The 57,196-nt window shown below is 70.6% G+C and carries 50 protein-coding genes (1 of these 50 cut by a window edge); 27 read left to right on the forward strand and 23 right to left on the reverse strand.

What is annotated here, in order from left to right:
- Positions 1–208 precede the first annotated feature (208 nt).
- The 4 genes from H1D24_RS25685 (at position 209) to H1D24_RS25700 (ending at position 4,324) form a co-directional block, all read left to right on the forward strand.
- Positions 209–1,909, forward strand: a complete 1,701-nt coding sequence (locus H1D24_RS25685) for a M4 family metallopeptidase (RefSeq protein WP_181660065.1) — start codon at positions 209–211, stop codon at positions 1,907–1,909.
- Between the two features lie 22 nt (positions 1,910–1,931).
- Positions 1,932–2,744, forward strand: coding sequence for an aminotransferase class IV family protein (locus H1D24_RS25690; protein WP_181660066.1), 813 nt, complete (start codon positions 1,932–1,934; stop codon positions 2,742–2,744).
- 256 nt (positions 2,745–3,000) lie between these two features.
- On the forward strand, positions 3,001–3,519 hold the full coding sequence (locus H1D24_RS25695) for a GVDTG sorting domain-containing protein (RefSeq protein WP_181660067.1): 519 nt from the start codon (positions 3,001–3,003) through the stop codon (positions 3,517–3,519).
- A 124-nt stretch (positions 3,520–3,643) separates the two neighbouring features.
- Positions 3,644–4,324, forward strand: coding sequence for a class F sortase (locus tag H1D24_RS25700; protein WP_181660068.1), 681 nt, complete (start codon positions 3,644–3,646; stop codon positions 4,322–4,324).
- A 28-nt stretch (positions 4,325–4,352) separates the two neighbouring features.
- Here H1D24_RS25700 and H1D24_RS25705 read toward each other — a convergent pair whose 3' ends face one another.
- Complete coding sequence (locus tag H1D24_RS25705) at positions 4,353–5,135, reverse strand: sulfite exporter TauE/SafE family protein (protein WP_181660069.1); 783 nt, start codon at positions 5,133–5,135, stop codon at positions 4,353–4,355.
- 254 nt (positions 5,136–5,389) lie between these two features.
- Here H1D24_RS25705 and H1D24_RS25710 point away from each other — a divergent pair, with 254 nt between their 5' ends.
- The 3 genes from H1D24_RS25710 to nirD are packed head-to-tail and all read left to right on the forward strand — an operon-like array spanning position 5,390 to position 9,599.
- Entirely contained in the window at positions 5,390–6,625 is a 1,236-nt protein-coding gene (locus tag H1D24_RS25710) for an NAD(P)/FAD-dependent oxidoreductase (protein ID WP_181660070.1), read from the forward strand.
- Positions 6,625–9,234, forward strand: a complete 2,610-nt coding sequence (gene nirB, locus H1D24_RS25715) for a nitrite reductase large subunit NirB (RefSeq protein ID WP_181660071.1) — start codon at positions 6,625–6,627, stop codon at positions 9,232–9,234. The genes H1D24_RS25710 and nirB overlap by 1 nt, the downstream gene beginning before the upstream one ends.
- Positions 9,231–9,599, forward strand: a complete 369-nt coding sequence (gene nirD / locus H1D24_RS25720; protein WP_181660072.1) for a nitrite reductase small subunit NirD — start codon at positions 9,231–9,233, stop codon at positions 9,597–9,599. Before nirB ends, nirD begins: the two co-directional genes overlap by 4 nt.
- 62 nt (positions 9,600–9,661) lie before the next feature.
- On the opposite strand, the gene H1D24_RS25725 is transcribed toward nirD, so the two are convergent.
- Positions 9,662–10,594 (reverse strand): oxidoreductase, encoded by a 933-nt coding sequence (locus H1D24_RS25725; RefSeq protein ID WP_181660073.1) that lies wholly within the window; start codon positions 10,592–10,594, stop codon positions 9,662–9,664.
- 202 nt (positions 10,595–10,796) lie between these two features.
- On the opposite strand from H1D24_RS25725, the gene H1D24_RS25730 reads away from it, so the two are divergent.
- On the forward strand, positions 10,797–11,957 hold the full coding sequence (locus H1D24_RS25730; RefSeq protein WP_181660074.1) for an alkaline phosphatase PhoX: 1,161 nt from the start codon (positions 10,797–10,799) through the stop codon (positions 11,955–11,957).
- Here the strand turns inward: H1D24_RS25730 and H1D24_RS25735 are convergent.
- On the reverse strand, positions 11,923–13,653 hold the full coding sequence (locus tag H1D24_RS25735; protein ID WP_181660075.1) for a SulP family inorganic anion transporter: 1,731 nt from the start codon (positions 13,651–13,653) through the stop codon (positions 11,923–11,925). The genes H1D24_RS25730 and H1D24_RS25735 overlap by 35 nt on opposite strands.
- A 58-nt stretch (positions 13,654–13,711) precedes the next feature.
- The gene (locus H1D24_RS25740) at positions 13,712–14,440 is read right to left on the reverse strand and encodes a carbonic anhydrase (protein ID WP_181660076.1); all 729 of its coding nucleotides are present in this window, start codon (positions 14,438–14,440) and stop codon (positions 13,712–13,714) included.
- A 170-nt stretch (positions 14,441–14,610) separates the two neighbouring features.
- Here H1D24_RS25740 and H1D24_RS43655 point away from each other — a divergent pair, with 170 nt between their 5' ends.
- Genes H1D24_RS43655 through H1D24_RS25755 form a run of 3 tightly spaced genes read left to right on the forward strand, consistent with a single transcriptional unit; the run spans position 14,611 to position 17,598 of the window.
- Complete coding sequence (locus tag H1D24_RS43655) at positions 14,611–15,480, forward strand: response regulator transcription factor (protein WP_181660077.1); 870 nt, start codon at positions 14,611–14,613, stop codon at positions 15,478–15,480.
- A gap of 28 nt (positions 15,481–15,508) precedes the next feature.
- Positions 15,509–16,999 (forward strand): sensor histidine kinase, encoded by a 1,491-nt coding sequence (locus H1D24_RS25750; RefSeq protein WP_181660078.1) that lies wholly within the window; start codon positions 15,509–15,511, stop codon positions 16,997–16,999.
- A complete protein-coding gene (locus H1D24_RS25755; protein ID WP_181660079.1) occupies positions 16,996–17,598 on the forward strand; it encodes a nucleotidyltransferase family protein in 603 nt (200 codons plus the stop codon). Before H1D24_RS25750 ends, H1D24_RS25755 begins: the two co-directional genes overlap by 4 nt.
- A gap of 189 nt (positions 17,599–17,787) precedes the next feature.
- On the opposite strand, the gene ppdK is transcribed toward H1D24_RS25755, so the two are convergent.
- The gene (ppdK, locus tag H1D24_RS25760) at positions 17,788–20,517 is read right to left on the reverse strand and encodes a pyruvate, phosphate dikinase (RefSeq protein ID WP_181660080.1); all 2,730 of its coding nucleotides are present in this window, start codon (positions 20,515–20,517) and stop codon (positions 17,788–17,790) included.
- 470 nt (positions 20,518–20,987) lie between these two features.
- On the reverse strand, positions 20,988–22,199 hold the full coding sequence (locus tag H1D24_RS25765; RefSeq protein ID WP_181660081.1) for an ROK family protein: 1,212 nt from the start codon (positions 22,197–22,199) through the stop codon (positions 20,988–20,990).
- A 130-nt stretch (positions 22,200–22,329) separates the two neighbouring features.
- Here H1D24_RS25765 and H1D24_RS25770 point away from each other — a divergent pair, with 130 nt between their 5' ends.
- Both H1D24_RS25770 and H1D24_RS25775 read left to right on the forward strand, forming a co-directional pair.
- Entirely contained in the window at positions 22,330–23,925 is a 1,596-nt protein-coding gene (locus H1D24_RS25770; RefSeq protein WP_309484443.1) for an MGH1-like glycoside hydrolase domain-containing protein, read from the forward strand.
- The gene (locus tag H1D24_RS25775) at positions 23,922–25,904 is read left to right on the forward strand and encodes an amylo-alpha-1,6-glucosidase (protein WP_181660082.1); all 1,983 of its coding nucleotides are present in this window, start codon (positions 23,922–23,924) and stop codon (positions 25,902–25,904) included. The genes H1D24_RS25770 and H1D24_RS25775 overlap by 4 nt, the downstream gene beginning before the upstream one ends.
- Before the next feature lie 154 nt (positions 25,905–26,058).
- Here the strand turns inward: H1D24_RS25775 and H1D24_RS25780 are convergent, their stop codons facing one another.
- Both H1D24_RS25780 and dusB read right to left on the reverse strand, forming a co-directional pair.
- Positions 26,059–28,443, reverse strand: coding sequence for an FHA domain-containing protein (locus H1D24_RS25780; protein ID WP_181660083.1), 2,385 nt, complete (start codon positions 28,441–28,443; stop codon positions 26,059–26,061).
- Positions 28,444–28,611: 168 nt separating this feature from the next.
- Complete coding sequence (dusB, locus tag H1D24_RS25785; protein WP_374064359.1) at positions 28,612–29,784, reverse strand: tRNA dihydrouridine synthase DusB; 1,173 nt, start codon at positions 29,782–29,784, stop codon at positions 28,612–28,614.
- 94 nt (positions 29,785–29,878) lie between these two features.
- On the opposite strand from dusB, the gene H1D24_RS25790 reads away from it, so the two are divergent.
- On the forward strand, positions 29,879–31,336 hold the full coding sequence (locus H1D24_RS25790) for an MFS transporter (protein WP_181660084.1): 1,458 nt from the start codon (positions 29,879–29,881) through the stop codon (positions 31,334–31,336).
- Here H1D24_RS25790 and H1D24_RS25795 read toward each other — a convergent pair.
- The gene (locus H1D24_RS25795; protein ID WP_181660218.1) at positions 31,303–32,196 is read right to left on the reverse strand and encodes a helix-turn-helix transcriptional regulator; all 894 of its coding nucleotides are present in this window, start codon (positions 32,194–32,196) and stop codon (positions 31,303–31,305) included. The two genes, H1D24_RS25790 and H1D24_RS25795, sit on opposite strands and share 34 nt — an antisense overlap.
- Positions 32,197–32,444: 248 nt before the next feature.
- Here H1D24_RS25795 and H1D24_RS25800 point away from each other — a divergent pair, with 248 nt between their 5' ends.
- The 3 genes from H1D24_RS25800 (at position 32,445) to H1D24_RS25810 (ending at position 35,648) form a co-directional block, all read left to right on the forward strand.
- Entirely contained in the window at positions 32,445–33,884 is a 1,440-nt protein-coding gene (locus H1D24_RS25800) for an MFS transporter (protein WP_309484444.1), read from the forward strand.
- 108 nt (positions 33,885–33,992) lie between these two features.
- Positions 33,993–35,009 (forward strand): aldo/keto reductase, encoded by a 1,017-nt coding sequence (locus H1D24_RS25805; RefSeq protein WP_181660085.1) that lies wholly within the window; start codon positions 33,993–33,995, stop codon positions 35,007–35,009.
- Positions 35,010–35,033: 24 nt separating this feature from the next.
- The gene (locus tag H1D24_RS25810; protein WP_181660086.1) at positions 35,034–35,648 is read left to right on the forward strand and encodes a TetR/AcrR family transcriptional regulator; all 615 of its coding nucleotides are present in this window, start codon (positions 35,034–35,036) and stop codon (positions 35,646–35,648) included.
- Positions 35,649–35,716: 68 nt separating this feature from the next.
- Here H1D24_RS25810 and H1D24_RS25815 read toward each other — a convergent pair whose 3' ends face one another.
- Positions 35,717–35,923 (reverse strand): hypothetical protein, encoded by a 207-nt coding sequence (locus tag H1D24_RS25815; protein ID WP_181660220.1) that lies wholly within the window; start codon positions 35,921–35,923, stop codon positions 35,717–35,719.
- Between the two features lie 285 nt (positions 35,924–36,208).
- Positions 36,209–37,591, reverse strand: coding sequence for a glycine--tRNA ligase (locus H1D24_RS25820; RefSeq protein ID WP_181660087.1), 1,383 nt, complete (start codon positions 37,589–37,591; stop codon positions 36,209–36,211).
- 206 nt (positions 37,592–37,797) lie between these two features.
- On the opposite strand from H1D24_RS25820, the gene H1D24_RS25825 reads away from it, so the two are divergent.
- From H1D24_RS25825 to H1D24_RS25840, 4 genes are all read left to right on the forward strand, one after another.
- The gene (locus H1D24_RS25825) at positions 37,798–38,820 is read left to right on the forward strand and encodes a metal ABC transporter substrate-binding protein (RefSeq protein ID WP_258564320.1); all 1,023 of its coding nucleotides are present in this window, start codon (positions 37,798–37,800) and stop codon (positions 38,818–38,820) included.
- A gap of 49 nt (positions 38,821–38,869) precedes the next feature.
- Entirely contained in the window at positions 38,870–39,658 is a 789-nt protein-coding gene (locus H1D24_RS25830) for a metal ABC transporter ATP-binding protein (protein WP_181660089.1), read from the forward strand.
- 9 nt (positions 39,659–39,667) lie between these two features.
- On the forward strand, positions 39,668–40,618 hold the full coding sequence (locus tag H1D24_RS25835) for a metal ABC transporter permease (protein ID WP_181660090.1): 951 nt from the start codon (positions 39,668–39,670) through the stop codon (positions 40,616–40,618).
- A 101-nt stretch (positions 40,619–40,719) separates the two neighbouring features.
- Positions 40,720–41,139, forward strand: a complete 420-nt coding sequence (locus tag H1D24_RS25840; protein ID WP_181660091.1) for a Fur family transcriptional regulator — start codon at positions 40,720–40,722, stop codon at positions 41,137–41,139.
- Positions 41,140–41,169: 30 nt separating this feature from the next.
- Here the strand turns inward: H1D24_RS25840 and H1D24_RS25845 are convergent, their stop codons facing one another.
- From H1D24_RS25845 to H1D24_RS25860, 4 genes are all read right to left on the reverse strand, one after another.
- The gene (locus H1D24_RS25845) at positions 41,170–41,709 is read right to left on the reverse strand and encodes a YcxB family protein (protein ID WP_181660092.1); all 540 of its coding nucleotides are present in this window, start codon (positions 41,707–41,709) and stop codon (positions 41,170–41,172) included.
- A 52-nt stretch (positions 41,710–41,761) separates the two neighbouring features.
- A complete protein-coding gene (locus tag H1D24_RS25850) occupies positions 41,762–42,595 on the reverse strand; it encodes an isoprenyl transferase (RefSeq protein ID WP_181660093.1) in 834 nt (277 codons plus the stop codon).
- Positions 42,596–42,665: 70 nt separating this feature from the next.
- Positions 42,666–43,412, reverse strand: a complete 747-nt coding sequence (gene recO / locus H1D24_RS25855; RefSeq protein ID WP_181660094.1) for a DNA repair protein RecO — start codon at positions 43,410–43,412, stop codon at positions 42,666–42,668.
- A 39-nt stretch (positions 43,413–43,451) separates the two neighbouring features.
- Positions 43,452–43,667 carry a hypothetical protein gene (locus tag H1D24_RS25860; RefSeq protein WP_181660095.1) on the reverse strand — a complete coding sequence of 72 codons (216 nt, stop codon included), beginning with the start codon at positions 43,665–43,667 and terminating at the stop codon, positions 43,452–43,454.
- 377 nt (positions 43,668–44,044) lie between these two features.
- Between H1D24_RS25860 and H1D24_RS25865 the strand changes: the two genes are divergently transcribed.
- Positions 44,045–44,878 carry a helix-turn-helix domain-containing protein gene (locus H1D24_RS25865; protein ID WP_181660096.1) on the forward strand — a complete coding sequence of 278 codons (834 nt, stop codon included), beginning with the start codon at positions 44,045–44,047 and terminating at the stop codon, positions 44,876–44,878.
- A complete protein-coding gene (locus H1D24_RS25870) occupies positions 44,860–45,141 on the forward strand; it encodes a DUF397 domain-containing protein (RefSeq protein WP_181660097.1) in 282 nt (93 codons plus the stop codon). The genes H1D24_RS25865 and H1D24_RS25870 overlap by 19 nt, the downstream gene beginning before the upstream one ends.
- A 17-nt stretch (positions 45,142–45,158) precedes the next feature.
- On the opposite strand, the gene H1D24_RS25875 is transcribed toward H1D24_RS25870, so the two are convergent.
- Both H1D24_RS25875 and H1D24_RS25880 read right to left on the reverse strand, forming a co-directional pair.
- Positions 45,159–45,482, reverse strand: coding sequence for a helix-turn-helix domain-containing protein (locus H1D24_RS25875; protein ID WP_181660098.1), 324 nt, complete (start codon positions 45,480–45,482; stop codon positions 45,159–45,161).
- Entirely contained in the window at positions 45,479–45,859 is a 381-nt protein-coding gene (locus H1D24_RS25880; RefSeq protein WP_181660099.1) for a type II toxin-antitoxin system RelE/ParE family toxin, read from the reverse strand. The genes H1D24_RS25875 and H1D24_RS25880 overlap by 4 nt, the downstream gene beginning before the upstream one ends.
- Before the next feature lie 62 nt (positions 45,860–45,921).
- Between H1D24_RS25880 and H1D24_RS25885 the strand changes: the two genes are divergently transcribed.
- A complete protein-coding gene (locus H1D24_RS25885) occupies positions 45,922–46,176 on the forward strand; it encodes an IclR family transcriptional regulator domain-containing protein (protein WP_309484449.1) in 255 nt (84 codons plus the stop codon).
- A 5-nt stretch (positions 46,177–46,181) separates the two neighbouring features.
- On the opposite strand, the gene H1D24_RS25890 is transcribed toward H1D24_RS25885, so the two are convergent.
- The 5 genes from H1D24_RS25890 to leuA all read right to left on the reverse strand — a co-directional run bounded on the left by H1D24_RS25890 (position 46,182) and on the right by leuA (position 53,323).
- Positions 46,182–46,913, reverse strand: a complete 732-nt coding sequence (locus tag H1D24_RS25890; protein ID WP_181660100.1) for a response regulator — start codon at positions 46,911–46,913, stop codon at positions 46,182–46,184.
- Positions 46,910–48,217 carry a sensor histidine kinase gene (locus H1D24_RS25895; RefSeq protein WP_374064366.1) on the reverse strand — a complete coding sequence of 436 codons (1,308 nt, stop codon included), beginning with the start codon at positions 48,215–48,217 and terminating at the stop codon, positions 46,910–46,912. Before H1D24_RS25895 ends, H1D24_RS25890 begins: the two co-directional genes overlap by 4 nt.
- 90 nt (positions 48,218–48,307) lie before the next feature.
- A complete protein-coding gene (locus H1D24_RS25900) occupies positions 48,308–50,404 on the reverse strand; it encodes an MMPL family transporter (protein WP_181660101.1) in 2,097 nt (698 codons plus the stop codon).
- A gap of 292 nt (positions 50,405–50,696) precedes the next feature.
- Positions 50,697–51,401, reverse strand: coding sequence for a tellurite resistance TerB family protein (locus H1D24_RS25905; protein WP_181660102.1), 705 nt, complete (start codon positions 51,399–51,401; stop codon positions 50,697–50,699).
- 173 nt (positions 51,402–51,574) lie between these two features.
- Complete coding sequence (gene leuA, locus H1D24_RS25910) at positions 51,575–53,323, reverse strand: 2-isopropylmalate synthase (protein WP_181660103.1); 1,749 nt, start codon at positions 53,321–53,323, stop codon at positions 51,575–51,577.
- Positions 53,324–53,635: 312 nt separating this feature from the next.
- Here leuA and H1D24_RS25915 point away from each other — a divergent pair, with 312 nt between their 5' ends.
- A complete protein-coding gene (locus tag H1D24_RS25915; protein ID WP_181660223.1) occupies positions 53,636–54,724 on the forward strand; it encodes a M4 family metallopeptidase in 1,089 nt (362 codons plus the stop codon).
- A 25-nt stretch (positions 54,725–54,749) separates the two neighbouring features.
- The gene (locus tag H1D24_RS25920; protein WP_181660104.1) at positions 54,750–55,016 is read left to right on the forward strand and encodes a protealysin inhibitor emfourin; all 267 of its coding nucleotides are present in this window, start codon (positions 54,750–54,752) and stop codon (positions 55,014–55,016) included.
- 15 nt (positions 55,017–55,031) lie between these two features.
- Here the strand turns inward: H1D24_RS25920 and era are convergent, their stop codons facing one another.
- On the reverse strand, positions 55,032–56,000 hold the full coding sequence (gene era / locus H1D24_RS25925) for a GTPase Era (RefSeq protein ID WP_181660105.1): 969 nt from the start codon (positions 55,998–56,000) through the stop codon (positions 55,032–55,034).
- A 307-nt stretch (positions 56,001–56,307) separates the two neighbouring features.
- Here era and H1D24_RS25930 point away from each other — a divergent pair, with 307 nt between their 5' ends.
- Positions 56,308–57,196, forward strand: partial view of an ammonium transporter gene (locus tag H1D24_RS25930; RefSeq protein ID WP_181660106.1) — the 5' portion only. The gene runs 452 nt beyond the window's last position; 889 of the gene's 1,341 nt are visible here — the first part of the coding sequence; its start codon is at positions 56,308–56,310; its stop codon lies off the right edge, out of view.

A 57,196-nucleotide genomic window follows, 5' to 3' on the forward strand; every position in this document is an offset into this window, starting at 1 on the left:
CGACGCTCTGACGATCATCGCCGAGCAGATCGGACGCCCCCCTGCGCCCCTCCTTACCTGCGCACCACAGCTCCACGACAGCGGCACAGGATCGCTATGGACATGACATGTCATGATCGCGTAAACCGGACGGCACGTCATCAGCGCACGTCAGCGCCACTTCCCTCACCTCAGGCCAGGCGGCCAGACCTCACTCCCGAGGAGACCGATGAGACGACCGACGACTGCGACGCGCCCGGCCTCGCCGACCCCGCCGGACCCGCCGTCCCCGCCGTCCCCGACGACATCGCGCCGGACCGCCGCCGGAACAGTTGCGGCGGCCACCGCCCTCCTGGCCGGCGCGCTCACCCCCACCGCGGCCGCGGCCGACCAGCCGCTGCCCAGCCGGGAAGATGCGATCGGCCACGCGCAGAGCGCGATCGCCTCGCTCGCCGGCCGGCTAGGCATCACCGACGCGCAGGCCACCACGGTGCGCGACGTCGTCGTCGACGCGGACGGCAGCCAGCACGTGCGGTACGACCGTACGTACCGTCAACTGCCCGTCCTCGGCGGCGACTTCGTCGTCCATCTGGCCCCCGACGGGGGCTATCGCAGCGCCGACCGGGCCGTGCTCGGCGACCTCGCCGTGCCGTCCGTCAAGCCCTCGCTCACCGCGCCGAAGGCCGCGGACGTGGCGGCGGCAGCCCTGCGCGCAGCGAACATCGGCGAGACACTGCGCAAGATCGTCGCCACGCCACAGCTGGTCGTGGACGCTCTCCACGGCGAGCCCACGCTCGCCTGGCGCACCGAGGCCACCGGCCAGGACTCGCTGGGCAACCCCGTCGCCCGCGTCGTCCTCACCGACGCCCGCACCGGCCGGCAGATCGACGCCTGGGACAGCATCGAGACCGCGACGGGAGACGGACAGTCCCTCTACAGCGGTACGGTGCCGCTGCAGACGACCCAGTCCGGCTCGTCGTACCAGCTCAAGGACGCCACGCGCGGCAACACCTACACCGGCGACGCGCAGAACAAGACGGACACCTGCCTCCTCGTGATCTGCCTGGAACGGGCGCCCGCGGCGCTCTTCACGGACGCCGACAACCACTGGGGGAACGGGGCCGCTTCGGACCGTGCCTCCGCGGCGGTCGACGCGCAGTACGGCACGGACACCACGTGGGACTACTACAAGAACGTGCACGGGCGCAGCGGCATAGCCGGTGACGGCAAGGGGTCGTACAACCGTGTGCACTACGGGACCGACTACAACAACGCCTTCTGGGACGACACCTGCTTCTGCATGACGTACGGCGACGGTGACGGAACGACCTTCGGGCCGCTCGTGTCCCTGGACGTGGCCGGGCACGAGATGACACACGGCGTCACGTCGAAGACCGCGGGGCTCACGTACTCCCGTGAACCGGGAGGCCTGAACGAGGCGACGTCCGACATCTTCGGCACGCTGGTGGAGTTCTACGCGGCCAACGCATCCGATCCCGGCGACTGGCTCATCGGCGAGAAGATCGTGAAGCCGGGCTTCGGCAAGTCGGCGCTGCGCTACATGGACCAGCCGTCCAAGGACGGCAAGTCCGCGGACTGCTGGAACTCCTCGGTCGGCAAGCTCGACGTGCACTATTCGTCGGGCGTCGCGAACCACTTCGCGTATCTGCTGGCCGAGGGCAGCGGCCCGAAGACCATCGGCGGGGTGCAGCACAACGGCACCACGTGCAACGGCGCGACGGTGAGCGGCATCGGCAAGGACAAGCTCGGCAGGATCTGGTACCGGGCGCTGACGGTCTACATGACGTCGTCGACCGACTACGCGGGCGCGCGGGCGGCGACGCTCAACGCGGCGAAGGATCTGTACGGGGCGGGGAGCGCGGAGTACGCCGCGGTGGGCGCGGCGTGGTCGGCGGTGTCGGTGGGCTGACCAGCGCCCGTACCGTTGCGTCATGACGACGTCACCGAGCCCCCGCGTACAGCAGGACCCGCCCCTCGTCCAGCGCGTCGAGATCGAGGGGCGGCCCGCCACCGCCGAGCAGTTGCTGTGGCCCGCTCTCGTCAACGACGGGCACTTCACCGCGATGCAGGTCAGGGCCGGGCGGGTGCGGGGGCTCGGGCTGCATCTGGCGCGGCTAGACTCGGCCACCCGCGAGCTGTTCGACCGCGGCCTTGACGGCGGGCGGGTGCGCGAGCTGGTCCGGCACGCGCTCGGTGACGACATCACGGACGCCGCGATACGGGTCTATGTGCACGCGCCGGACGGCGAGCCGCGGATCATGGTCACGGTCCGGCCGCCCGCCGGGATGCCGGCGGACGCGCAGTCCCTGATGTCCGTGCCGTATCTGCGACCGGTGCCGCACATCAAGCACGTCGGCGGCTTCGGCCAGATCCACTACGGGCGGCTGGCCCGCCGGGCCGGCTTCGACGGCGCTCTGCTGACTGGCCCCGACGGCACGGTCAGCGAGGGCGCCGTCGCGAACATCGCCTTCTACGACGGTTCGGATGTCGTGTGGCCCGACGCGCCCTGCCTGGCGGGCACCACACTGCAGCTGCTCGAGCCGCGGCTGGGCGACGCCGGACTGCGCTCGCGCCGTGCCCCAGTGGGCCTCGCCGACCTGGCCTCGTACCCGTCCGCCTTCGTGATGAACTCACTGGGCATCGCCCCCGTACGGCGTATCGACGCCACGGATTTCACAGTCGACGAGAAGCTGATGGGGGCGTTGGCGGACGTGTACGCGTCCGTGCCGTGGGAGGCGCTCTGACGCGCCGGACGGCGCCCGGGAGTCACCCGTTCACACCTCCGCCGCGCCGTTTGGGGTTTCTTTTTGCCGACACGCCGGTGACCTGCTGGAACGTTCGCGTTCGAGCACCCGGGAACGGCCCGTCCCCGGATTTCTGATGGCTCATCAGCAGGCGTGTGCCGTCGAGTGCCACTTACCTCGGAAGGGCAGGGACGCGACCGACTCGGCGGCACATTGGGGGTGCCGCGGGCCGCGCCCTCTCGGAGGTGCAAGCACCATGCGCAGACGCCGCATGCTGACCGGTACCGTGCTCGCCGCCGCCGCGGCGGGCCTGTCGGCCGCCCCTGCCCACGCGGGCGACGCGACCACCCTGGACCTGTATCCGTCCACCACGGCCCCGGGCGCGACGGTCTCGGTGAACACCAAAGCGTGCGGCACCGGGGAGACGGCGACGGGGGACGCCAGCGCGGTGGGTGCGGGCATGTTCACCCTGGCGCCCAGCGCGCACGACGGGGAGGCGATCGGCCAGTTCAAGGTGCCGCCGTCCGCACAGCCGGGCACGTACGAGATCGTCGCGAAGTGTTTCCGCGGGGACAAGGAGATGGCGGGCGATCTGAAGGTCATCCTGGCCGTCGCCGGGACGCAGCAGCAGCCCAAAGGACGTGTGGAGACGGGGGTCGGCGGCGCGCTAGGCCCCGACCCCGTGCAGACCGCGGCGGGTGTAGCGGCGCTGGCCGTGGCCGCCGCGGGCGGTACCTGGCTCCTGCATCGCCGGGCGAGAGGTGACAGGATCTGACGGACGCCCTCCGCTGTCCGCAGGTACCGCTTCCTCCCGCCCCCTCCGGGCCCGTAGCCCCTCGCGGCGCCCGGAGGGGGACGCGGAACCATCAGCCACCCGGATCAGCCACCCGGAGGTGCCCATGCGCTGGACCAGCAGGGCAAGGCCGGCACGGTCGGCACGGCCGGCGCGCGGCGCTCCCCGCCGGGGGGTCCCCGACGCCGCGATAGCCACCGTGACCGTGGTCGCCCTCGTGTCCGGCATATGGCTGGTGCGCAGCGGCACCGAGGGCCACCCGCCGCCGCAGCCGTCCGCCGCGCAGGCCGACGCCCGCAGCGAGGGCGAAGCACCCGCGGCGCCCCCGCTGCCGCCGTCGCCGCCCGACCGCATACGCATCCCCGCGATACGCGTGAACGCGCCCCTCGTAGGCCTCGGCCTGACCTCCTCCGGCAGCCTCGAGGCACCGCCGCCCGAGCGGAAGGACGTCGCCGGGTGGTACGAGGCCGGGACGAAGCCCGGTGAGACCGGAACCGCCGTCGTGGCCGGACACGTCGACAACGCGGAGGGCCCCGCCGTCTTCTACAACCTCGGCGCGCTGAAGAGGGGCAACACAGTCGAGATGGACCGCAGGGACGGATCGGTCGCCGTGTTCACGGTCGACGCCGTCGAGGTGTACGACAGCCGAAACTTCCCCGACGAGAAGGTCTACGGCCCCGCCCGCCGGCCCGAGCTACGGGTGATCACCTGCGGCGGCGGCTATGCGAAGAAGACGGGCTACCAGGGCAACGTCGTGGTCTTCGCACATCTGACCGGAAGCCGCTAGCCGCACCCGGATCATGGCAGCCGAATTCTTACGCCACCCACTGCTCGTACGCCAGATTCGCGACCAGCGCCAGGACCACCGTCAGCAGCACGATGCGGACGAAGCCGCTCCCCTTCTTCAGCGCCGTATGCGCACCCAGAGTGCCGCCGGCCAGGTTGAACACGGCCATCAGCGCCGCAAGTTGCCACAGCACCGTGCCCTGCCAGGCGAACATCGCGAGCGCTCCGGCGTTCGTGCAGCAGTTGACGATCTTGGCGGTGGCCGAGGCCGTCACCAGGTCGAGGTGGAGCACGGCGGTGAGCGTGAGCACGAGGAACGTGCCGGTGCCGGGGCCGATCAGCCCGTCGTAGAAGCCGATGCCGAGACCGGCCAGGCCGATGGCGGCGAGGATGCGCCGACGGGAGGCGGGCCCGGCCGCCGGCGCGGTACCGAACGCGGGCTTGAGGATCACGAACGCCGCGACGCCAAGGAGCACGACCATGATGACCGGCTTCAGCACCTCCGTGCTCATCCCGGCCGCGAAGAACGCGCCGCCCATCGACCCGGCGACGGCGGCGAGACCGATACGGACCGCCGTCCAGACATCCACGGGCGCTTTGCGCACGTAGGTCACCGCCGCGCCCGTGGTGCCGACGATGGCCACCGCCTTGTTGGTGCCCAGCGCGTACGCGGCCGGGGTGCTGCCCGGCAGACCGAGCAGCAGAGCGGGAAGCAGCAGCAGCCCACCGCCGCCCACCACGGCGTCGACCCATCCGGCCGCGCCCGCGGCGAGGCAGAGCACGAGCACGGTCGTCAGGGATATGTCGGGCATGATCGCGACCCTAGGCACGCTATACATGGGCCGTCCATCGAATACGGCGGGTCTTGAGGACCATCTGAGGTTCGCGACGCCCGGGCACGGCCTGATCAGGGCAGTAGGGCCTCTGCGAGCGGCCCGCGCTCACACCCGCAACGGACCCCGCGCCCAAACCCTCACACCCGCCCCCGGCCCCTGCTGAGCGCAGCGTTCCTCTCGGGAAACAGAGGGGATGCCGACGGGTAACACCCACGACGCACGCTCAAGGCATGACCTCGAAAACGCGTGTGGTGGTGATCGGCGCCGGCCCCGCGGGCGCACGGCTCGCCCAGCGGCTGGGCCCCGACGCCCTGCTCATCGGCGAGGAGGAGCACGCCCCGTACAACCGTCTGCTGCTCGCCGAGGTGCTGGCGGGCCGGTACGCGCCCGAGATCATCGCGCTTCCCGCCCCGTCGAGCCCCCAGCTGCGTGCCCGCGTCGTCCGCGTGGACCGCGAGGACCGGCTGGTGCACTGCGACGACGGCAGCGTGATCGCATACGAGACGCTGGTCCTGGCGACCGGCTCCAACCCGGTGCTTCCTGCGCTGCGCGGCCTGTTCGAGCCGGGCGCCCGCGACCTCCCCAAGGGCGTGCACGCGTTCCGCACGATGGACGACTGCCTGGCCCTCTCCGCGGCGGTACGCGAAGGGACGCGCGCCGTCGTGATCGGCGGCGGCCTCCTCGGGGTCTCCGCGGCGCGGGCGCTCGCCGAGCGCGGCGTCCAGGTCGTCATGGCCCAGCAGGGCGAGCGCCTGATGGAGCGCCAGCTCGATGCCAAGGCGTCGGAGCTGGTGTACCGCCACCTCACCGGCATGGGTGTGGAGATCCACACGGAGTGCCGCGTGCGCGGCCTCCACTGCGCGGACGGCGCGGTGCAGTCCGTGGAGCTCGCCGACCACTACCGGCTCGGGGCCGACCTGGTCGTCCTCGCCTGCGGTGTCCGGCCCCGCACCGGCCTCGCCGTCGCGGCGGGCCTGGAGGTGCGCAAGGGCATCGTCGTCGACGACGAGCTTCGTACCTCCGACCCGCACATCAGGGCCATCGGCGACTGCGCGGAACACGATGGTCACGTATACGGCCTGGCCGCACCGGCCCTCGACCAGGCCGACACCCTGGCGGCGCTCCTCACCTCGGACACGGATTCCGAGTCGACCCGACGCCCTCGCTACACCGGCACCCGCGCCCTGACCCGGCTCACCCTCGCCGAACAGGGCACAGGACCGCTGGACGTCGCCGCCTTCGGGGAGACCGAAGCCCTGCCCGGCGACGACGTCGTGCAGCTCACCGACTCGACCCGCCGCACGTACCGCAAGGTCGTCGTCCGCGACGACCGCCTGGTCGGCGGGGTTCTCGTCGGCGAACTCGGCACCGTCGGCGCGCTCGCCCGCGCCTGGGAGGGGGCAGAGCCGCTCCCCGCGGACGGTGCCCCCCTGCTCCACCTGCTCACCAACCATGGAGGCTCCTGATGTCCACGACCGCACCTGTGGGGACCGGCCCCCGCCCCACGATCGTGCTCGTCGGCCACGGCATGGTCGGCCAGCGCTTCCTCGAAGCGCTCGCCGAGCGCGGCCTGACCGCCACGCACCGCGTGGTCGTGCTGTGCGAGGAGCCGCGCCCGGCGTACGACCGCGTGGCCCTCACCTCGTATTTCTCGGGCAAGACGCCCGAGGACCTGTCGATGACCGACATGGCGTTCATCGAGAAGGAGCGCATCGAGCTGTACGTCGGCGACCCGGCGGAGACGGTCGACCGCGAGGCCCGCAGGGTGACCGCCAAGTCCGGCCAGGTCTTCGAGTACGACATCCTCGTCCTCGCCACCGGCTCCTACCCGTTCGTGCCGCCCGTCCCGAACAAGGACGCCGAGGGCTGCTTCGTCTACCGCACGATCGAGGACCTGCTCGCGATCGAGGAGTACGCGAAGACGAAGGCGACGACCGGTGCCGTGGTCGGCGGCGGTCTGCTCGGCCTGGAGGCGGCCGGCGCCCTCAAGGGCCTCGGGCTGGGCGCCCACATCGTGGAGTTCGCGCCGCGCCTGATGCCGGTGCAGGTCGACGACGGCGGTGGCGCCGCGCTGCTGCGCACCATCGAGAACATGGGCCTGACCGTGCACACCGGCGTGGGCACGCAGGAGATCGTCACCGACGAGTCCGGCGCGGTCACCGGCATGAAGCTGTCCGACGGCTCCGAACTCGCCACGGACCTGGTGGTGTTCTCCGCCGGTGTCCGCCCCCGCGACCAGCTGGCCCGCGACTGCGGCCTCACGGTCGGCGAGCGCGGCGGCATCACCGTCGACGAGCAGTGCCGCACGGTGAACGACCCGCACGTGTTCGCGATCGGCGAGTGCGCACTGGCAGCGGACGGCCGGGTGTACGGCCTGGTGGCCCCCGGTTACGAGCAGGCCGAGACCGCCGCCGCGACCATCGCCGCGGACGAGGCCTCCTTCACCGGCGCCGACCTGTCCACCAAGCTGAAGCTGCTCGGTGTCGACGTGGCGTCCTTCGGCGACGCGCACGGCGCGACCGAGGACTGCCTCGACGTCGTCTACTCCGACTCCCGCGCGGGCCTGTACAAGAAGCTGGTCATCGGCAGCGACGGCACACTGCTCGGCGGCATCCTGGTCGGCGACGCGGAGGCGTACGGCACGCTGAAGGCCTTCACCGGCTCGGTCCCGCCGGTCTCGCCCGAGTCGCTTGTGCTGCCCGCCGGTGCCGGGGAGCCCGCCCAGCTCGGCCCGTCCGCACTGCCCGACGACGCGATCATCTGCTCGTGCAACAACGTCCGCAAGGGCACGATCCGCGGCGCGGTCACCGAGCACAAGTGCACCACCGTGCCCGAGGTGAAGAAGTGCACCAAGGCCGGTACGACGTGCGGCAGCTGCGTCAAGGTCCTCGGCCAGCTCGTCAACGCCGAGCTGGAGGCGTCCGGCGTCGAGGTCGACAAGGGCCTGTGCGGCTGCTTCGGCCAGACCCGCCAGGAGCTCTACGAGATCGTCCTCGCCCTGCGCATCACCTCGTACCAGGACCTCCTCGACCGCTACGGCCGGGAGGGTGCGCGCGGCGGCGACGGCTGCGAGATCTGCAAGCCCGCAGTCGGCTCGATCATCGCCTCGCTCGCGCCGACGCTGGGCGCCAGCGGCTACGTCCTGGACGGCGAGCAGGCATCGCTGCAGGACACCAACGACCACTTCCTGGCCAACCTGCAGAAGAACGGTTCGTACTCGATCGTGCCGCGCATCCCCGGCGGTGAGATCACCCCGGAGAAGCTGATCGTGATCGGCGAGGTGGCCCGCGACTTCGGGCTCTACACGAAGATCACGGGTGGTCAGCGCATCGACATGTTCGGCGCGCGCGTCGAGCAGCTGCCGATGATCTGGGCGCGGCTTGTGGACGCGGGCTTCGAATCCGGGCACGCGTACGGCAAGGCGCTGCGCACCGTGAAGTCGTGTGTGGGCCAGACCTGGTGCCGCTACGGCGTTCAGGACTCGGTCCGCATGGCCATCGACCTGGAGCTGCGCTACCGGGGTCTGCGCTCCCCGCACAAGCTGAAGTCGGCGGTCTCCGGCTGCCAGCGCGAGTGCGCGGAGGCCCAGTCCAAGGACTTCGGCGTGATCGCCACGGCGAACGGCTGGAACCTGTACGTTGCGGGCAACGGCGGCGCGACCCCGCGCCACGCGGACCTGCTGGCCCAGGACCTGTCCGACGCCGAGCTGATCCGGCTGATCGACCGCTTCCTGATGTTCTACATCCGTACGGCCGACCGTCTTGAGCGCACGTCGACCTGGCTGGAGCGCATCGAGGGCGGCCTCGACCACGTGCGTGACGTCGTCGTCCACGACTCGCTGGGCATCTGCGACGAGCTGGAGAAGCTGATGGCCGACCACGTCGCGAACTACCGCGACGAGTGGGCCGAGACCATCAACGACCCGGAGAAGCTGTCGCGCTTCGTCTCCTTCGTGAACGCGCCCGACACCCCGGACCCGTTGGTCAGCTTCGTCCCGGAGCGCGACCAGATCAAGCCGGACCTGCCGCTGCTGTCCATCGGCACCCGCCCCCTGGAAGGAACCGCCACCCGATGACGCTCGCCCCGGAAACCACAGATCTGAAGGTGCAGCTGCTTCTCGACGGGACCGGTGACTGGTTCACGGTCTGCGATCTGGCGCTGCTGACGCCCGGCCGCGGTGTCGCGGCCCTGCTGCCGGACGGCCGGCAGGCCGCGATCTTCCTCGACCGTTCGGGTCGCCTGTACGCGATCGACAACCGTGACCCGTTCACGGGCGCCGCGGTCCTCTCGCGGGGCCTGATCGGCTCGGCGCAGGGGCGCCCGTTCGTCGCCTCGCCACTGCTGAAGCAGCGCTTCGACCTGGAGTCCGGGAAGTGCCTGGACGACGACGAGGTCGCGGTGACGGCGTACGAGGTGCGGAGCGCGGGCGTCGCGGTCTGAGCACGGACGATCGAGTGACGGCTCCGCGGTCCCGCCGCGGAGCCGTCACTGCGTTCCGCTGATCACGCCTTGAGCGCGCCGTACGTGACGCCCGTAAGCCGCTCCGACTCGGCCCACAGCCGCTCGCCCGCCGTGTCGTTCAGCGTCCACGGGGCGCGCCACGACGGCGCGGGGGCACCGCGCCAGCCCTGGAGGCGGGGCCCGGTGAAGGAGTCCGGGGCGACGCCGGGCGCCGTGGCCGCGTACAGCGTGGGCAGCGCGCCGGCGTCGGCCGACTGGGCGAAGACCCGGTTGCCGACGGCCACGAGGCGCTCGATGACCTTGCGGCCCTCCATCTGCGGGGCGCGGGTCTGCAGGTTCGTCGAGGCGTAGCCGGGATGCGCGGCAGCCGCGACGACGCCGGAGCCGGCGGCGGCGAGACGGCGCGCCAACTCGTGGACGAACAACAGGTTCGCGGTCTTGGAGCGTCCGTACGCGACCCAGCGCCGGTAGCCGCGCTCGCTGTTCAGGTCGTCGATGTCGATGTTCGCGAGCGCGTGGAAGCCACTGGAGACGCTCACGACACGGGCCTCGGGCGCGGCCAGGAGCCGCGGCATCAGCAGCCCGGTGAGCGCGAAGTGCCCGAGGTGGTTGACGCCGAACTGCGTCTCGAAACCGTCCGCCGTCCGGCCGTACGGCAGGGCCATCACGCCCGCATTGTTGATGAGCAGATCGAGCCGGCCGTGGTCGCGGTCGTAGGCGGCTGCGAACTCCCGTACGGAGTCCAGCGAGCCGAGATCGAGCGGGACGAACTGCACGTCCGCGTCCCGGACTTCGGCACGGATCCGGTCCGAGGCCTCGATGCCGCGTGTCTCGCTGCGGCAGGCGAGAAGCACCCGGGCTCCATGCCGGGCGAGCTCACGTGCCGTCACGTATCCGATGCCGCTGTTGGCACCGGTGACCACGGCGACACGTCCGCCCTGGTCCGGGATGCCGCTCGCGTTCCAGCCCGTCATGAGGGAGCTCCCTTGTGGAGATGGTGGTCACTTCACCGTACGACGGCGGGGCGATCACTTCCCGGCCATCCGATGCCAGGACGCCGTCATGAATTGTCCATGGCCCGTCAACTCGGCGCGCCTAGGGTCCATGACCGGCCCCCCACGCTCGACCCCGGCGCCGCCCGGTGCCGGGGCGGTCACGGCACCCCCTGGAGCGAGAGTGGAACGTCGTACCTTCCTGCGCGGAGCAGTCATCGGCACCTCGGCCGCCGCCTTCGGCGGCACCCTGATGCACGGCGCCGCCTACGCGGCCCCGGCCCAGAAGGGCCCCGGCCCGTACGGGGCGCTGGGCACCGCCGATGCCAACGGGATCCAGCTGCCCAGCGGCTTCACCAGCAGAGTCATCGCCCGTTCCGGACAGGTCGTCTCCGGCACCTCCTACACCTGGCACAACGCCCCCGACGGCGGCGCCTGCTTCGCCGACGGCAGCGGCTGGATCTACGTCTCCAACTCCGAGATCAGCACCGGCGGCGGCGCCGGCGCCGTGAAGTTCAACTCCTCGGGCTCCATCACCGGCGCCTACCGGATCCTGTCCAGCACGCGCAACAACTGCGCGGGCGGCGCCACCCCGTGGAACACCTGGCTGTCCTGTGAGGAGGTCTCCCTCGGCTACGTCTACGAGACCGACCCGTGGGGCGTGAAGGCCGCCGTCCGCCGCGACGCGATGGGCCGGTTCAAGCACGAGGCGGCTGCCGCCGACCCGGTGCGCAAGGTCATCTACATGACCGAGGACGAGAGCGACGGCTGCTTCTACCGGTTCATCCCGACCACCTGGGGCGACCTGTCCGCCGGCACCCTGCAGGTCCTCAAGGCCGGCACGGCCACCTCCGGAAGCTTCACCTGGGCGAACGTGCCCGACCGCGACGGCTCCCCCACCGTCACCCGCGACCAGGTCTCCGGCGCCAAGATCTTCAACGGCGGCGAGGGCTGCCACTACGCCAACGACACCGTCTGGTTCACCACCAAGGGCGACAACCGCGTCTGGCAGCTCAACCTGCTGAACAGCACCTACGAGCTGGCCTACGACGACTCCCTGGTCAGCGGCGGCGGCGCCCCGCTGACCGGCGTCGACAACGTCACCGGCTCCTCCTCCGGCGACCTGTTCGTCGCCGAGGACGGCGGCAACATGGAGATCTGCATCATCACGCCGGACGACATCGTCGCTCCGTTCCTGCGGATCACCGGCCAGTCGAGCTCGGAGATCACCGGCCCGGCCTTCTCCCCCGACGGCAAGCGGCTGTACTTCTCGTCGCAGCGCGGCACGACGGGCAGCTCGTCCGGCGGCATCACATACGAGGTGACGGGGCCGTTCCGCTCCTGACCTGCTCGGCGTGGGCGGCGCCCGTGGCGTACGGGTGCCGCCCTTCGCCGTCCGGTCGGAGCAAGGTGTCCGGCCCGTGCGGGGCGTCGGGCCGGTGCGGGGCGTCCGGCCGGTGCGGGGCGTCCGGCCGGTGCGGGGAGTCCCGCCCTTGCGCGGCTTCCGGCAGCAGCAGTTCCACCGCCGCCCCGCGCTGCCGCTGCCGCTCCGCCCACTCCTCCACCTCCGCACGGCTGGCCAGATCCAGATGGGTGACGCCCGTCAGATCCATCTGGACCCGCTCGCGCCCAGCCAGGGACTCCAGCGTGGCCGTCAGCTGCGGCAGCCGCAGGAAGGTGGCGTTGCCGCTCATCACCAGCAGCGCGCTGTCGCCCTCCACGGTCGTCTCCGCGGTGAGCCGGGACATGCGCACGGCGGCCAGCAGCACCGCCACCGCCAGGCCCACCAGAACGCCCTCCAGCAGATTGGCGACCACGATGGCGACCGTGGTGACCGCCATGACCACGCCCTCGCCGCGGTCCTTGCGCCACATGCGCGGGAACTGGCCAGGGTCCAGCAGCTTCCACCCGCTGTGTACGAGGATTCCCGCGAGCACGCACACCGGGACGAGTCCGAGCAGGCCCGGCAGCAGCAGTCCGAAGCCGAGCAGCCAGCCGCCGTGCAGGATGCGGGAGAGTTTGGTCCTCGCCCCAGCCTGGACGTTGGCGGAGCTGCGCGCGATGACCGCGGTCAGCGGCAGCGCGCCGGCGAGCCCGGCGAGCGTGTTGCCGACGCCCTGGGACAGCAGTTCGGGGTTGTAGCGGGTACGCGGCCCGGTGTGCATCCGGTCGACCGCCGCCGCGCTGAACAGGCTCTCGGCGGAGGCGATGACGGTGAAGGTGACGACCACGCCGAGCACCGCGGGGTCGGCGAGGCCCGCCAACTGCTCGGCTCCGGGGAGACGTACGGCATCGCCGAGGCTGCCGAAGACGACCTTCTTGACCCGCACGCCCGGCAGCGAGGCGACGGCCGCCCCGAGCACGACCGCCACCAGCGGCGCGGGCACCTTGCTCAGCGGGGCCGGTGCCTTCTTCCACACGAAGCACAGGACGACGGTGGCGCCGCCGAGCAGCAGCGCCTGCGTGGCCGCCTGGCTGGCCAGGGTGCGGGAGAGCAGATCCTGCAGGCCCGCGGCGTTCTTCAGGGCCGAGCCGCGCTGTGCGGAGTCGACGAGCGCGTACGTCTGGCCGAGCATCAGCGGCAGCCCGATGCCGGCCAGCATGCCACCCACCACGGAGACCGAGATCGCCTGGAAGAAACGCCCCATCCGCAGCACACCGAGGACGATCTGCAGCACTCCGGTGGCCAGCACGATCGGGCCGAGCATCGCCAGACCGTGCGCGCCGACCGCCTCGAGCACCAGTGCGGCGAGCCCGGCCGCGGGGCCGCTGACCTGGAGGCTGCTGCCGGGCAGAAAGCCGACGACCAGGCCGCCGATGATCCCGGAGACGATGCCGAGCTCCACGGGTACGCCGGATGCGGCGGCGACGCCGATGCACAGCGGCAGGGCAACGAGGAAGACCACGAGGGAGGCAACGACATCCGTGACGAGGGTGCCCGGGTCGGCCGGAGTCCGCGTACCGGGAGGGGCACCGGTGCGGGCGCTCGTACGGATTCGGGTTCGCGTACGGCTTCGGGCAGGGCGGGCATGACGGGCCATCGGTGCTCCTGGAACGGGGAGGGGGTGTGGGCTGTGGGGTGTGAGGGTGAAAGCGAGGTCAGGAACCGCTGAGCGGGCCTGGCTGCGGGCCACCGTGCGCGCCTTGGCGCGGGCCACCGTGCGGCGGGCCTTCGAGCGGGTCGCCGCTCAAGGGGCTCTGGTACTGGTCTCCGAGCCTCCGCGGGGGCAGCGGCGGCCGGAAGGCACCGTCCGCCGCCAGCTCCTCCACCTCTCCGGTGTCGATCCGGTAGAACCAGCCGTGCAGCCGCAGTTCACCGGCGGCGACGCGGTCCCGTACGAGCGGATATCCGTACAGAGAGGCGAGTTGGGCGGTGACGTGACGGCGTACGGCCTCCGCCAGGGCGGGGTCCCCGGGTGGGCCCTCGATCACGGGCGCGAGCGCGGGCCGGGCCAGCTCCAGCCAGCCGCCCACCTCCGGGAGGCCGCTCAGGTCGGCCCCGCGCACCAGCGCGTCGACGGCACCGCAGTGCGAGTGACCGCAGACGACGATGTCGCCGACGCCCAGCACGTCCAGCGCGTAGCTGATGGTGGCGGCTTCCGAGGAGATCAGCCGACGCTCGTACGGGGGCACGATGTGGCCCGCGGTACGCAGTTCGAAGAGCTCGCCGGGGCCTGCCCCTGTGATGTGGGACGGGAGGACCCGTGAGTCGGAGCAGGTGATGAAGAGGGCCTTGGGCCACTGCCCCTCGGCGAGCCTGCGATATTTGTCACTCTCGGCACTGATCCTGCGCTTGAACGCACGTGCGTTGTCCAGCAGTCGCTGCACGGCAACGCTCCTTCCGGGATCGGGTGGCAGGACGCTAACCAGCACCGATGCCGCCCCGACCGGCTTCTGGCGGAGCGCTTTCGCCCTCCTTTCGCCTTGCTTCCCGACCCCTAACCAAGGCTTTACGGAAAGCAGTTGAGGTGTCAGAGGCCTGAGGTACCTTCCGGGGCATGCGAGTTCTGTTGGTGGAGGACGACGACACGATCGCCGAGCCACTGGCCGACGGGCTCCGCCGGTACGGCTTCACGGTCGAGCGGAGCAGCACGGGCGCGGCCGCGCTCGGCATGCCGCCGGGCGACATCGTGCTGCTGGACCTGGGACTGCCCGACATGGACGGCATCGACGTGTGCCGCATGCTCCGGCAGGTCTCTCAGGTGCCGATCATCATGCTCACGGCACGCGGCGCGGAGGCCGACCGTGTGGTGGGTCTGGAACTGGGAGCGGACGACTACATCGCCAAGCCGTTCAGCATCCGCGAACTGATCGCCCGGATGCGGGCGGTGGCGCGGCGCTTCCACGCCGTTCCCGAGCTCGTACCGGAGGATCCGGCCGGGGGCGCCGGAACGCGGATCGCCGGGGCGGGGACCGCCAGCCCTCTGCACACCGGCCCCCTGCACAGAGGCCGCCTGCGCACCGGCCCTGTGCACACCGGTCCCCTGGGCACCGGACCCGTGCACGCCGGAGCCCTGCACACCGGAGCCCAGGGCGGCCCACCCAGGCAGGACCGCGGCCTGACCGGCCGACCCCAGATCATCGGCGCCCTCAGCATCGACCGGCGCACCCGCCAGGTCCTGATGGCCGGGCGGAGAGTCGACCTGACCCCGAAGGAGTTCGACCTGCTGGCCGTACTCGCTCAGGACCCCGGCGCCGTGTACGAACGCGGGCACCTGCTCGAAACGGTCTGGACCGAGCGCTTCTTCGGCCCCACCAGGACCCTGGACGTCCATGTCGCCGCGCTGCGCCGCAAACTCGGCGACCCCGGCTCGATCGAAACCGTCCGGGGCGTGGGCTTCCGCCTGCGCGGCCCCGGCGGCAGCTGAGCCCGGACCGCGGGAATCGGCGCCTGACATGACGTACCGGCTGCTGCGGAGCTATCTCACGCTCGCCGCCCTGGTCCTCGTCGCGCTCGTATGGCCGCTCGGCCACTTCTACATCCGGTCGGAGCAGACCCGGGCGATCGCCTCCCTCGAGCACGACGCCGAGGCCCTCGCCGCCTTTGCCGACCATCTCATCGAGACGGACTCCACGGACCGGCTGCCGCGGCTCGCCCGCGAGAACGCCGCCAGCACCGGCGGCCGGGTGGTCGTGGTCGACAGCACCGGCCGCCTGTTCGCCGCATGGCCGCCCCTGGAGCCGGGCGAGGCGGCGGGACTGTCCACGCGCCCCGAGATCGCGACGGCCCTGCGCGGCGGGTCGCGCGCCGGAGTACGCCGTGAGCGCTCCCGCCGCGGTGAACTGGTGCACCTCGCGGTGCCGACCCGGCCGGGACCGGCCGTCCGTGGCGCGGTGCGGCTCACCGTGCCGGGTTCGTCGGTGGACGGCAACAGCGGCCGGGTGTGGGGCTTCCTGGCCCTTGTGGGCGCCGCTGTGCTGGCGCTGGCAGCCGTGGCCGCCGTCGCCCTGGCCCGCTGGATCGGGCGGCCGGTGCGGTACCTGGAGGAGACCGCGGCCCGGATCGCGGCCGGCGGCGACCTCGTCGTCCCGGAGCGCACCGTCTCCGGACCGCCCGAATTGCGCCGCCTCACCGAGACCCTGCGCACCACGGCCCGCCGACTGCAGTATCTGCTCACGGCCCAGGGCGCCTTCGCGGGCGAGGCGTCGCACCAGCTCAGGACCCCTCTGGCGGCGCTCAGACTGCGCCTGGAGAACCTCGAGCGGGACGTCGCCCCGCGCTCACTCCCCGACTGGGAAGCCGCGCTGACCGAGACCGACCGGCTGGCCCGTACGACGGAGACGCTGCTGGCGATGGCCCGGCTCGACGAGGCATCACTGGAGCCCGAACCCCTCGATCTGGACGCGGCGGTGGCCCGACACGTCCGGACGTGGGTGCCGCTGGCGGCGGAGTCCGGGGTACGCCTGACGGCGAGCGGCGGGCCGGTCGGCCGGGTGTGGGCGGTACCCGGAGGCGTCGAGCAGATCCTGGACAACCTGCTGGCCAACGCCGTGCGGGCGGCTCCCCCGGGCAGCACCGTCGTCGTGCACCGGCTGGCCCGGCGGCCCCGCCGCGGGCTGCCGCCGATCGTCGAACTGCACGTCGTCGACCAGGGCCCCGGCCTCGACGCCGCTCAGCGCGAACGAGCCTTCGACCGCTTCTGGCGCGCCCCGGACGCCCCGAAGGGCGGCACGGGCCTGGGCCTGCCCCTGGTACGCCAACTGGCCCGCGCGAGCGGCGGAGAGGCCCTCCTCCTGCCCGCCCCGGGCAGGGGCCTGGACGCGACGGTCGTACTGCGCGCTGTCACCGAGTCCGTGAACGGCGGCCACAGCGGGGGCAGCACCGCCGGCGGGCAGTCAGGTGCGTCCGCGCGAGTGTCGGCGGTCGATGGTAGGCATGGGCGGTGATCGGTCGCCTGCCTCTCGACGAGCAACTGTCCGCGCTGCAAGCGGCGCTGTCCCGTAACGACGTGTTGGTGGAGGTGCTGCACCGGACTGCGGCGATGCGGCTCCCCAGCTGGTATCTGACGGCTGGGTGCCTGTTCCAGACGGTGTGGAACGTCGTCACCGACCAGCCGCCGACCGCCGGGATCAAGGACTACGACGTTTTCTACTTCGACGACGGCGACTTGTCCTGGGAGGCCGAGGACGCGGTGATCAGAGCGGGACTGGACGCCTTCGGTGATCTCCCGGCCCAGGTCGAGATCCGGAACGAGGCGCGGGTCCACCTCTGGTACGAGCAGAAGTTCGGTGTTCCCTGCGCCCCGCACACCTCCACGGAGTCGGCCATCGACTGCTTCGCCGCGACGACCTGCTGTCTCGGAGTCCGCTTGGAACCGGACGGGCGGTGGCGCGTCTACGCGCCCCACGGTCTGGCGGACGTGTTCAACCTCGTCGTCCGTCCGAATCCGGTCCTCGCTCCACGGAAGGTCTACGAGACCAAGGCAGCCCGCTGGAAGGAGCAGTGGCCCGCCCTCGCGGTGCTGGACTGGCCGGGAGCTGTCTGACCCGAGCGGCACGACCCGAGACCAGCAGGACGTAACACACAGAGAGGCGGCACCCCCGCACATCAGGGTGCCGCCCCTCCTGGTGCACCGGAGCCTTCGTGAGTCGGTGAGGGTCGGGGACCGACAGTGGCTCCGGGGTCAGGCGGTGGTCGGCGAACCGTCCGCGAACCGTCGCCGACCACCGGTGAATCAGCGGTTGTCGCTGCCCTTCGCCGTGGACGCGGCGCGCCCCGCCTCCAGCCGCGCCACCGGGATCCGGAACGGCGAGCAGGAGACGTAGTCCAGGCCCACCTCGTGGAAGAAGTGCACGGACTCCGGGTCGCCGCCGTGCTCCCCGCACACGCCGAGCTTCAGGTCGGGCCGGGTCTCACGGCCGGCCTTCGCGGCGTTCCGTACGAGCGAGCCCACGCCGTCCTTGTCGATGGTCTCGAACGGGGAGACGCCGAAGATGCCCTTCTCCAGGTAGGCCGTGAAGAAGGAGGCCTCGACGTCGTCGCGGCTGAAGCCCCAGACGGTCTGCGTCAGGTCGTTCGTTCCGAACGAGAAGAACTCGGCGGCCTCGGCGATCTGACCGGCTGTCAGCGCGGCGCGCGGCAGCTCGATCATCGTGCCGAGCGCGAGCTTCAGCTCGACGCCGGTCGCCTCCTGGACCTCGGCGATGACCTGCTCGGCCTCGTCGCGGACGATCTCCAGCTCCTGGACGGTGCCGACGAGCGGGATCATGATCTCGGCGCGCGGGTCGCCCTTGGCGTTCTTCCGCTCGGCCGCGGCCTCGGCGATCGCCCGTACCTGCATGGTGAACAGGCCGGGGATGACCAGGCCGAGGCGTACGCCGCGCAGGCCCAGCATCGGGTTCTGCTCGTGCAGCCGGTGCACGGCCTGCAGCAGCCGCAGGTCGTTCTCGTTGGCGTCCTTGCGGGACTCGGCGAGCGCCACGCGGACCGACAGCTCGGTGATGTCGGGCAGGAACTCGTGCAGCGGCGGGTCGAGGAGGCGGACGGTGACGGGCAGCCCGTCCATCGCCTCGAAGAGCTCGACGAAGTCCTTCCGCTGGAGCGGGAGGAGGGCCTTGAGCGAGTCCTCGCGCTCCTCGTCGGTGTCGGCGAGGATGAGCCGCTCGACGTACTCACGCCGCTCACCGAGGAACATGTGCTCGGTGCGGCACAGGCCGATGCCCTGGGCGCCGAAGCGCCGCGCCCGCAGGGCGTCCTCGGCGTTGTCGGCGTTGGCGCGGACGCGCAGTCGGCGCACCCGGTCCGCGTACGCCATGATCCGGTGCACCGCGGCGACGAGCTCGTCGGCGTCGTCGGCACCCGCGTGCATCCGGCCCTCGAAGTACTCGACGACCGGGGACGGGACGACGGGCACCTCACCGAGGTAGACCTTGCCGGTCGAGCCGTCGATGGAGACGACGTCGCCCTCCTCGACCACCGTGCCGTCGGCCGTGGTCATCCGGCGCCGCTTGGTGTCGACCTCGAGCTCCTCGGCGCCGCACACACAGGTCTTGCCCATGCCGCGCGCGACGACGGCGGCGTGCGACGTCTTGCCGCCGCGCGACGTCAGGATGCCCTCAGCCGCGATCATGCCGTCGAGGTCGTCGGGGTTGGTCTCGCGGCGGATCAGGATGACCTTCTCCCCGGACCGCGACCACTTCACGGCGGTGTACGAGTCGAAGACGGCCTTGCCGACGGCCGCGCCCGGCGACGCCGCGATACCGCGGCCGATCTTCTCGACCTTCGCGGCCTCGTCGAAGCGCGGGAACATCAGCTGCGCGAGCTGCGCGCCGTTGACGCGCTGCAGCGCCTCGGCCTCGTCGATGAGGCCCTGGTCGACGAGCTGCGTCGCGATCCGGAAGGCCGCGGCCGCGGTCCGCTTGCCGACGCGGGTCTGCAGCATCCACAGCTGGCCGCGCTCGATGGTGAACTCGATGTCGCAGAGATCCTTGTAGTGGTTCTCGAGGGTCTCCATGATCTGCATGAGCTGGTCGTACGACTTCTTGTCGATCTGCTCCAGCTCGGCCAGCGGCACGGTGTTGCGGATACCCGCGACGACGTCCTCACCCTGCGCGTTCTGCAGGTAGTCGCCGTACACGCCCTGGTGGCCGCTGGCCGGGTCGCGCGTGAAGGCGACGCCCGTGCCGGAGTCGGGGCCGAGGTTGCCGAAGACCATCGAACAGACGTTGACGGCGGTGCCGAGGTCGTGCGGGATGCGCTCCTGGCGGCGGTAGAGCTTGGCGCGGTCGGTGTTCCACGAGTCGAAGACCGCGTGGATGGCGAGGTCCATCTGCTCGCGCGGGTCCTGCGGGAAGTCGCGGCCGGCCTCGGTCTTGACGATCTTCTTGAACGTCGTGACCAGCTTCTTCAGGTCGGCGGCCTCGAGGTCGGTGTCGACCGTGACCTTCTTGGTCTTCTTGGCCTTCTCCAGCGCCTCCTCGAAGAGCTCGCCGTCGACGCCGAGGACGGTCTTGCCGAACATCTGGATGAGGCGGCGGTACGAGTCCCAGGCGAACCGCTCGTCGCCGGCCTGCGCGGCGAGGCCGGTCACGGACTTGTCGGAGAGCCCGATGTTGAGGACGGTGTCCATCATGCCGGGCATGGAGAACTTGGCGCCCGAGCGGACGGAGACGAGCAGCGGGTTGTCGGCCTGGCCGAGCTTCTTGCCCATCTTCTGCTCGAGGGCGTCGAGGTGCGCACTCACCTCGTCACGGAGTGCCGCCGGCTCTTCGCCGCTGTCGAGGTAGACCTTGCACGCCTCGGTCGTGATGGTGAAGCCCGGAGGGACGGGCAGGCCGAGGTTGGTCATCTCGGCGAGGTTGGCGCCCTTGCCGCCGAGCAGATCCTTGAGGTCCTTGTTGCCCTCGGTGAAGTCGTAAACGAACTTCACGCCCTCAGCTACGTGGGGATCTTTGTTTTCCGACACGGGACTCGACTCCTCGAGGACGCGGTGGCTGCCCTGACGGCGAGGAACATACCCAGATCGAAGGCACCTCGGTACGTCCACTTGCGCGTCATACGGCTGTAACCACCCGTCCGCCAGCAGATCGAAAGTGATGGGGCGGTTTCAGAATGATTGCGGATGTTTTTAGATCTTGAAGGAATCAACGCCCGTAGACGTCCTATTGCGCTCATGTGAGCGCCTGAAATCACACATGCTTCTACTTCTTGAATCCACCGAGGGTGGCACTCAGTGCCACCCCTTGGAGAAGTGCAGCCTCCCAAGATCCGCTCATCTGAGCGCACCAGCTATCAAGGGTGGCGAGAATCACGCTACAGACAGAGACCGGATTTCACTATCCGGACGGGCTTCTGGCGCACGGTGGGCGGTCTCGGTACGCACGGTGGGCGGTCTCGGTACGCGGCCTCCACGCGGGCCGGGCGTCGCCGAAGTCGTCACAGGCCCATGGCCAGCAACCGCTCCTCGACCCGCTCCGGCGCGTACAGATGCTCCACGACCAGCGCCCCCGCCCCGACGAGCCCCGCGCGCTCGCCGAGCCGCGAGGTGACCACGTCAAGACGGGCCGTCGAGCGCGGCAGCGCACGCTGGTACAGCAGTTCGCGCACACCGGTCAGGAACGGCGTGCCGGCCAGGTCACCCGCGATCATCAGCACCCCGGGGTTGAGCAGCGTGACCACGGTGGCCAGCACCTCGCCGACCCGGCGCCCCGCCTCACGCGCCAGCCGCACCGCCTCCGGGTGACCGGCCGCCAGCAGCGCGCGCACATCCGAGCCGGACGCCGCGGGCACGCCCGTCTCGGTCAGCCGCTGGGCGACGGCGCGCCCGCTGGCCACCGCCGCCAGGCAGCCGTACGAGCCGCACTTGCACAGCGCGTCCGCGCCCTCCGGCACCCGGATGTGCCCGATGTCCCCGGCGCCCCCGTCGATGCCCCGGTAGATCGCGCCGTCGACGACGACGCCCGCGCCGATACCCGTGGAGACCTTGACGAGCGCGAAGGCCGAGCAGTCCGGGTATCCGGTGCGCTGTTCGCCGTACGCCATGAGGTTCGCGTCGTTGTCGACGAGCACCGGCACGTCCGCCGGGCCGCCCGCGTGCTCGGCGAAGGCGCGGCGCACCCGGCCCCGTATGTCGTAGCCGTCCCAGCCCGGCATGATCGGCGGCTGCACGACGCGGCCGGTGTCGCTGTCCACCGGTCCTGGCACGGCGAGGCCTATGCCGCAGACGTGGTCGGCGTGGGTGCCGGTCTGCTTCAGCAAGTCGGCGAACCAGCCGCCGAGTTCCGCGAGGACGGGCTCCGGGCCCTCCTCGACGAGCAGCGGGCCCGTGTGCTCGGCGAGCAGGTCACCGGTGAGGGTGAGAAGAGCCACGCGCGCGTGACGGGTGTCGAGGTCCGCGGCGAGCACCACCGCGTGGGAGTCGTCGAACTCGAGCCGTATGGAGGGGCGCCCGCCGAGTGGCGAGGCCGACTTGTCGAGGGGGCCTGACTCGCCCTCGCGGAGCCAGCCCGCCCTGAAGAGCCGGTCGAGCCGCTGGCCGACTGTGGCCCGGGACAGTCCGGTCACCTGCTGCAGCGCACCGCGCGTCGTCGCGCGTCCACTGCGCACCAGATGCAGCAGGTCTCCGGCACTCGCCTGGCCCCCGGCCATGTTTCCTCCCTCTGAACCCTCTTGCGTTGGGCAACTCCACATTACATATTGGGTTTTGCGTGTTAAATAGACGTAACCCTACGGTACCCATTGCCGAACTGGTCGGCCGGACGTCTTCGGGGAGACATGCGTGGACCGCACAACCCAGCTCACCGCCCGTCGCAGCGGGCACGGAAGAACCGTGCGCAACGCCGCCTCACCCCCTGTTTCCGGCCATGGTGAGATCACGCATACCGGAGCGATTGGATTCAATCCATCGGACTCCGCGCGGTCGCTGCACCTCAGCGCCGCCCGGGTCCTGGGCGCCAACTGGACCGGAACGTCCACCGTGCCCTCGCGTGGCCTGTATCCGCACCAGTGGTCGTGGGACTCGGCGTTCATCGCCATCGGACTGCGCCATCTGTCTCCGTACCGCGCACAGGTGGAGCTGGAGACGCTCCTGGACGCCCAGTGGGACGACGGCCGTGTCCCGCACATCGTCTTCAACCCCGCCGTCCCCCTGGACGCCTACTTCCCCAGCCCGGACTTCTGGCGCTCCTCCACCGCGGGCAGCGCCGCCGGCGCCCCGCGCGCCGTACAGACGTCCGGCATAGTGCAGCCGCCGGTGCACGCCCTGGCCGCCTGGCTGGTGCACCGCGCCGACCCGGAGCTCTCCCGCGCCCGCTCCTTCCTCCCGAGGGTCTATCCCCGGCTCGCGGCGTGGCACCGCTATCTGCTGCACCGCCGGGACCTGGGCGGCGGCGGTCTCGCGGCCGTCGTCCACCCCTGGGAGCAGGGCATGGACAACAGCCCCGCCTGGGACGCGCCCCTCGCGCGCGTGGAGCCCGCGCCCGCCCGTACGTTCCGCCGCGCCGACCTCGATCACGGCGCCGCGGAGGACCGCCCCACCGACCTGGACTACGGGCGGTACGTGCGGCTGGCGGCGGACTACCGCGACGGGCGGTACGCCGACGGGGCCGGAGAGTTCGCGGTCGAGGACCCGGCGTTCAACGCCCTCCTGATCGCCTCCGAGCACGCTCTGGCCCGGATCGCCGGCGAGCTGGGAGCGGCCGGGACCGCGCGGCACGCGCGCGCGGAGCGGCTGACGCACACCCTCGTGGAGCGGCTGTGGGACCCGGCCGAGGGGCTCTTCTTCTGCCGTGACCTGCGCGACCCCGCCACCGGTGGCCTGGGCTCGCTCGTACCGGCACGCAGTGTCGCGGGCCTGCTGCCGCTGATCCTGCCGGCACTCCCCCGGCCCGTCGCCAGGGCTCTGGTTCGCACCGCGCGCGGGCCCCACTTCGAGCTTGGCGGCAGCGCCCGACTGGTGCCCAGCTACGACCTGAAGGGCCCGGCCTTCGATCCGCACCGGTACTGGCGCGGCCCGGCCTGGTTCAACACGAACTGGCTGCTTGAGCGGGGCCTGCGCCTGCACGGCGAACGCCCGCTCGCGGACGGGCTGCGCTCGGCACTGCTGACGACGGCGGCCGACTCGGACTTCGCGGAGTACGTGGATCCGTACACGGGCAAGGGGTGCGGCGCACGCGGCTTCAGCTGGACGGCCGCGCTCACCCTCGATCTGCTGCACGGCGACGCGCGCGCCAGGAGGTTCCAGCGCGACGGGCTCGGTGAGTACGACGGGCTCGGCCGGCACGACGGGTTCCAGCAGCACGACGGCTTCGACAAGCACGACGGCTTCGACAAGCGCGACCGCTTCGACAAGGACAAGGGAGGGGACCGGCGATGACGGATCGGCATCATCTGCTCGTGCACGGCGGGACGTTCGCGGCCGTGGGCCAGGGCGGCGACATCAGCGGGGTGCGCGGCAGCACCTCGCCCGACGGGCTGTTCGTGCGCGACGCCCGGCATCTCAGCCGCTGGCAGCTGACGGTCGACGGGGCGGTGCCGGACGTCCTCACCCCGGTAGCGGACGGGCCGGACGGGCTGCGCGGACCGGACGGCCGGGACGCCGGGCAGGGGGCGGGCACGGCGCGCTGCGTGCTCGTGCCGCGCGGCGGACGCCAGGAGCCGCCCGCGTACACGCTGTTCCGTGAGCAGGCCGTCGCGGACGGTTCGTTCGTCGAGGTGCTGCGCATCGCCTCCAACCGCCCCGCCCCGGCGACGGTCCGCGTCGGGCTGACCGTCGACGCCGACTTCACCGACCAGTTCGAGCTGCGCTCGGACCACCGTACGTACACGAAGACGGGCGCCGTCCGAAGCCGCCAGATCCTGGAGGACGGCGTCGAGTTCAGCTACCGGCGCGGGGAGTGGCGGTCCTGTACCACCGTCACGTCCGAGCCGGCGCCGGACGCGGTCGAGGAGACCGGAACCGGTGCCCGGCGCCTGGTCTGGACGCTGGAGCTGGAGCCGGGCGCCACGGCCGAACTGACCCTGCGTGTCGCGGCCTGCCCGCATGGCGCCCCCGAACCACGCGTGCCCTGCTCCCCGTCCGCCGCGGCCGATCAACTCGCCGATGCCGAGCGGGAGTTCATCGACGGCATCGCTCTCCCCGACACCTGGCCGCAGCTGGCCGCGGCCTGCGCGCGGGGCCTCTCCGACCTGGCCGTCCTGCAGGTCCCCGCGACCGGGCCCGACGGCGAGGAGCTGCGCGTACCGGCGGCGGGCGTCCCGTGGTTCCTCACGCTGCTCGGCCGCGACGCGCTGCTGACCTCGCTCTTCGCCCTCCCCTACCGCCCGCAGCTCGCCGCCGCCACGCTCCCCGCGCTGGCCGCGGTGCAGGCCACGGAGGCGTCCGCGGGCACGGTCGCCCAGCCCGGCAAGATCGTCCACGAGGTGCGCCACGGCGAACTGGCGCACTTCGGCCAGGTGCCGTACGGCCGGTACTACGGCTCGGTCGACGCCACCCCGCTGTTCCTCGTGCTCCTCGGCGCCTACGTCGAGCAGACGGGCGACGCGGCCCTGGCCCGTCGCCTCGAGCCGAACGCGCGCGCCGCGGTCGGCTGGATGCTGGACCACGGCGGGCTCACCTCGCGCGGCTATCTCGTCTACCGCGCGGACGAGGGCGGCCTCGCCAACCAGAACTGGAAGGACTCGCCGGGCGCGATCTGCTCGGCGGACGGCAGCCGCGCCACGGGGCCTGTGATGGCCGCGGGCGCCCAGGGCTATGCGTACGACGCCCTGCGCCGCACCGCGCAGCTCTCCCGCACCGTCTGGGGCGACGAGGTGTACGCGGACCTGCTGGAGCAGGCCGCCTCCGACCTGCGCGACCGCTTCCAGCGCGACTTCTGGATGGCCGACCTCGACTTCCCGGCGCTCGCCCTGGACGGCGGCGGCCGGCACGTCGACGCGCTCGCCTCGGACGCGGGCCATCTTCTGTGGTCGGGCCTGCTCGACAAGGAGTACGGCAAGCTGGTCGGCCGCCGTCTGCTGGAGCCGGACTTCTTCTCCGGCTGGGGCGTCCGTACGGTCGCCGCGGGCCAGCCCGCCTACCATCCGCTGTCCTACCACCGGGGCTCGGTGTGGCCGCACGACAACGCGCTGATCGCGTTGGGCCTCGCACGGTACGGGCTGCACGACGAGGCGCGGGCGGTCGCCCACGCCCTCGTCGACGCGGCAGCGGCGGACGGCCACCGGCTGCCGGAGGTACTCGCGGGGTACGACCGGGCCGTGCATCCGGCCCCGGTGCCGTACCCGCACGCGTGCGTGCGGGAGTCCCGCTCGGCTGCGGCGCCGTTGGCGCTGCTCACAGCGGTCGGGGGCGCCTGAGAGGTACTCACTGATCGGGCGCCCGTCCCGGGCGCCCGGCACGCACCTCTGCCGGCGGCATCCGACCCTCTCTCCCCGCCCGACCTGGATGCCGCTGGGTCGAGGCGGGGCCGGGATGGGGGTGCCTCCCATCCCCTCAAGGCAATGGGGGAGGTCAGCGACCTCGCATGACGTCCGGTTCATGCCGCCTCAGCAGCCTGAGCACGGCGAACCCGCAAGCAATCGCGATCAGGATCAGCATCGCGGCATCCGTCCACCACTGGGCGGCCGTGTGCTGCCACAAGGGGTCCAGCACGGGGTTCTTCTCGTCGAACGGCGGCATCAGACGGGACAGGTCAGTGGTCGTGGCCACCATGCCCACCGCCCAGCGGCCAGGCATGAGCCAGGCGAGCTGCTCGATGACCGGTTTGTCGAAGAGCTGGAAGAGAAGGCCGGTGAAGACGACCTGGACGATGCAGAACATCACCAGCAGGGGCATGGTCTTCTCAGCCGTCTTCACCAGCGCGGAGATCACCAGCCCGCACATCATGGACACGAAGCTGAGCAGCATGATGCCGACCGTCATCTCGACGACGGGTGCGCTCTTGAGGATCAGCCCCTCGGCGGGCAGTCTCCGCGGGACCAAGCCGATCAAGCAGATGACCAGCGCCTGAAGGACGCTGATGGTTCCCAGCACAATGATCTTGGACATCAGGTATGCCGAGCGTGACAGCCCCGTCGCCCGTTCCCGTTCGTAGATCACCCGCTCCTTGACCAGCTCGCGGACCGAATTGGAGCAACCGGCGAAACACGCACCGATCGCGAGGATCTGCAGGATGGTCGCGGCTTGCCGGTTGAACTTCTCCGGCGGCTCCGGCGCGACGAGCCCCGACGCCGCCGGGACCAGCAGACTCACCCCGCCCAGGATCGCGGGCAACAGCACCATCAGCGCCAAGAAGCCCCGGTCGGAAGCGATCACCGCCAGATAACGCCGCATCAGTGTCCACAGTTGCGAGCGCCAGGGCTGCGGCTTCACCGGCTGCGGCTGCTCCTCCTCCTGGACGTGGACGGGCTCGGTCGCTGCCGCTTCCGCGTAGTACATCGCGTACTGCGGCGAGGCCCGGTAGCGGCCGAACCAGTCGTCCCCGGACCGTTCCTCGAGCGCCTGGAAGACATCGGCCCAGGACTGGCAGCCGAAGAAGGCCAGGGCTTCGTCCGGTGGGCCGAAGTACGCGACCACACCGCCTGGCGCCATGACCAGCAACTTGTCACAGACATTGAGCTCGGCCACCGAGTGCGTCACCACCACGACCGTTCTGCCGTCGTCGGCAAGGCCCCGCAACGTCTGCATGACGTCCCTGTCCATCCCCGGGTCCAGGCCGGACGTCGGCTCGTCGAGGAAGAGCAGCGACGGCCGGGTGAGCAGTTCCAACGCGACGGAGACTCGCTTGCGCTGGCCACCGGAGAGTGCCGCGATGCGCTGGTCCGCGCGCAGGCCCAGACGCAGCTCGCCGAGCACCTCGTCAATGCGACCGTCACGTTCGGCCCGTTCGGTGTCGCCGGGGAAGCGCAGCCGGGCCGCGTACGCCAGCGCGGTGCGCACGGTCAGTTCGCGGTGCAATATGTCGTCCTGCGGCACAAGACCGATGCGCTGACGCAGCGCCGGAAAATGCCGGTACAGATCGCGGCCGTCGTAGAGGACTTCTCCGTCGTCGGCGGGACGGTAACCGGTCAGCGCACGCAGGAGGGTGGACTTTCCGCAGCCCGACGGCCCGATCACCGCCAGCAGCGATTTCTCCGGCAGCCCGAAGCTGACGTCGTCGAGAAGGGTCCTCTTCCGCCCCCTGTGCTCCACCCTTACGGCGAGACGCCGGGCCGAGAACGACACGCGGCCCGTGTCGGCGAACTCCTCCAGACGGTCACCGACCAGCCGGAAGCTGGAGCGCCCGATCTCGACCACATCGTCGGGCCCCAGGAAACAGGCAGTCACCGACTGGCCGTTGACATAAGTGCCATTGTGGCTGCCCAGGTCAACTATCTCGTGTCGTCCGTCGGCCAGCACCCGGAGCTCGGCGTGTCGGCGGGAGACGATCAGGTCGTCGACGACCACGTCGTTGTCCGGGTTGCGGCCGATCGTCAGGACAGGAGCCGACACGCGTCGTACGACGGTGGGCTGACGGAAGATCTGACTTGCCGAGGTACCGGCCTCGTGGGACAGCTCCTCGACACGGGTGGGCGGCGGACGGGAGACGCTGGAGATGGTGGCCCAGGGGCCGTCGTCGCGGTGCCCGAAACGCAGAAACGTGCCGGGGCCGAGTTCGCGGCGCTGCACCCGGTAACCGTCGGCGAAGGTCCCGTTGGTGCTACCGACGTCTTCCACCGTCCAGCTGCCGCGATCCATGCGCAGCACCGCATGGTGCCAGGACACCCGCTTGTCGGTGAAGGTGATGTCACTGGTGGGGTCCCGTCCGACCAGATAGCGCCGGCCGGCACTCAGCGTCTTCGACCCCTCGCCGGTCTGCAGAACCAGATCGTCGGTGGTGGGCGCGAGATGACCCATGCGTTCAGTGTATTGCGGATGGCTGACACGATCCTGCGGACGCATTCGGGCCGCTCCGGGCCCTTTTCCTTTGCCGTGATACGGGACCCGAGAGGGTTGTCCCGCCGTGCGGCAACCCCAAGGCTGCGGGGGCGGCGGAGGGGTGGCGCCGCCCTCCGCAGGGCAGCCTCACCCCCCGGAGGTGTCCAGCTCCGCCTCCTCGCCGACCCCGGCGCACTCGTAGGGGTCGGCGAGCCACCCGTCCGGCAGAGCCACCCGGTTCTTGCCGGATGTCCGCCCCCGGGGCCCGTCGGCCCCCGCGGGCCACTCCTGGTCGAGGTCCAGCTCGGAGAGCCCCGCCTCGAGCCCGGCCAGTGAAGAAGTGACCGCAAGCCGCTTGCGCATCTCGGAGCCGACCGAGAACCCCTTGAGATACCAGGCCACGTGCTTGCGGAAATCGATCACGCCACGCGCCTCGTCGCCCAGCCACTCCCCGAGCAGCGTGGCGTGCCGCACCATGACGGCGGCGACCTCGCGCAGCGTGGGGCGCGCCTGCTCGCCGCGCCCCTCGAAGGCGGCGACCAGATCCCCGAACAGCCAGGGCCGACCCAGGCAGCCACGCCCCACGACCACCCCGTCGCACCCGGTCTCGCGCATCATCCGCACCGCGTCATCGGCGGACCAGATGTCGCCGTTGCCGAGGACGGGGATCTCCGGCACGTGGTCCTTCAGCCGCGCGATGGCGTCCCAGTCGGCGGTGCCGCCGTAGTGCTGCGCGGTCGTCCGTCCGTGCAGGGCGATCGCCGTCACGCCCTCCTGGACGGCGATGCGTCCCGCGTCGAGGTACGTGAGGTGGTCGTCGTCGATGCCCTTGCGCATCTTCATCGTCACGGGCAGGTCCCCGGCCCCGCCGACCGCCTCGCGCAGGATCGCCCGCAGCAGGTTCCGCTTGTACGGCAGCGCCGAACCGCCGCCCTTGCGGGTCACCTTGGGTACCGGGCAGCCGAAGTTCAGGTCGATGTGGTCGGCCAGGTCCTCCTCGACGATCATGCGGACGGCCTTGCCGACGGTCGCCGGATCCACGCCGTACAGCTGGATCGACCGCGGTGTCTCGCTCGCGTCGAAGTGGATCAGCTGCATGGTCTTCTCGTTGCGCTCGACCAGCGCCCGCGTCGTGATCATCTCGCTGACGAAAAGGCCCTTGCCGCCACTGAACTCACGGCAGAGGGTGCGGAACGGCGCATTCGTGATACCCGCCATGGGGGCGAGCACGACGGGCGGCTGCACCGTGTGCGGACCGATCGAGAGCGTGGCGGCCGGCGTGGCGGAAAGCGTGGAGGCGGAGGAGGAGGCCATGGACATTCCCCCATTGTCGCGTACGCCGATGCGCGCCCTGCCCGTCCGAGGGGAAAGTGATTCCCGAAAGAAAGTGATTAGTTAGGCGTACTATTTGGTCATGCCGGAGCTCAGCCACCGCCGACAGATGCTCGTCCTGACCATCTGCTGCCTGAGCCTGCTGATGGTCAGCCTCGACAACACCGTCCTGAACGTCGCCCTGCCGTCCCTGCAACGGGACCTCGACGCCGACGTCGCGGGACTGCAGTGGACACTCGACGCGTACACGCTGGTCCTGGCGTCGCTCCTGATGCTCGCGGGCTCGACCGCCGACCGCATCGGCCGCCGCCGGGTCTTCCGGACGGGGCTGGTCGTCTTCACCGTCGGCTCCGCGCTCTGCTCCCTCGCGCCCAGTCTCGAGCTGCTCGTGGTCTTCCGCATGGTGCAGGCAGTCGGCGGCTCGATGCTCAACCCGGTCGCGATGTCGATCATCACGAACACCTTCACAGAGCCGCGCGAGCGCGCCCGCGCCATCGGCGTCTGGGGCGGTGTCGTCGGCATATCGATGGCGGCAGGACCGCTGATCGGCGGGCTGCTCGTGGAGTCGGTCGGCTGGCGCTCCATTTTCTGGATGAACGTGCCGGTCGGCGTCGCCGCGCTGCTGCTGACCGCGCGGTACGTCCCCGAGTCCCGCGCCCCCAAGCCCCGCCGCGCCGACCCGGTGGGCCAGCTGCTGGTGATCACGCTGCTCGGCTGCCTGACGTACGCGATCATCGAGGCGCCCGCCGAGGGGCTCACCTCACCCGCCATCCTGACCTGCGCCGCGGTCGTGCTGGGCGCGCTGGCCGGACTGCTGGTCTACGAGCCTCGGCGCAGCGAACCGCTCATCGACCTGCGTTTCTTCCGCAGCGCGCCGTTCAGCGGGGCTACCGGGATCGCGGTGAGCGCGTTCGCCGCACTCGGCGGCTTCCTGTTCCTGTCGACCCTCTACCTCCAGCAGGTCCGCGGGCTGGACGCCCTCCACGCGGGCCTGTGGATGCTGCCCATGGCCGTCATGTGCCTCGTGTGCGCACCGCTGTCCGGTCGGCTGGTCGGCAGCCGCGGCCCACGGGTGCCACTGCTGGTCGCGGGCGTGGCGATGACGGCGAGCGGCGTCCTCTTCGCGGCCTTCGAGGCGGAGACGGCCGACACCACGCTCTTCCTCGGCTACGTCCTGTTCGGCGTCGGCTTCGGCTTCGTCAACGCCCCGATCACCAACACCGCGGTCGCCGGGATGCCCCGCGCCCAGGCGGGTGTCGCCGCCGCGGTGGCCTCCACCAGCCGGCAGATCGGCGCGACGCTCGGCGTCGCGGTGATCGGCGCGGTCCTGGCGGCGGGCGTGGACGGCTCCGCGTACCGCGACACTTTCGTCGACGCCGCCCGTCCCGCCTGGTGGATCATCACGGCATGCGGCCTGGCCGTCCTGGTCGTGGGCGCCCTGACAAGCGGCGCATGGGCCCGCCGCACGGCCCGGCGCACGGCGGAACGTCTGGAGACGGCGGAGGTTCAGGAGGTGGCGGGGGTCCCAGGCCGCGCGTAGTCGGCGCCCGGGCGCGTCCCGTCGGCGAGCGCCAGAGCGTGCAGCTTCTCCAGCCGCTCGCGCGACACGTCATCCGTCGGGGCGTACGTCACCAGGCGCGGGCCGTGCGCCGGTCCCAGCCAGAGGTCGGTGTGGTCGAGGGTGAGCAGCCCGACATGGGCGTTGCGGAACTGCTTGGTCTTGCTCTGCGCCCCGATCACCTCGTGCCGGTCCCACGCCTCGCGGAACTCCGCAGATTCCGCCCGCAGCCGCTTGAGCAGCATCTTCCACGCGGGCTCGGCGAGGTGGTCCGCCATCGAGGCCCGGAACTTGGCGGCCATCAGCCGCATCGTCTCGTCGAGCAGCACGATCGACGACCGCCAGTCCGCGTTGGTGAACGCGAGGATCATGCCGTTGCGGTCCTCGGGCGGGACGGCGTCGAGGTCGCACAGCAGCCGCCCGTACGTGCGGTTGTACGCGAGGATGTCGTACCGGCTGTTCTGGATGCAGGCCGGCAGCGGCTCCAATTGCTCCAGCACCTGCCGCAGCGCCGGAGTGATCGACGGGCAGGGCGTGCCGGGCGCGGGGTCGGCGACGCCCGCCAGCTTGAAGAGGTGGGCGCGCTCGCTGGGATCCAGCAGCAGGGTGCGGGCCAGCGCGTCGAGGACCTGGCCGGAGACCTGGATGTCGCGGGCCTGTTCGAGCCAGGTGTACCAGGTGACGCCGACCGCGGAGAGCTGCGCGACCTCCTCACGGCGCAGGCCCGGGGTGCGCCGGCGGCGTCCGCGCGCAAGGCCGACCTGCTCGGGCGTGATGCGCTCACGGCGGCTGCGCAGAAACGCGGCGAGCTCGTGGCGCCGGACCTCGGCCGCACCCTCCATGGCCTCCGCGGCCTCTGCGCTCTCCGTGATCTCCGTGATCTCCGTGATCTCCGTGATTTCCGCGATCTCCGCGATCTCCGTGGCCCCCACCACGGACTCCCGCTTCCTCGCCTGCGGCGTCGTCGTCTGTGGCGTCATCGTCGTCATGCCTCCAGCCTGCCGAACCGCCGAGCCTGTTTCCAGGTACTCCTTGTACCAGGATAAAGAGACTCTGGTACCAGCCTGAGTTCCGGACCAGTCTGGCGTACGTGAGCGAATCCGGAACAACAACCCTGGCAAGCGCAGTCCGCACCCCGACCGCCGCCCCACCCTCACTCGGCGAACTCGGACTTTTCACCGTGCTGCTCGGTGCGGCACTGCCCCTCATCGACTTCTTCATCGTCAACGTCGCCCTGCCGACGATCGGCCACGACCTGGCCGCGAGCGAGTCGGTGCTGGAACTGGTCGTCGCCGGATACGGCGTCTCGTACGCCGTGCTGCTGGTCCTCGGCGGCCGGCTCGGCGACATGTTCGGCCGGCGCAGGCTCTTCATCGGCGGCATGGCCGCCTTCGGACTCACCTCGCTGGCGTGCGGTCTCGCACCGGACGCCTGGACGCTGGTCCTGGCGCGCGTGGCGCAGGGCGCCGCGGCCGCGCTGATGCTGCCGCAGGTGCTGGCCACCATCCAGGCGTCGACCTCCGGGTCGCGCCGGGCGCGGGCGATGAGCCTGTACGGCGCCACGGCCGGGCTCTCCATGATCGCCGGGCAGATCCTCGGCGGCGTCCTGGTCTCGGCCGACATCGCGGGTTCCGGCTGGCGGTCCGTGTTCCTGGTGAACGTGCCGATCGTGCTGGCAGGTCTCCTGCTCGCTGCACGCGCCGTCCCGGAGACCAGGTCCCAGCGCCCGGAACCGGTCGACGGACCGGGCACCGTACTGCTGGCCGTGTCCCTGCTGACGCTGCTCGTGCCGCTGACCGAGGGGCGCGCGGCCGGGTGGCCGCTGTGGACCTGGGTGGCGCTTGCCGTCTTCCCGTTCGCGGTGTTCGCCTTCTACCGGGTGGAGCGCGGCGCGGAGCGCAAGGGGCGTACGCCGCTGGTGCCGCCGAGCCTGTTCGCACTGGAGTCGCTGCGGCGTGGCCTGGTGATGATCGTCCCGTTCTCGATCGGGTTCAGCGGGTTCATGTTCGTCATCGCGGTGGCGCTGCAGCAGGGCGTGCGGCTCGGGCCGGTGGCGTCGGGGCTCGCACTGACGCCGATGGCGGTCGTCTTCTTCCTGACATCGCTGGCGGGGCCGCGGCTCGTCGCCCGGTACGGGACGCGCGTGGTCACCGCGGGCGGGCTGATCCAGGCGGTCGGCATAACGCTGATCGTGCTCGCGGCCTGGCGGAGCTGGCCGCAGTTGGGCTTCGTGGAGCTCCTGCCGGGTGCGGCGGTGGCGGGCATGGGCCAGGCGATGCAGCTCCCGGTGCTTTTCCGGATCATCCTCTCCGAGGTCCCGGCGGCCCGCGCGGGCGTGGGCAGCGGCGTCATGATCACTACCCAGCAGTCGGCGCTGGCCCTGGGCGTCGCGACGCTCGGCACGCTCTTCGTGTCGCTGGTCCCCGGCATGGGCATGCGGGACGCGCTGATGGTGACTCTGCTGGTACAGCTGGCAGGCGTGGCCCTGACGACGACCCTGAGCCTGAGGCTGCCGCGCACGATCGGGTGACGCCCGGAGCAATACACAGACATGACAGCTGACAGATATTGAAATCTGTCAGCTGTCATGCCATTGTGGTGGTGTCCGCTCTTCCATCGAAGGAGCCCTGGAGTCACCATGCAAACCCGCACCCTCGGGTCCACCGGCCCGCGCACCTCCGCCCTCGGCCTCGGCTGCATGGGCATGTCCGCGCTGTACGGCAATGCGGACCGGGCCGAGTCGATCGCGACGATCCATGCCGCTCTCGAAGCGGGCATCACCCTGCTCGACACCGGCGACTTCTACGGCATGGGCCACAACGAACTGCTGATCAACGAGGCTCTGCGCACTGCCCCCGCCTCCCTGCGCGAACAGGCCCTCACCAGCGTGAAGTTCGGCGCCCTGCGCGATCCGGACGGCGGCTGGTCCGGATACGACGGCCGCCCGGCCGCGGTGAAGAACTTCGCGGCGTACTCCCTGCAGCGGCTCGGCGTCGATCACATCGACATCTACCGGATCGCGCGCGTCGACCCCGACGTGCCGATCGAGGAGACGGTCGGCGCCATAGCCGAACTGGTGGAGGCGGGGCACGTCCGGCACATCGGCCTCTCGGAGGCGGGCGCGCACACCATCCGCCGGGCCGTCGCCGCGGCTCCCATCTCCGATCTCCAGATCGAGTACTCACTGATCTCCCGCGGCATCGAGGAGGAGATCCTCCCCACCGCCCGCGAACTGGGCGTCGGCATCACGGCGTACGGCGTGCTGTCCCGCGGTCTGATCTCCGGCCACTTCACCCGGGACCGGCAGCTCGCCGCGAACGACTTCCGCGGCATGAGCCCCCGCTTCCAGGGCGAGAACCTGCAGCACAACCTCGACCTCGTCGACGCTCTGCGGAAGATCGCCGAACAGAAGGGCATATCGGTCGCCCAGACGGCGATCGCCTGGGTGCTGGCCCAAGCCGACCGGCACAACGCGGACATCGTGCCGCTCATCGGCGCACGCAGCCGCGACCGGCTGACCGAGGCTCTCGGCGCCTTGGACGTGGTCCTCGACGAGTCCGATCTGAGGGCCATCGAGGAGGCCGTGCCGGCCGGCGCTGCCGCGGGCGACCGCTATCCTGCGGCCCAGATGGGACACCTCGACAGCGAGCGCTGATCCGCGAACGGTACGGTCAAGGCCATGGCACCCGAGCCCCTGACCTCTGAGCGCATCCTCGAAGCGACCGAGGAGGTGCTGCGCCGCCACGGCCCGGCCAAGGCCACCGTGGTCGACGTGGCCCGCGCGCTGGGAGTCAGCCATGGCAGCGTGTACCGCCATTTCCGCACGAAGGCGGAGCTGCGCGAGGCGGTGACGAAGCGCTGGCTGGACCGCACGACCGAGACGCTGCAGCGGATCGCACGGACCGAGGGCGAACCGACACCGGAAGTCCTGAGGAAGTGGCTGGCGGAGCTCTTCGCCGCGAAGCGGCACAAGGCAGGCGACGACCCTGAGCTGTTCGCCACGTACGAGGTGCTGCTCGACGAGAACAGCACCGTCGTCGAGCAGCACATCGCCGATCTGGTGGGACAGCTCACCGACATCGTCGAAGACGGCGTACAGCGGGGCGAGTTCACAGCCGCCGCGGGCTCCGATGCCGCGGCGACAGCTCGCGCGGTGTTCGACGCGACGGGCCGCTTCCACGACCCGGCGTATGCGCCGGAGTGGTCGCGCCCCGGCATCGAGGACGCCTTCGCGTCGGTGCTCGGCCTGGTGCTACGCGGGCTGGGCGCCGAGGCGCACGGTTCCGCCGGCTGACCCTCACGCCCCGCCCGATCGCCGGGGGTCGCTACGGCCGATACGGCCCGCTGCGGCTGCTACGGCTGCTACTCGGCCGACGGATCCAAGGTCGCCTGGTGCGCCTCCGCGAGATGCTCTTCCGCCTTGAGCCAGGGCAGGAACTGAGCACCTCTGCGCCAGCCGCAGGTGTCGCAGACCAGCAACCGCTGGACACCCGCGCGCCGCACCCGGACGATGTGCTCCCGCCCGTGCTGGTCCCACCTGCTCACCTTGCTCGTGGTCATCGAGGGCATCATGCCTCCCACCCCTGAGTAAGCGTCGCGCCCAGTGTGCACGACTGCTACGCCCGGGAGGGCCACTTCCCTCCGTTGTGGGCAAACGTTCCGCTGGGAGGCTCCCGTTGTGGGCGATCGTCCGCTGGGGCGATGGGGGCAACTCCCATGCCCTTAAGGCAATGGGGGAGGGTGGGCACAACCCCACGACGCCGGGCGCGCATCACATGGGCCGGCCCCGGCGAGAACGACGGTGCCCGGGCCCCCGTACAGGGACCCGGGCACCGTACAAGCACAGCGCAGCGCCTAGCAGCCGATCAGCCGGGCCGCCAGATACCCCTCGATCTGGTCCAGGGACACCCGCTCCTGCTTCATCGAGTCACGCTCACGCACAGTAACGGCGTTGTCCTCAAGCGTGTCGAAGTCCACGGTCACACAGAACGGCGTGCCGATCTCGTCCTGCCGCCGGTAGCGGCGGCCGATCGCGCCCGCGTCGTCGAACTCGATGTTCCAGTTCTGGCGCAGCGCCTGCGCAAGGCCCTTGGCCTTCGGGGACAGCTCCGGGTTCCGCGACAGCGGAAGCACCGCGACCTTCACCGGGGCGATGCGGTGGTCGAAGCGCATGACCGTGCGCTTCTCCATCTTGCCCTTGGCGTTGGGCGCCTCGTCCTCGTTGTAGGCGTCCAGCATGAAGGCGAGCATCGTGCGGCCGACACCGGCCGCGGGCTCGATGACGAACGGCGTGTAGCGCTCGCCGGCCTCCTGGTCGAAGTACGACAGGTCCTGGCCGGAGGCCTTCGAGTGGGCCGACAGGTCGTAGTCGGTGCGGTTGGCGACGCCCTCGAGCTCGCCCCACTCGCTGCCCCCGAACTGGAAGCGGTACTCGATGTCAGCGGTGCGCTTCGAGTAGTGGGAGAGCTTCTCCTTCGGGTGCTCGAACCAGCGCATGTTCTCCTCGCGCAGACCGAGGCCCGTGTACCAGTTCCAGCGCTCCTGCATCCAGTACTCGTGCCACTTCTCGTCCTCGCCCGGCTTGACGAAGAACTCCATCTCCATCTGCTCGAACTCGCGGGTGCGGAAGATGAAGTTGCCCGGCGTGATCTCGTTACGGAACGACTTGCCCATCTGGGCGATGCCGAACGGCGGCTTGCGACGCGAGGTCTGCTGGACGGCCGCGAAGTTCGTGAAGATGCCCTGCGCGGTCTCGGGACGCAGGTAGGCGATGGAGCCGCTGTCCTGCGTCGGGCCGAGGTGCGTGGACAGCAGACCCGAGAACTGCTTGGGCTCGGTGAACTGGCCCTTGTTGCCGCAGTTCGGGCAGTTGATGTCCGCGAGGCCGTTCTCCGGGAGGCGGTTGTGCTTCGCCTCGTAGGCCTCCTCCAGGTGGTCCGCGCGGTACCGCTTGTGGCAGGAGGTGCACTCGGTGAGCGGGTCGGTGAACGTGGCGACGTGCCCGGAGGCCTGCCAGACCTCGGTCGCCAGGATCACCGACGAGTCGATACCGACGACGTCCTCGCGCGAGGTGACCATGTAGCGCCACCACTGGCGCTTGAGGTTCTCCTTCAGCTCGACGCCCAGCGGCCCGTAGTCCCAGGCGGCACGCTGGCCACCGTAGATCTCACTGCACGGGTAGACGAAGCCACGGCGCTTGCTCAGGCTGACGATGGTGTCGATCTTGTCGGCGGCCACGGTGCTCTCTTCATTACGACGACGGGCGACGAAGCGACTGCTTCAGAGCATTGCTTCACAGCGAATGATTCAGGTTACCGGCGCTCACACCCCCCGGATCAAATCGGTTCGCCCCTCAGACGCGCTGTGACCGCGCAGTGACCATGCACAGGGCTTCCACTGATCTTTATTGACAATCGTTTCCAGATTTGTTGAAAATGACTGTCATGAACGTACGCCGCAATCCGGCCACCTCCCGACCCGGTTCCCGAATACGCACCAGCATCGCTGTCGCCGCCGCCACCGCGCTCGGCCTCGGGGCGCTCTCGGCCTGCTCCAGCTCCAACGCCGCCGACGGCGACAGCAGCGGGAAGCTCGACGTCGTGGCGTCGTTCTACCCCATGGAGTTCCTAGCCGAGCAGATCGGCGGGGACCACGTGAGCGTCACCAACCTCACCGAGCCCGGCCAGGAGCCGCACGACCTGGAGATCAGCGCCAAGCAGACCGCGCAGCTCCAGGAGGCCGACGCCGTCCTCTACCTCAAGGGTCTCCAGCCCGCCGTCGACGACGCGGTGCAGCAGTCCGAGGTCAAGACCAAGATCGACGCCGCCACGCTGACCAGCCTGGAGGAGCACGGCGAGGAGGTCGGCGGCCACGCCGAGGAGCACGACGAGCACGCCGAGGAAGAGCACGCCGAGGAAGAGGGCCACGACCACGAGGCCGAGGGCGGCAAGGACCCGCACATCTGGCTCGACCCCGTGAAGTACGCCGAGGTCGCCGAGGGCGTCGGCAAGGCCTTCGAGAAGGCCGACCCGGACAACGCCGCGGAATACGAGAAGAACACCGCCGCGTTGGTGAAGAAGCTCGACGGCCTGAACACGCAGTTCGAGGACGGGCTGAAGAACACCGACTCCAAGGTCTTCATCACCACCCACGCCGCCTTCGGCTACCTGGCCGAGCGCTACGGCCTCACCGAGGAGGCCATCACCGGTCTCGACCCCGAGACCGAGCCGAGCGCCGCGCGCGTCAGGGAGCTCCAGGAGATGGCCAAGGCCGACGGGGTCACCACCGTCTTCTACGAGACGCTCGTCAGCGACGACACGGCGAAGACCCTCGCGAACGACGCGAACCTGAAGACCGATGTCCTCGACCCGATCGAGGGCATCACCGAAAAGTCCCGCGGCGACGACTACTTCCAGGTGATGGAGTCCAACCTCCAGGCACTGCAGCAGGCACTCGGCGCCAAGTGACGCAGGCACCCCCTCCGCACCGCCGGAGCAGTACTGAAAGGCGCGAGCCATGAAGGCCATCCGGCCCGAGAACCCCGCCGACCCCGTCATATCCCTGCGGGGAGTGACGGCGGAGCTGGGCTCGCGCCCCGTGCTGCGGGGCATCGACCTCACCGTGCACCGCGGTGAGGTCGTCGCGCTGCTCGGCGCCAACGGCTCCGGCAAGTCGACGGCGGTCCGGACGGTCATCGGCCAGGTGCCCGTCAGCGGCGGCGAGATCGAGATCTTCGGCACCCCGCGACGCCGCTTCCGCGACTGGGCGCGCGTCGGTTACGTACCGCAGCGCACCACGGCCGCGGGCGGCGTACCGGCCACGGTGACCGAGGTGGTCTCCTCCGGGCGGCTCTCGCGCGCCCGCTTCGGGGTGCTGCGCAAGGCCGACCGGGAGGCCGTGCACCGGGCTCTGGCGCACGTCGGCATGACGGACCGCGCGAAGGACTCTGTCAACGCGCTCTCCGGCGGCCAGCACCAGCGCGTACTGATCGCGCGAGCCCTCGCCTCCGAGCCGGAACTCCTGATCATGGACGAGCCGATGGCCGGCGTCGACCTGGCCAGCCAGGAGGTCCTCGCGGCCACTCTGCGCGAGCAGGTCGCGGCCGGCGCCTCCGTCCTGCTCGTGCTGCACGAGCTGGGACCGCTCGAGCCCCTCATCGACCGCGCCGTGGTGCTCCGCGACGGCTGCGTCGTCCACGACGGGCCGCCCCCGGCCGCCGTCGGCCAGCACGCGCTGCCCGGCCACGACCACGTCCACCCGCACACCGCCGACGCGGAGCCGGTCCGTACCGGCCTGCTGAGTTAGGACCCGGCGATGGAAATCCTGAACTACGCCTTCATGCAGCGGGCCCTGCTCGCCGCCGTCCTCGTCGGCATCACCGCGCCCGCCGTCGGCATCTACCTCGTCCAGCGCCGCCAGGCCCTGATGGGCGACGGCATCGGCCACGTCGCGATGACCGGCGTCGGCCTCGGCTTCCTGCTGTCGACGTCCCCGGTGTGGATGGCGACGGCCGTGGCCGTGGTCGGCTCCGTGCTGATGGAGCTGATCCGCTGGTACGGCAGGACGCGCGGCGACATCGCCCTCGCCATGCTGTTCTACGGCGGTATGGCGGGCGGTGTGATGCTGATCAACCTCGCGCCGGGCGGCTCCAACGCGAACCTGAGCTCCTATCTGTTCGGCTCGCTGTCGACGGTGTCGCAGGGGGACGTGCTCGCCATCTGCGTGCTCGCCGCGCTCGTGGTGCTCGTCACGCTGGGCCTCAGGCGGCAACTGTTCGCCGTCAGCCAGGACGAGGAGTTCGCGCGGGTGACGGGGCTTCCGGTGCGCGCCCTGAACCTGCTCACCGCCATCACCGCGGCGGTCACGGTCACCGTCGCCATGCGGGTCGTGGGCCTGCTCCTCGTCAGCGCGCTGATGGTGGTGCCTGTGGCGGCCGCCCAGCAGCTCAGCCGGAGCTTCGCGGCGACCTTCGCCATCGCCGTGACGATCGGCGTCGGCGTCACGCTCGGCGGTACGGTCACGTCGTACTACCAGGACGTGCCGCCCGGCGCGACCATCGTGCTGCTGACCATCGCCGTGTTCATCGCCCTGACCGCGCTGGCCACGCCGCTCGCCCGGCGCAGGGCACGTGCCGTGGCGGCCGCCACCGGAGGCGAGGCGGGCGCGACGGACTGCGTGCTTCCGGAGGCCGCGGCCGGGGCGGGAACGGCCCCGCAGCCTGCTCCGGAGAAGGTGCCGGACAGCCGCACCCCGGCTCCGAGGTGAGCGTCGTCCGCGCCGGGACCGGATGCTCGCCGAGGGCGAGCGTCCCATCGGGCCGCGGCCACCTGGCACAATGGCCCGGCAGCTGATGTGAGGAGGCAACGGTGACGACCGCTGGACCAGTACGGGGCCGGTCCACCCGGCAGCGTGCAGCCGTGGCAGCCGCGCTGGACGAGGTGGACGAGTTCCGCAGCGCGCAGGATCTCCACGACATGCTCAAGCACCGTGGCGACTCCGTCGGGCTGACCACGGTCTACCGCACCCTGCAGTCCCTCGCCGACGCCGGCGAGGTGGACGTGCTCCGTACGAACGACGGCGAGGCCGTCTACCGCCGCTGCTCGTCCGGTGAGCACCACCACCATCTGGTCTGCCGCGTCTGCGGCAAGGCCGTCGAGGTGGAGGGCCCGGCCGTCGAGAAGTGGGCCGAGGCCATCGCGTCCGAGCACGGCTATGTGAACGTGGCGCACACGGTGGAGATCTTCGGTACGTGCGCGGAGTGCGCGGCGCGGTCCGACGAGGACTGAGCCCCGCGCCCCCGTGCTTTCGGGCCCTTCTCAGACCCGGCTCAGATGCCGGTCGAGGAGGGCCCGCAGCCGTTCCGCGTCCTCCGGGGAGCGCAGCCCGCGCTTGGGCAGCACCTCCAGGACCAGGATGTTCGGGTCGCGGCTGAGCAGCACCATGTGGTCGCGCGTCTCGCGGTAGCCGCGGAACAGCGACCACCGCTGCACCAGGGCCGTGTGCTCGGTCTCGGCGGCTATGCCGGTATCGGTCACCGTCGTGCGGTATTCGCCCTGCCAGGAGACGAGCTTGAGTACGTGGTGGGCCTGGAGGTGCGGGAGGGACCAGATCAGCACCGGAAGCATGACCGCCAGGGCCAAGGAGAACGCGGCGGACGCGCTGTTCACCGCGTCCATGGTCACTACGTGCCGAACGGCCAACGCCAGGAACATCATCACCAAGGCCCACCGCAGCACCACGAGGCGCCGGATGCGGTCCCGCACCCCGATGCCCGTGCGTATGTCCCTACGCGTCGGCCGGTAGGCCAGCTCGACGACGTCCGCGCCCTGGATGATGTCCCGCCCCTGGTGAACCATGGGCGGAACCCTAACGTCCCGTTCCGGCCTGCGAAATCGAGAGCCGGACGGGCTACGCCTGCTCGCCCTCCATGGCGAGCAGCTCCTCGTTCGGGATCGCCCCGCCGAAGCGGCGATCGCGCGAGGCGTACTCCAGGCAGGCCCGCCACAGGTCGCGCCGGTCGAAGTCCGGCCACAGGACGTCCTGGAAGACCATCTCGGCGTAACTGGACTGCCAGATCAGGTAGTTGGACGTGCGCTGCTCGCCGCTCGGGCGGAGGAAGAGATCCACATCCGGCATGTCCGGGTAGTACAGATACTTCTGGATCGTCTTCTCGGTGACCTTGGCAGGGTCGAGCTTTCCGGCCGCGACGTCGGCCGCCAGCTTCTGCGCGGCGTCCGCGAGCTCGGCCCGCCCGCCGTAGTTGACGCAGAAGTACAGCGTCATCCCGTCGTTGTCCTTCGTCTGCTCCTGTGCGACCTGGAGCTCCTGCACGACGGACTTCCACAGCTTGGGCATACGGCCCACCCAGCGGATACGGATGCCGAGCTCGTCCATCTCGTCGCGCCGGCGCCGGATGACGTCCCGGTTGAAGTTCATCAGGAAGCGCACCTCGTCGGGCGACCGCTTCCAGTTCTCCGTCGAGAAGGCGTACAGGGAGAGGTTCTTCACGCCCATCTCCAGGCAGCCCTTGAGCACGTCCATCACGACGCCCTCGCCGACCTTATGGCCCTCGGTGCGCGGCAGCCCGCGCTCCTTCGCCCACCGGCCGTTCCCGTCCATCACGATCGCCACGTGGTTCGGGACCAGCTCGCCGGGCAGCTTCGGCGGACGCGCCCCGGACGGGTGCGGCTCGGGGGCCTTGTACTCGCGGCGGGGGCGTCCGAGCATCCCGCGTCGTGCCATGAGGCTCACGTCTCTCTGCTCTCGACTTTCTGCTTGCTGGGGCTTGCTGGGGCTTGCTGAGTGAGGGTTGCTACTTTTCCACGTACCGCAGGGAGCGCAGTCCGCGCTCCAGGTGCCAGTGCAGATACGCCGACACCAGGCCGCTGCCCTCCCGTACGTGCCGAGGCTCGCACGCGTCCGCGGTCTCCCAGTCGCCGGTCAGCAGCGCGCCGAGGAGGACGAGAGCCTCCGGCGAGGGTACGACGCTGCCGGGCGCGCGGCAGTCGGCGCATACGGAACCGCCCGCCGCGACCGAGAAGAACCGGTTCGGACCGGGCATTCCGCATTGTGCGCAGTCGCCGAAGCTCGGGGCATAGCCGTTGACGGCGAGGGAGCGCAGCAGGAACGCGTCCAGGATGAGGTTTGGCGCGTGCTCGCCGCGGGCGAGGGTGCGCAGGGCGCCGACGAGCAGCAGATACTGCTGCACGGCCGGCTCGCCCTCATGATCGGTGAAGCGTTCCGCCGTCTCCAGCATGGCCGTACCGGCGGTGTAGCGGGCGTAGTCGGTGACGATCCCGCCACCGTACGGAGCGATCGTCTCGCTCTGCGTGCAGAGCGGAAGCCCGCGGCCGATCAGCTCGCTGCCGCGCGCGAAGAACTGCACGTCCACATGGGAGAAGGGCTCGAGCCGCGCCCCGAACTTCGACTTGGTCCGGCGCACTCCTCGGGCGACGGCGCGCACACGGCCGTGCCCGCGGGTCAGAAGCGTGATGATGCGGTCGGCCTCACCGAGCTTCTGGGTCCGCAGCACGATGCCGTCGTCCCGGAACAGACTCATGGAGCCATTCTCTCCCACGGCTCCCGGTGCCGTGGCGGGTCACGGCACCTCGCCCCGGCTGCGCGCGTTCGCGTACGCGGTGGCCGCGCGCAACCGCTCCGCCGCGGTCGCGGCCCGTACGGCGCCGGGTTCGCAGTCCCACTCCCGGCCGCCACCGAGGGGTCTGAGCTGAACGTACGGCCCCTCGTGGCCCACCACCCGGCCCACCTTGCCGGTACGGGTGTCGACGGCGTACGAACCGATGGGGGGCTTCATCGTGCGGCGCCCCCGTCCGCGGCGGGGGCCGAATCCGGCGCAGCGCCGCCGAGGGCCGCCGCCAGGCGGGCGGCGACAGCGACGGAACATCGGCCCAATTCGATCAGCGGACATGGGGCATCGCGCGCCACGGTCACCAGGTCGATCCGCAGGGAAGGCAATGTAATTCCCGCCCGCGCAAGCGCCATGCGCAATTCCGTCACCGTCTCCTCCGCCCCCTCGACGCACCGCGCCGAGTGTCGCCCTCTATCTTCCGCCTTCACCGGTTCCCTTTCCCATCGACATTCCATACTTCACATCTCCACGATGCCGCTGCGCACCTACACTCGACAGGAGCCGGATCTCTACAAGTGCAGTGCACAACAAGGGGGTTGGCCATGGCCAATGGTTCACGGCAGGCTGCTTGGGAGTTCTTCGGGGCAGAACTGAAACGACGCCGCGAAGACACGGGTTTCACCCAGGTGGAGCTGGGTTCGCGGGTCTTCGTATCCGGCGCATACATCGGCCAATTCGAACAGGCAATTCGCAAGCCCCAGTTGGATGTCGCCCAACGGATCGACGAGGTCCTGCAAACCGGCGGTTTTTTCGAGCGGATGTGCAGGAAGCTCATCAATGACCGGCGCTATGCGGATTACTTCGCGCCGGTAGCAGAACTGGAAGCTTTGGCCACGAAAATCTGTGAGTTTGCGCCTGCGCTTGTGCCGGGGCTGCTGCAGACCGCCGAGTACACCCGCGCCGTCATGCTGGCGGGCAACCCGTTCGTGTCCGACGAGCACGTCGAGGAAAAGGTGTCGGGACGGTTGGAACGCGCTCAGCTCCTCAAGCACTCAACACGACCCGTGTATTGGGTCATCCTGCATGAACACGCGCTACGGCTGCCGGTGGGCGGCCCCGCTGTGATGGCCGAGCAACTCGACCACATCGCAGACCTGGGACGCGCGCGAAGGGTGCTGGTGCAGGTATTGGCGCACGCTGCTGGGGCGTACCCCCTGATGGGCCGGATGCTGCAGCTCATGGAGTTCGAGGACGCGCCGCCAACCGCCTATACAGAAGCGGTGTATTCGGGGAACCTGCTGGACGATCCGGCCCTGGTGAAGCGTGTGCAGGAGACATACGATCTACTGAGGGCCACCGCGCTGTCGCCTGAGGCGTCCCTGGCCCTGATCGAGTCGGCGGCGGAGGACCACAGACGATGCCCGAGTACGACCTGAGCTCGGCTCAGTGGCGTAAGAGCAGCCACAGCGACGACAACGGCGGCAGCTGCCTTGAGGTCGCATACGACTTCGTGGGCGCCGCCCGCTGGCGCAAGAGCACCTACAGCGACGGCGATGGGGGCAACTGCGTCGAGGTGTCCGACGGCCACCCCGGCGTCGTCCCCGTCCGGGACAGCAAGACCCCGGACGGCCCCGCATTGATTGTTCAGGGTGCCGCCTGGACGACGTTCACGGACGCCGTCAGCAAGGGTCGCCTGTAGCCGGTCGGCGCCCGCCGTCAGCCCACCTTGCGCAGCTCGCCGTCATCGAAGACGGCGACCATCACCAGGCTGCCGCCGAGTGCCTCGATGTATCGCGCCACGATGTCCGTTCCGGAGACCTGGCCGCTCTCGATCTGGGAGACCCTGCCCTTGCTGACGCCCATGTGTTCGGCGACCTGCGCCTGCGTGTACCCGCGCTCCTGACGCATCTCGACCAGGCGCCACGCGCGGGCCTCGGCGAGCATGCGCTGAGCGCCCTCGAGGAACATGTCCCGGCCGCCAACCAGCTCCTCTGCCCGCTCGCGGTGTCCAGTGGCCGACCACCTGATGTGTCCGCTCACTTTCCCAGCTCCTTCTTACGGTCGGCGACGTATTCGGCATACCGCTGCTCCGCCAATGGGATCGCCTCCTCATACCAGGCGCTCCAGGTCCTGGCCTTGTCACCGGCAACCAGCAGGATCGCGGAGCGCCACGGGTCGAACATGAAGAGAATGCGCACCTCACTGCGCCCTGCCGAGCCGGGCCTCAGCTCCTTCAGATTGTGCAACGCCGACCCCTTGATGCGGTCGACCAGCGGCCGCCCTTCAGCCGGACCGTGGCAGGCGAGAATCCAGATGGCCTGGTTGACAAGCACGTACGAAGCCGGATCCGCCTTCTCCAGGTCGTTGAGCCACTGATCGACGTCGCTGGTGAGGTACACGTCCCACTGCTCTTCCACTCCTGAGCCCTTTCGCGAGTTTAGCATTCACTAAACTGCGTCGCAGGGAGGCAGGGAGCCGAATCCAGCACTCTCACCCGGATGGGGCATGTCGCGCGTCAGCGCAAGAGAGCCAACGGGAGCGCGGCTACGCGGTCGACGACGTGGGGAACGAACACGAAATCCGCTGTGCCGGCGCCCCGGTCTTCGACCACAGCGGCACGGTGACCGCGGCCGTCAGCATGTCTGGACCGGCCTCGCGAGTCACGATGCGAATCGGGGTCTGGGGGCGGAGCCCCGAGTTTCGGGAAGGGGCGGGACTGGGAAATGCCCCATAGGGCCCTCACCCGCCGACGCCCGGCGTCACCAGCCCCGACTCGTACGCCACGATCACCAACTGGGCCCGATCCCGCGCCCCCAACTTCCCCATGATCCGACTGACATGCGTCTTCGCGGTGAGCGGACTCAGCCCCAGCGCATCGGCGATCTCCGTGTTGTTGAGCCCGCGCGCCACCAGCGTCAGCACCTGCCGCTCCCGCTCGGAGAGACAGTCGGGCCCTCCGGTCGCGGACGAAAACGTATCCGCCCCGGGACCACGCAGGACACGGGCGATCAGCCGGGCCGTGGGCCCGGGTGAGAGCAGTGACTCCCCCGCGGCCACCGTACGGATGGCGTCCAGGAGCTCGGCGGGTTTCACGTCCTTGACGAGAAACCCGGAAGCCCCCGCCCGCAGCGCCTCGATGATGTGCTCGTCGGTGTCGTAGGTCGTGAGCACGAGGACTTTGACGCCCGCCAGATCCTCGTCGGCGGCGATGATCCGCGTCGCCTCGATGCCGTCCACGTCGGGCATGCGTATGTCCATGACGATCAGGTCGGCCCGGGCGGAGCGGGCCAGTTCGACGGCTTCCCGGCCGGTGGCCGCCTGCCCGACGACCTCCATGTCGCGGGCCGACTCGACGAGCATCGCGAAGGAGGCGCGGACCAGCGTCTGATCGTCGGCGAGCAGCACTCGGATGGATGGCGGCGCCTCATACGATGCGGTTCGCGCCGACTGCGAGTCATGGGGCGGGGTCATCGGTCCTCATTTCGTACCGGAATGTCCGGAGTCCGCGGAGTCCGCGGAGTCCCCGGAGTCCCCGGAGTCCGCAGAGGCAGTACCGCAGTGACCGCGAACCCTCCCTCCCGGCGCGGCCCCGCGTCCAGCGCGCCGCCCACACTGCGGGCCCGCTCCCGCATGCCGACGAGTCCGAACCCGGGCGTGCTGACACGTCCGGACCCGGGCGTGCCGCCGGGCGTGGCCGTGCCGTCGTCGGTCACCTCCACATGGAGCGCGCCCTCAGCCGTGTGCAGCCCGACCCTGACCGTGACGTCCGAGCCCGCGTGGCGCACGGCGTTGGTCAGTGCCTCCTGCACGATGCGGTAGGCGGCCGCCCCCACGGCCGGCGGGGTGTCCTCGGCGTGCAGCGACACGTCGACCTTGGCACCGGCGGCGCGTGCGGCCTCCACGAGGTCGGGCAGGCCGTCGAGGCCGGGCAGAGGCCCGCGGGCGTCGCCGGTCTCGGGGTCCCGTAACACCTCGAGGGTCGTGCGCAGTTCGCCGCGTGCGGTACGGCAGGTCTCCGCGATGTCGTCCAGCGCCCCGGCGACGGCGTCCCGGTCGAGGCGGTCGGGGTCGGCGGCCAGCACATGTGCGGCCACCGAGGCCTGCACGCCGATGAGCGTGATGCTGTGCGCGAGCAGATCGTGCAGGTCGCGGGCGATGCGCAGGCGCTCCTCGGCGACCCGGCGGCGGGCTTCCTCCTCGCGGGTGCGTTCGGCCCGCACGGCCCGTTCGACGATGGAGGCGACGTACTGGCGGTAGAAGCGGACGTCGACCCCGAGGAACAGCACCGCGATGACCCAGCCGGAGGTCTGCAGCAGTTCCATCGCCTCATGGGTGTTGACGGTGAGCATGACGCTCACGGAGGTGCCGATGACACCGGCGCCGACCAGCATCGTGCGCAGCGGACTGCCGGTGACGGCCACGGTGTAGAGGGCGACGAACGAGCCCGGGGTGGGCGCGGCATGGCTGTTGTCGAGGCCGTGGTACGGCGCAACGCAGGCCACCACCGCGGCCATGACGAGCAGCGGCCTGCGCCGCCGCCATGCCAGCGGCACATGGGCGGCGAGCAGCAGGGTCCAGCCGAGTGCGTCGGGCCGGCGCCCGTCGCCGGTGAACAGCGCGAGGCCGATGGCGACCACGGCGAGGCCGACCGCGAGCAGCGCGTCGTTGCGCATGGCGTGCGGTGCGGTGCTCGGGTCGCGGTTGACGGCCTCGATGATGCGCTCGCCGAGCGAGGGCCGGGCGGCGACGGTGTCGGCCCCCCGGTCCCGTAACACTGTGAAGGTTCCCCTGTCCTGCACGGCTCCATCTTCCGTCAAGGGGCGCCCCTCCGGGAGAGGAGGAGCGCCCGGGGGTGGTCGGAGGCGTCAGGGCGTACGGACGGCTACCGGTTCCGGGGCGCGTGGCTGCGGGGGCCGTGGTGCCCGGGAGAGCTTTCCGGGCCACCACATGGTGCGGCCGAGCAGGACACTCGCCGACGTCACCAGGTAGGTCCGCACGAGGAACGTGTCGAGCAGGACGCCGACCGCGATGACGAAGCCCAGTTCGACGAGTTGCACCATCGGCATGTTCATCAGGACGGAGAAGGTCGCGGCCAGGACGAGGCCCGCGGAGGCGATCACGCCGCCCGTGGTGCGCAGCGCGGTCAGCGCCGCGGACGCGGGTTCCGTGCCCGACAGGGACTCCTCGCGCATGCGGTGCATCAGGAAGATGCCGTAGTCGACTCCGAGGGCGACGAGGAAGACGAACGAGAGCAGTCCGAGCCCGGGATCGGTGCCTTCGAAGCCGAACATCGGCTCGAAGACGAGGCCGGCGATGCCGAGTGCGGCGCCCCACACCGCCACGACTGCGACGAGCAGCAGCAGCGGCGCGACGATGCTGCGCAGCAGCGCGATCAGGATCAGCAGGACGGAGACGAGGACGAGCGGGACGATGATGGTGGTGTCGCGCGCGTTGGTGTCCTGAAGGTCGATCTGCTCGGCGCTGGGCCCGCCGACGTAGGCGCCGTCGCCGTCGAGCGTCGACCTGAGCGACTCGATCGTGGCGGTCTCGCCCACGGACTGGGGCGGGTCCTCGGCGATGACGGAGATCTCCGTCCAGCCGTCGCCGCTGCGGCCGCGTTCGGCGCCGTCCACGCCCTGGGTGGAGCGGATACCGGAGAGCACCGTATCCGCCTTGGCCGTGGGGGTGATCACTGTGATCGGCTGGGTGCTGCGTTCGGGGTAGGCGGCGGCCAGAGTCTCCATCGCGGCGACGGCCTCGGGTTTGTCGGTGAAGGAGTCCTCCTGCTTGAGGCCGCCGGGCAGGTTGAGCGCGCCCAGCGCGAGCGCCCCGAGCAGCACCGCGCCGGTCGCCAGCACGGCCAGGGGCCTGCGCCCGGCCGAGCTGCCCATCGCGGCGAACAGGCCCCGCCGCTGCTTGGGTTCGCTGCCGAAGGCCGGCACGAGCGGCCAGAAGACACGGCGGCCGAGCAGCACCAGCAACGCGGGCAGCAGGGTCATCATCGCGGCGAGCGCGCACAGTACGCCGACGGCGCCGAGCGGGCCCATGCCGCGGCTGCTGTTGAGGTCGGCGGCCAGCAGGCACAGCAGTCCGGCGGCGACGGTCCCGGAGGAGGCGAGGACGGCGGGTCCGCAGCCGCGCAGGGCGGCGCGCATCGCGTCGTACGGGCGTGGGATACGCCGCAACTCCTCGCGGTAGCGCGACACGATCAGCAGCGCGTAGTCCGTTCCCGCACCGAAGACGAGGATGGTCATCACGCCCGAACTCTGGCCGCTGATCGGTGTGTCGAAGATCTGGTTGAGGCCGTAGGCGACGCCCATGGCGAGGTAGTCGGCCACTCCGGCGGCGACGAGCGGCACGAGCCACAGCAGCGGGCTGCGGTAGATGAGGATGAGCAGGACGGCGACGACGGCGACCGTGGTGTAGAGCAGGGGGCCGTCGAGGGAGTTGTAGACCTCGCTCGCGTCGGTGGCGAGCGCCCCCGGGCCGCCGACGTCGACCGTGAGGCCGTCCCCTCCCTCGGTGATCTTCCGTACGTCGGTGACGAACGCGTCCCTGGCCTTCTCGTCCTGACCCGGCGCGTTGCTGGCGACCGGGTACATCAGGGTCGTCCCGTCGCCGGACGGAACGCCCTCCGGCGTACCGGTGAGGTCGAACTCGCCTGCGATACGGTCGACTTGGCCGTCCGCCGTGGCGCGGTCGGCGGTGGTGAGCCCGCCGTCGCGGTGGTAGACGAGGACGAGCTCCGTCGTCTCGCCGCCCGGCAGCTGGTCCTGGATCTTCGCTACCTGCGTGGAGTCGGCGCTCGCGGGCAGATAGTCGACGGCCCGGTCGCGCTGCACCTCGCCGAGGTTTCCGGCCAGCGGCCCGGCGACCGCGAGCACCGCGATCCAGAGCGCCAGCAGGATCCAGGGCACGGCGCGCCGCCGCCGCGAGTGGTGCGTTTCCGTTGCGGCCCCCATGTCGGGGTCCTCCCCTCCTGAACGGTGTCCGGTCATGGACCAGACTCCCGTCGCCGGAAGGACACTTCGTCGCGCGCGAGAGCGAGTTCGCGGCTACTGCCGGGGGCGGCTCGTACGGGGTGTTACGCCCCTGGGAGTACGCCGGTCGCAGGCACCTTTCACGGCACCTGCCGTCGTGGGTTGTGCCCGCCCCCGTTCCGCCCACCGGGGGTACCTCCCAGGCCGGGAGGCGCACCGCCCGGCAGCAGTACGTGGGCGGCGAGCGCCGGAGTCAGAACGGCGGGCGCAGGCGTCAGAACGGCGCCCGCGCCGCAGCAAGCAGCCGCGTCACATCGTCCTCGCAGATGGTGAGCGCCCGCCCCACCGTGCTGAGCACATCCCGCTCGGCCGGTGTGTACGGGCCGTCGGCCAGGGCGATGCGGGCCGCCTGCAGCAGGACGGACTCGCGGCCCGCCGGGAGGAGGTGGGGCGCCAGCGGATCGAGGGCTTCGTGGAGCTCTATGGCGAGGCCGGCGAGGCTCGCACCGCACTGTTCGGGCAGCAGCCGGCCGGTGTCGGCGGCCAGGGCCTCGATGAGCGCGGCGAGCTGTTCCTCGGTGCAGTCGTCGAATCCGGCGCAGCGCACGGCGGCGACGGCGCTCTCCAGCGCGGCACGCGAGGGGGCGCCGCCCGAGGTGAGGACGGCCAGGGCCACGGTGTGGACGGCGTCGCGCAGCATCGCCGCGAGGCGGGTGGTCGTCGGGTGGTCGAGAACGTCCGGTCCGAAGCGGTGCCCGCATGCGGTGCATTCGACGACCGGTCCGACGGCACCGCGCGGCAGCAGAGGGACACCGAGCAGAAGGAAGCGGCGTCGCCCGGTCCTGCGCTGGTAGTTGCGATCGCCCCCGCAGCCGGGGCAGAAGAACTCACCGTCGCCGACGGTGGTCCACACGGTGCGATTGCCGAGAATGCGCGCGATGGCAGCACTACGGCTGTTTCGTCCCCATTCTGGCAGCACGTCGTCGCACCTCCGTAACCCCGCGGCACCATCGTCGCGTTGGCGTGATGTTAGCCACATCGAAGATGTGGCGTCAGTACGTAGGACGCACATGGCGCCGACATGGCCAAGACACGACGCGGCCCCGCCCGCCTCGAGGGCGGACGGGGCCGGACAATCCCAGGTGAACGGGGTTATCGCGCCGCGCGGTTGACGGCGGAGACGACGGCCTTCAGCGACGCGCGTGTCGTATTCGCGTCGATGCCGATGCCCCACAGGACCTTGTCGTCGATCGCGACCTCGATGTACGAGGCGGCCAGCGCGGAGGCGCCCTCGCTCATCGTGTGCTCCTGGTAGTCGAGCAGGCGGGCGTCGACGCCGATGGCGCCCAGGGCGTGGAAGAACGCGGAGATCGGACCGTTGCCGGTGCCGACCAGGGTCGTCTCGACGCCGTCCACCTCGGCCTCGACGGTGAGCGTGTCCACGCCGTCCTTGTCCGTCGTGGACTGGCCGTTCTTGACCTGGATGCGGCCCCACGGGTTCTGGGGGTTCGGCAGGTACTCGTCCTGGAAGACCGCCCAGATGTCGCTGCCGGTGACCTCGCCGCCCTCGGCGTCCGTCTTCGCCTGGATGATCTTCGAGAACTCGATCTGCATCCGGCGCGGCAGGTCCAGCTTGTGGTCGTTCTTCAGGACGTACGCGATGCCGCCCTTGCCGGACTGCGAGTTGACGCGGATCACGGCCTCGTAGGAGCGGCCGACGTCCTTCGGGTCGATGGGCAGGTACGGCACCGCCCACTCGATGTCGTCGACCGTGACGCCATTGGCCTTCGCGTCGGCCTCCATCGCGTCGAAGCCCTTCTTGATGGCGTCCTGGTGGGAGCCGGAGAAGGACGTGTAGACCAGGTCGCCCACGTACGGGTGGCGCGGGTGGACCTCCATCTGGTTGCAGTACTCCCACGTACGACGGATCTCGTCGATGTCGGAGAAGTCGATCTGCGGGTCGACGCCCTGCGAGAACAGGTTCATGCCCAGGGTGACCAGGTCCACGTTGCCGGTGCGCTCGCCCTGCCCGAACAGGCAGCCCTCGACGCGGTCGGCGCCGGCCATCAGCGCCAGTTCGGCGGCGGCGACGGCCGTGCCGCGGTCGTTGTGCGGGTGGATCGACAGGCAGACGTACTCGCGGCGGGACAGGTTGCGGCCCATCCACTCGAAGCGGTCCGCGTGCGTCGACGGGGTGGAACGCTCCACGGTGGCGGGCAGGTTGAGGATGATCTCGCGGCCCGGGCCGGGCTGCCAGACGTCCATGACCGCCTCGCAGACCTCCAGGGCGAAGTCCAGCTCGGTGTCGGTGAAGATCTCGGGCGAGTACTGGTAGCCGAATTCCGTCTCCGGGCCCAGCAGCTTCTCTGCGTACTCCATCACCAGCCGCGTGCCGTCGACGGCGATCTGCTTGATGTCGTCCTTGGAGCCGCGGAAGACGACCCGGCGGAAGACCGGGGCGGTGGCGTTGTAGAGGTGGACGGTGGCGCGCTTGGCGCCCTTCAGCGACTCGACGGTCCGCTCGATCAGGTCCTCGCGGGCCTGGGTCAGTACGGAGATCGTGACGTCGTCGGGGATGGCGCCGGGCTCCTCGATGATGGAGCGTACGAAGTCGAAGTCTGTCTGGCCGGAGGCCGGGAAACCGACCTCGATCTCCTTGTAGCCCATCTTGACCAGCTGGTCGAACATCCGGCGCTTGCGCTCGGGCGACATCGGGTCGATCAGGGCCTGGTTGCCGTCGCGCAGGTCCGTCGACAGCCAGCGCGGGGCCTTGGTGATCCGCTTGTTCGGCCAGGTGCGGTCCGGGATGTCCACGGCCTCGTACTGGCCGTACTTCTGGATCGGCATCGCGGTCGGCCGCTGGAAATGCGTCCCATTGGTGATGGGCGTGGGATTCGACATGATGCGTGGGGCTCCTCAGGGGTCCGCGGGGGACGGCCGACGGGTCGAAGCGCAACACCGAACTCCGCGGGGAGGGGGTCGGCCTATCGACTACAGGCCCTCGCCGCGGCAGCTAAGGAGAAGCAGCCCGAAACGCATGATGCTCCGCAGCCTAGCCGAGACAGCGCTGTCTGCGGGGCCCGTATCAGTATGCGGGATCGTCGGCCGGTAACGGGCGGGAGGTGATCTGTCACTCCATTTCAGCAATCAGGGTTGCAGTTAGTGACAGCCGAGTGACCCAGTGCCACATTGCACGCCATGACCCCCAACGCCATGACCCCCCACCCGGCAGGCTTCGAGCCCGTCTTCTGCACCATCGTCCCGCCCCACATCCTGGACACCCTCGCCCGGCACGGGGACCCCGCGCTCGCCGGTCCCGCCCGCCGGACCCTGGAGCGTGACGCCTTCGAGCGCACGCACCGGCGCCTGACCACGGTGATCGGCGCGCCCTCGGTAGCCCCGCCCGGGGAGGCCGCACCCGGGAAGCCGCACCGCACGATCTACGACGCCGGTCACGGCACCGAGCTGCCCGGCCGCAAGGTGCGCGGCGAGGGCGACGAACCCGGCAACGACGCGACGGTCAACCGCGCGTACGCCGGTCTCGGCGCGACCTTCGAGCTGTTCCTGAGCGCCTACGCGCGCGACTCGATCGACGGCGGTGGCCTGCCGCTGATCGCGACGGTCCACTACGACGAGGACTACGGCAACGCGTTCTGGAACGGCGAGCAGATGGTGTTCGGCGACGGTGACGGCGAGATCTTCCTCGACTTCACCATCCCCGTCGACGTCATCGGCCACGAGCTCACGCACGGCGTCACGCAGTACACCGCGAACCTGACGTACTTCGGGCAGCCGGGCGCGCTGAACGAGCACTTCTCGGACGTCTTCGGCTCGCTGATCAAGCAGTACACCCTCGGTCAGACCGCCGACGACGCCGACTGGCTGATCGGCGCGGGCCTGCTGGCGCCCCGCGTCACCGGCAAGGCCCTGCGCTCCATGAAGGAGCCCGGCACGGCCTACGACGACGATGTGCTCGGCAAGGACCCGCAGCCCGCCACGATGGACGGCTATGTCCGCACGGGCCGCGACAACGGCGGTGTCCACATCAACTCGGGCATCCCCAACCACGCCTTCTACCTGGTCGCGGACGCGCTGGGCGGCAACGCCTGGGAGCGGGCCGGGCAGATCTGGTACGACGTGCTGACCGGCGGTGAACTGGACTCGCAGGCGCAGTTCACCGACTTCGCGCGGCTGACGGTCGCGGCGGCGGTGAGCCGGTACGGCGAGGGCGAGGAGCGGCAGGCCGTGCTCAAGGCGTGGGAGCGGGTCGGGGTGGCCGCTGCCGTGGCCACTACTGCCTGAGCCGCCGCCGTACTAGACAGGACCCATGCGTATTCACGTCACGCGCACCGGCGGATTCGCCGGCATCGAGCGGCACGCCGAGGTGGACGTCAGCGGACGGGTCGACGCCGCGGAGTGGCGTTCCCTGGCCGAGCGGGCACTGGCCGCCGGCCGGGGCACGCCACCGGCCGGGGTGCCGGACGGCTTCAGCTACGAGATCAGGGTCGGCGACCGCACGGTGCACTGCGCGGACCCGCACCTGACAGAAGACCAGCGGGAACTGATCAGGAGGGTGCTGAAGGAGGGGGCGTAGCGCTGGAGGGACAGCTCAGAAGCCGAGGCGCCGCAACTGCTTCGGGTCCCGCTGCCAGTCCTTCGCGACCTTGACGTGCAAGTCAAGGAACACGGGCGTGCCGAGCAGGGCCTCGATCTGCTTGCGGGACTTGATGCCGACCTCCTTCAGGCGCTTGCCCTTGGGGCCGATGACGATGCCCTTCTGGCTGGGGCGCTCGATGAACAGGTTGGCGTGGATGTCGAGCAGCGGCTTGTCCGCGGGACGGTCCTCGCGCGGCAGCATCTCCTCGACGACGACCGCGATCGAGTGCGGCAGCTCGTCCCGTACGCCCTCGAGCGCGGCCTCACGGATCAGCTCGGCCACCATGACCTGCTCCGGCTCGTCCGTCAGGTCGCCCTCCGGGTAGAGCGTCGGCCCCTCGGGCAGGAGCGGCACGAGCAGATCGGCCAGCAGCTGGACCTGCTTGTCGCCCACTGCCGACACCGGGACGATCTCGGCCCACTCGATGCCGAGGTCCTTGCCCATCTGGTCGATCGCGATGAGCTGTTCCGCGAGGGCCTTCGAGTCGACCAGGTCGGTCTTGGTCACGACCGCGACCTTGGGGGTCCTCTTGATCCCCGCGAGCTCCTTGGCGATGAAGCGGTCGCCGGGGCCGATCTTCTCGTTCGCCGGCAGACAGAAGCCGATCACGTCGACCTCGGCCCATGTGGTGCGTACGACGTCGTTGAGGCGCTCGCCGAGCAGCGTGCGCGGTTTGTGCAGGCCCGGGGTGTCGACCAGCACCAGCTGGGCGTCGGGCCGGTGCACGATGCCGCGCACGGTGTGCCGGGTGGTCTGCGGCTGGTTCGCCGTGATCGCCACCTTCTGACCGACCAGAGCGTTCGTCAGCGTGGACTTGCCGGCGTTGGGTCGGCCGACGAAACAGGCGAAGCCGGACCGATGGATGGCCTCGGACGGCTCGGATGCCTCGGATGCAGGGGTGCGAACGCTCATGGCGCCCATTCTCCCTGATCATCCGGGCCCGGCCGCACACAGCCGGGCACCGCGGTCGTAGAGCCGAGCTCCGCCGTCGTGCAGAGCGGTGGCTCCGCCGTCGTGCAGCGCGGTCGTGGGCAGCCGGGCCCGCAGTCGTGCGCAGCCGAGCTCCGTGGTCGTGCGCAGCCGGGCTCCGCGGATTCACGGTGAGATTCCGGAAACCCTCACGCAACACGAAACATGCCGGAAACGCGAAGGCACCCATTGCGAAACGTGCGCCGGTGAGGCTCTCCGTCGCCGACGTCCCCCCACCGCACCCCGAGGAGAGACCCTCTTGCCTCCCCTGACCCTGGCCGCGGCGCGCATCGACACAGGCGACACCGCCTGGCTGCTCGCCTCCACCGCGCTCGTCCTGCTCATGACGCCCGGACTGGCCCTCTTCTACGGCGGCATGGTCCGCACGAAGAACGTCCTCAACATGCTGATGATGAGCTTCGTGTCGATCGCGCTGGTCACGGTCGTATGGCTGCTCGCGGGCTACTCGCTCGCCTTCGGCGACGACGCGTTCGCCGGGATCATCGGCGGCCTCGACCACCTCGGCATGGCGGGCATCGGCCCGGACAGCGTCACCGGCACCGTCCCCACGCTCCTGTTCACCACCTTCCAGCTCACCTTCGCGATCATCACCGCGGCACTGATCAGCGGCGCGATCGCGGACCGCACGAGGTTCGCGGCCTGGCTGGTCTTCGTACCGGTGTGGACGCTGCTCGTATACGTTCCCGTCGCGCACTGGGTGTGGGGCCCGGACGGCTGGATCACGAACTCCCTCGGCGCCGTGGACTTCGCCGGCGGACTGGTCGTCGAGATCGCCTCCGGAGCGTCGGGCCTGGCCCTGGCCCTCGTGCTCGGCCCCCGCATCGGCTTCAAGAAGGACGCGATGCGCCCCCACAACCTGCCAATGGTGGTGCTCGGCGCGGGCCTGCTCTGGTTCGGCTGGCTCGGCTTCAACGGCGGCTCGGCGCTCGGCGCCAACGGGCTGGCCGCGGCGTCGCTCCTCAACACCGTCGTCGCGGGCTGCACGGGTCTCCTCGGCTGGCTCCTCGTCGAGCAGATCCGTGACGGCCATCCGACCACCTTCGGCGCGGCCTCGGGCGCGGTCGCCGGCCTGGTGGCGATCACGCCCGCGTGCGGCACGGTCGGCATTCTCGGCGGCGCGGTGGTCG

Source organism: Streptomyces himalayensis subsp. himalayensis, assembly GCF_013778455.1.
GTDB lineage: Bacteria > Actinomycetota > Actinomycetes > Streptomycetales > Streptomycetaceae > Streptomyces > Streptomyces himalayensis.

Bases quoted from the DNA above. Each gene is read 5' to 3' on its own strand.
- H1D24_RS25685 (WP_181660065.1), top strand. From the start codon at position 209: ATGAGACGACCGACGACTGCGACGCGCCCGGCCTCGCCGACCCCGCCG.
- H1D24_RS25695 (WP_181660067.1), top strand. From the start codon at position 3,001: ATGCGCAGACGCCGCATGCTGACCGGTACCGTGCTCGCCGCCGCCGCG.
- H1D24_RS25830 (WP_181660089.1), top strand. From the start codon at position 38,870: ATGAAGGCCATCCGGCCCGAGAACCCCGCCGACCCCGTCATATCCCTG.
- H1D24_RS25835 (WP_181660090.1), top strand. From the start codon at position 39,668: ATGGAAATCCTGAACTACGCCTTCATGCAGCGGGCCCTGCTCGCCGCC.
- H1D24_RS25690 (WP_181660066.1), top strand. From the start codon at position 1,932: ATGACGACGTCACCGAGCCCCCGCGTACAGCAGGACCCGCCCCTCGTC.
- era (WP_181660105.1), bottom strand. From the start codon at position 56,000: ATGGGCGCCATGAGCGTTCGCACCCCTGCATCCGAGGCATCCGAGCCG.
- H1D24_RS25700 (WP_181660068.1), top strand. From the start codon at position 3,644: ATGCGCTGGACCAGCAGGGCAAGGCCGGCACGGTCGGCACGGCCGGCG.
- H1D24_RS25865 (WP_181660096.1), top strand. From the start codon at position 44,045: ATGGCCAATGGTTCACGGCAGGCTGCTTGGGAGTTCTTCGGGGCAGAA.
- H1D24_RS25790 (WP_181660084.1), top strand. From the start codon at position 29,879: ATGCCGGAGCTCAGCCACCGCCGACAGATGCTCGTCCTGACCATCTGC.
- H1D24_RS25805 (WP_181660085.1), top strand. From the start codon at position 33,993: ATGCAAACCCGCACCCTCGGGTCCACCGGCCCGCGCACCTCCGCCCTC.
- H1D24_RS25780 (WP_181660083.1), bottom strand. From the start codon at position 28,443: ATGGGTCATCTCGCGCCCACCACCGACGATCTGGTTCTGCAGACCGGC.
- H1D24_RS25870 (WP_181660097.1), top strand. From the start codon at position 44,860: ATGCCCGAGTACGACCTGAGCTCGGCTCAGTGGCGTAAGAGCAGCCAC.
- leuA (WP_181660103.1), bottom strand. From the start codon at position 53,323: ATGTCGAATCCCACGCCCATCACCAATGGGACGCATTTCCAGCGGCCG.
- H1D24_RS25810 (WP_181660086.1), top strand. From the start codon at position 35,034: ATGGCACCCGAGCCCCTGACCTCTGAGCGCATCCTCGAAGCGACCGAG.
- H1D24_RS25705 (WP_181660069.1), bottom strand. From the start codon at position 5,135: ATGCCCGACATATCCCTGACGACCGTGCTCGTGCTCTGCCTCGCCGCG.
- H1D24_RS25815 (WP_181660220.1), bottom strand. From the start codon at position 35,923: ATGCCCTCGATGACCACGAGCAAGGTGAGCAGGTGGGACCAGCACGGG.
- H1D24_RS25825 (WP_258564320.1), top strand. From the start codon at position 37,798: ATGAACGTACGCCGCAATCCGGCCACCTCCCGACCCGGTTCCCGAATA.
- H1D24_RS25710 (WP_181660070.1), top strand. From the start codon at position 5,390: ATGACCTCGAAAACGCGTGTGGTGGTGATCGGCGCCGGCCCCGCGGGC.
- H1D24_RS25725 (WP_181660073.1), bottom strand. From the start codon at position 10,594: ATGACGGGCTGGAACGCGAGCGGCATCCCGGACCAGGGCGGACGTGTC.
- H1D24_RS25775 (WP_181660082.1), top strand. From the start codon at position 23,922: ATGACGGATCGGCATCATCTGCTCGTGCACGGCGGGACGTTCGCGGCC.
- H1D24_RS25890 (WP_181660100.1), bottom strand. From the start codon at position 46,913: ATGACCCCGCCCCATGACTCGCAGTCGGCGCGAACCGCATCGTATGAG.
- H1D24_RS25920 (WP_181660104.1), top strand. From the start codon at position 54,750: ATGCGTATTCACGTCACGCGCACCGGCGGATTCGCCGGCATCGAGCGG.
- nirB (WP_181660071.1), top strand. From the start codon at position 6,625: ATGTCCACGACCGCACCTGTGGGGACCGGCCCCCGCCCCACGATCGTG.
- H1D24_RS25795 (WP_181660218.1), bottom strand. From the start codon at position 32,196: ATGGAGGGTGCGGCCGAGGTCCGGCGCCACGAGCTCGCCGCGTTTCTG.
- H1D24_RS25750 (WP_181660078.1), top strand. From the start codon at position 15,509: ATGACGTACCGGCTGCTGCGGAGCTATCTCACGCTCGCCGCCCTGGTC.
- H1D24_RS25765 (WP_181660081.1), bottom strand. From the start codon at position 22,199: ATGGCCGGGGGCCAGGCGAGTGCCGGAGACCTGCTGCATCTGGTGCGC.
- H1D24_RS25850 (WP_181660093.1), bottom strand. From the start codon at position 42,595: ATGGCACGACGCGGGATGCTCGGACGCCCCCGCCGCGAGTACAAGGCC.
- H1D24_RS25845 (WP_181660092.1), bottom strand. From the start codon at position 41,709: ATGGTTCACCAGGGGCGGGACATCATCCAGGGCGCGGACGTCGTCGAG.
- nirD (WP_181660072.1), top strand. From the start codon at position 9,231: ATGACGCTCGCCCCGGAAACCACAGATCTGAAGGTGCAGCTGCTTCTC.
- H1D24_RS43655 (WP_181660077.1), top strand. From the start codon at position 14,611: ATGCGAGTTCTGTTGGTGGAGGACGACGACACGATCGCCGAGCCACTG.
- H1D24_RS25860 (WP_181660095.1), bottom strand. From the start codon at position 43,667: ATGAAGCCCCCCATCGGTTCGTACGCCGTCGACACCCGTACCGGCAAG.
- recO (WP_181660094.1), bottom strand. From the start codon at position 43,412: ATGAGTCTGTTCCGGGACGACGGCATCGTGCTGCGGACCCAGAAGCTC.
- H1D24_RS25735 (WP_181660075.1), bottom strand. From the start codon at position 13,653: ATGGCCCGTCATGCCCGCCCTGCCCGAAGCCGTACGCGAACCCGAATC.
- dusB (WP_374064359.1), bottom strand. From the start codon at position 29,784: ATGTCCATGGCCTCCTCCTCCGCCTCCACGCTTTCCGCCACGCCGGCC.
- H1D24_RS25915 (WP_181660223.1), top strand. From the start codon at position 53,636: ATGACCCCCCACCCGGCAGGCTTCGAGCCCGTCTTCTGCACCATCGTC.
- H1D24_RS25900 (WP_181660101.1), bottom strand. From the start codon at position 50,404: ATGGGGGCCGCAACGGAAACGCACCACTCGCGGCGGCGGCGCGCCGTG.